49 protein-coding genes (1 of these 49 running past the window's edge) are annotated in these 57,671 nt (G+C 46.7%); 34 read left to right on the forward strand and 15 right to left on the reverse strand.

The window, feature by feature from the left end; translation table 11 throughout:
* Positions 1-124 precede the first annotated feature (124 nt).
* The gene (locus tag O3C43_03150; GenBank protein MDA1065480.1) at positions 125-1,162 is read right to left on the reverse strand and encodes an SAM-dependent methyltransferase; all 1,038 of its coding nucleotides are present in this window, start codon (positions 1,160-1,162) and stop codon (positions 125-127) included.
* 69 nt (positions 1,163-1,231) lie between these two features.
* Here O3C43_03150 and O3C43_03155 point away from each other — a divergent pair, with 69 nt between their 5' ends.
* The 10 genes from O3C43_03155 (at position 1,232) to O3C43_03200 (ending at position 10,744) form a co-directional block, all read left to right on the forward strand.
* Positions 1,232-2,479 (forward strand): S41 family peptidase, encoded by a 1,248-nt coding sequence (locus O3C43_03155; GenBank protein MDA1065481.1) that lies wholly within the window; start codon positions 1,232-1,234, stop codon positions 2,477-2,479.
* Between the two features lie 92 nt (positions 2,480-2,571).
* Complete coding sequence (locus O3C43_03160; protein MDA1065482.1) at positions 2,572-3,054, forward strand: Lrp/AsnC family transcriptional regulator; 483 nt, start codon at positions 2,572-2,574, stop codon at positions 3,052-3,054.
* A 47-nt stretch (positions 3,055-3,101) separates the two neighbouring features.
* Positions 3,102-4,226, forward strand: a complete 1,125-nt coding sequence (locus O3C43_03165) for an aminotransferase class I/II-fold pyridoxal phosphate-dependent enzyme (GenBank protein ID MDA1065483.1) — start codon at positions 3,102-3,104, stop codon at positions 4,224-4,226.
* A gap of 95 nt (positions 4,227-4,321) precedes the next feature.
* The gene (gene der, locus O3C43_03170; GenBank protein MDA1065484.1) at positions 4,322-5,713 is read left to right on the forward strand and encodes a ribosome biogenesis GTPase Der; all 1,392 of its coding nucleotides are present in this window, start codon (positions 4,322-4,324) and stop codon (positions 5,711-5,713) included.
* A gap of 38 nt (positions 5,714-5,751) precedes the next feature.
* The gene (fmt, locus tag O3C43_03175) at positions 5,752-6,777 is read left to right on the forward strand and encodes a methionyl-tRNA formyltransferase (protein MDA1065485.1); all 1,026 of its coding nucleotides are present in this window, start codon (positions 5,752-5,754) and stop codon (positions 6,775-6,777) included.
* A gap of 40 nt (positions 6,778-6,817) precedes the next feature.
* Positions 6,818-7,429, forward strand: a complete 612-nt coding sequence (locus O3C43_03180; protein MDA1065486.1) for a LysM peptidoglycan-binding domain-containing protein — start codon at positions 6,818-6,820, stop codon at positions 7,427-7,429.
* A 6-nt stretch (positions 7,430-7,435) separates the two neighbouring features.
* Positions 7,436-8,395 (forward strand): ParB/RepB/Spo0J family partition protein, encoded by a 960-nt coding sequence (locus O3C43_03185; protein MDA1065487.1) that lies wholly within the window; start codon positions 7,436-7,438, stop codon positions 8,393-8,395.
* Positions 8,396-8,464: 69 nt separating this feature from the next.
* Complete coding sequence (secG, locus tag O3C43_03190) at positions 8,465-8,938, forward strand: preprotein translocase subunit SecG (protein MDA1065488.1); 474 nt, start codon at positions 8,465-8,467, stop codon at positions 8,936-8,938.
* Between the two features lie 46 nt (positions 8,939-8,984).
* On the forward strand, positions 8,985-9,845 hold the full coding sequence (locus tag O3C43_03195) for an outer membrane lipoprotein-sorting protein (protein ID MDA1065489.1): 861 nt from the start codon (positions 8,985-8,987) through the stop codon (positions 9,843-9,845).
* 272 nt (positions 9,846-10,117) lie between these two features.
* Entirely contained in the window at positions 10,118-10,744 is a 627-nt protein-coding gene (locus O3C43_03200; GenBank protein ID MDA1065490.1) for a CopG family transcriptional regulator, read from the forward strand.
* Positions 10,745-10,913: 169 nt separating this feature from the next.
* Here the strand turns inward: O3C43_03200 and O3C43_03205 are convergent, their stop codons facing one another.
* The gene (locus tag O3C43_03205) at positions 10,914-12,092 is read right to left on the reverse strand and encodes a M20 family metallopeptidase (protein ID MDA1065491.1); all 1,179 of its coding nucleotides are present in this window, start codon (positions 12,090-12,092) and stop codon (positions 10,914-10,916) included.
* A 402-nt stretch (positions 12,093-12,494) separates the two neighbouring features.
* On the opposite strand from O3C43_03205, the gene O3C43_03210 reads away from it, so the two are divergent.
* From O3C43_03210 to xerD, 10 genes are all read left to right on the forward strand, one after another.
* A complete protein-coding gene (locus tag O3C43_03210) occupies positions 12,495-14,285 on the forward strand; it encodes a phosphoenolpyruvate carboxykinase (GTP) (GenBank protein MDA1065492.1) in 1,791 nt (596 codons plus the stop codon).
* A gap of 144 nt (positions 14,286-14,429) precedes the next feature.
* The gene (gene metK / locus O3C43_03215) at positions 14,430-15,596 is read left to right on the forward strand and encodes a methionine adenosyltransferase (protein MDA1065493.1); all 1,167 of its coding nucleotides are present in this window, start codon (positions 14,430-14,432) and stop codon (positions 15,594-15,596) included.
* An 8-nt stretch (positions 15,597-15,604) separates the two neighbouring features.
* Positions 15,605-16,921: an adenosylhomocysteinase gene (gene ahcY / locus O3C43_03220; GenBank protein ID MDA1065494.1), complete on the forward strand. Its 1,317-nt coding sequence runs from the start codon at positions 15,605-15,607 to the stop codon at positions 16,919-16,921.
* Positions 16,922-17,037: 116 nt separating this feature from the next.
* Positions 17,038-17,904: a branched-chain-amino-acid transaminase gene (ilvE, locus tag O3C43_03225; protein MDA1065495.1), complete on the forward strand. Its 867-nt coding sequence runs from the start codon at positions 17,038-17,040 to the stop codon at positions 17,902-17,904.
* Positions 17,905-18,080: 176 nt separating this feature from the next.
* Entirely contained in the window at positions 18,081-18,593 is a 513-nt protein-coding gene (locus O3C43_03230; GenBank protein MDA1065496.1) for a UvrB/UvrC motif-containing protein, read from the forward strand.
* Positions 18,583-19,665 carry a protein arginine kinase gene (locus O3C43_03235; GenBank protein ID MDA1065497.1) on the forward strand — a complete coding sequence of 361 codons (1,083 nt, stop codon included), beginning with the start codon at positions 18,583-18,585 and terminating at the stop codon, positions 19,663-19,665. Before O3C43_03230 ends, O3C43_03235 begins: the two co-directional genes overlap by 11 nt.
* Before the next feature lie 31 nt (positions 19,666-19,696).
* Positions 19,697-22,189, forward strand: coding sequence for an ATP-dependent Clp protease ATP-binding subunit (locus tag O3C43_03240; GenBank protein MDA1065498.1), 2,493 nt, complete (start codon positions 19,697-19,699; stop codon positions 22,187-22,189).
* A gap of 50 nt (positions 22,190-22,239) precedes the next feature.
* Complete coding sequence (locus tag O3C43_03245) at positions 22,240-24,072, forward strand: hypothetical protein (GenBank protein ID MDA1065499.1); 1,833 nt, start codon at positions 22,240-22,242, stop codon at positions 24,070-24,072.
* Between the two features lie 96 nt (positions 24,073-24,168).
* Positions 24,169-24,585: a nucleoside-diphosphate kinase gene (gene ndk / locus O3C43_03250; GenBank protein ID MDA1065500.1), complete on the forward strand. Its 417-nt coding sequence runs from the start codon at positions 24,169-24,171 to the stop codon at positions 24,583-24,585.
* Positions 24,586-24,668: 83 nt separating this feature from the next.
* Positions 24,669-25,598: a site-specific tyrosine recombinase XerD gene (gene xerD / locus O3C43_03255; GenBank protein ID MDA1065501.1), complete on the forward strand. Its 930-nt coding sequence runs from the start codon at positions 24,669-24,671 to the stop codon at positions 25,596-25,598.
* A gap of 1 nt (position 25,599) precedes the next feature.
* On the opposite strand, the gene O3C43_03260 is transcribed toward xerD, so the two are convergent.
* Positions 25,600-26,046: a hypothetical protein gene (locus O3C43_03260; protein MDA1065502.1), complete on the reverse strand. Its 447-nt coding sequence runs from the start codon at positions 26,044-26,046 to the stop codon at positions 25,600-25,602.
* A 133-nt stretch (positions 26,047-26,179) separates the two neighbouring features.
* Here O3C43_03260 and O3C43_03265 point away from each other — a divergent pair, with 133 nt between their 5' ends.
* Positions 26,180-26,779, forward strand: coding sequence for an HNH endonuclease (locus O3C43_03265; GenBank protein ID MDA1065503.1), 600 nt, complete (start codon positions 26,180-26,182; stop codon positions 26,777-26,779).
* Positions 26,780-26,784: 5 nt separating this feature from the next.
* Here the strand turns inward: O3C43_03265 and O3C43_03270 are convergent, their stop codons facing one another.
* Together O3C43_03270 and glnD are read right to left on the reverse strand one after the other, a co-directional pair.
* On the reverse strand, positions 26,785-28,494 hold the full coding sequence (locus O3C43_03270) for a GAF domain-containing protein (GenBank protein ID MDA1065504.1): 1,710 nt from the start codon (positions 28,492-28,494) through the stop codon (positions 26,785-26,787).
* A 1-nt stretch (position 28,495) separates the two neighbouring features.
* Positions 28,496-31,297: a [protein-PII] uridylyltransferase gene (glnD, locus tag O3C43_03275; protein MDA1065505.1), complete on the reverse strand. Its 2,802-nt coding sequence runs from the start codon at positions 31,295-31,297 to the stop codon at positions 28,496-28,498.
* A gap of 144 nt (positions 31,298-31,441) precedes the next feature.
* Here glnD and O3C43_03280 point away from each other — a divergent pair, with 144 nt between their 5' ends.
* Both O3C43_03280 and recR read left to right on the forward strand, forming a co-directional pair.
* Positions 31,442-31,750, forward strand: coding sequence for a YbaB/EbfC family nucleoid-associated protein (locus O3C43_03280; GenBank protein ID MDA1065506.1), 309 nt, complete (start codon positions 31,442-31,444; stop codon positions 31,748-31,750).
* A gap of 16 nt (positions 31,751-31,766) precedes the next feature.
* A complete protein-coding gene (gene recR, locus O3C43_03285; GenBank protein ID MDA1065507.1) occupies positions 31,767-32,366 on the forward strand; it encodes a recombination mediator RecR in 600 nt (199 codons plus the stop codon).
* A gap of 120 nt (positions 32,367-32,486) precedes the next feature.
* Here the strand turns inward: recR and nrtS are convergent, their stop codons facing one another.
* Positions 32,487-32,708, reverse strand: coding sequence for a nitrate/nitrite transporter NrtS (gene nrtS / locus O3C43_03290; GenBank protein MDA1065508.1), 222 nt, complete (start codon positions 32,706-32,708; stop codon positions 32,487-32,489).
* An 81-nt stretch (positions 32,709-32,789) separates the two neighbouring features.
* On the opposite strand from nrtS, the gene O3C43_03295 reads away from it, so the two are divergent.
* A complete protein-coding gene (locus O3C43_03295; GenBank protein ID MDA1065509.1) occupies positions 32,790-35,684 on the forward strand; it encodes an insulinase family protein in 2,895 nt (964 codons plus the stop codon).
* 69 nt (positions 35,685-35,753) lie between these two features.
* Complete coding sequence (locus O3C43_03300) at positions 35,754-36,362, forward strand: HAD family phosphatase (GenBank protein MDA1065510.1); 609 nt, start codon at positions 35,754-35,756, stop codon at positions 36,360-36,362.
* Positions 36,363-36,377: 15 nt separating this feature from the next.
* Here O3C43_03300 and O3C43_03305 read toward each other — a convergent pair whose 3' ends face one another.
* The gene (locus O3C43_03305) at positions 36,378-37,118 is read right to left on the reverse strand and encodes a rhomboid family intramembrane serine protease (protein ID MDA1065511.1); all 741 of its coding nucleotides are present in this window, start codon (positions 37,116-37,118) and stop codon (positions 36,378-36,380) included.
* A 208-nt stretch (positions 37,119-37,326) separates the two neighbouring features.
* On the opposite strand from O3C43_03305, the gene O3C43_03310 reads away from it, so the two are divergent.
* Both O3C43_03310 and O3C43_03315 read left to right on the forward strand, forming a co-directional pair.
* A complete protein-coding gene (locus tag O3C43_03310) occupies positions 37,327-40,251 on the forward strand; it encodes a PSD1 and planctomycete cytochrome C domain-containing protein (protein ID MDA1065512.1) in 2,925 nt (974 codons plus the stop codon).
* Positions 40,252-40,253: 2 nt separating this feature from the next.
* Positions 40,254-41,693: a DUF1501 domain-containing protein gene (locus O3C43_03315; protein MDA1065513.1), complete on the forward strand. Its 1,440-nt coding sequence runs from the start codon at positions 40,254-40,256 to the stop codon at positions 41,691-41,693.
* 8 nt (positions 41,694-41,701) lie between these two features.
* Here O3C43_03315 and O3C43_03320 read toward each other — a convergent pair whose 3' ends face one another.
* Positions 41,702-42,169, reverse strand: coding sequence for a hypothetical protein (locus O3C43_03320; GenBank protein ID MDA1065514.1), 468 nt, complete (start codon positions 42,167-42,169; stop codon positions 41,702-41,704).
* A gap of 3 nt (positions 42,170-42,172) precedes the next feature.
* Entirely contained in the window at positions 42,173-42,340 is a 168-nt protein-coding gene (locus O3C43_03325; GenBank protein ID MDA1065515.1) for a hypothetical protein, read from the reverse strand.
* 507 nt (positions 42,341-42,847) lie between these two features.
* Here O3C43_03325 and O3C43_03330 point away from each other — a divergent pair.
* Positions 42,848-45,118, forward strand: coding sequence for a DUF5916 domain-containing protein (locus O3C43_03330; protein ID MDA1065516.1), 2,271 nt, complete (start codon positions 42,848-42,850; stop codon positions 45,116-45,118).
* Between the two features lie 11 nt (positions 45,119-45,129).
* Here the strand turns inward: O3C43_03330 and O3C43_03335 are convergent, their stop codons facing one another.
* On the reverse strand, positions 45,130-46,614 hold the full coding sequence (locus O3C43_03335) for a hypothetical protein (GenBank protein MDA1065517.1): 1,485 nt from the start codon (positions 46,612-46,614) through the stop codon (positions 45,130-45,132).
* 155 nt (positions 46,615-46,769) lie between these two features.
* Here O3C43_03335 and O3C43_03340 point away from each other — a divergent pair, with 155 nt between their 5' ends.
* The 4 genes from O3C43_03340 (at position 46,770) to O3C43_03355 (ending at position 50,805) form a co-directional block, all read left to right on the forward strand.
* A complete protein-coding gene (locus tag O3C43_03340) occupies positions 46,770-48,833 on the forward strand; it encodes a hypothetical protein (GenBank protein ID MDA1065518.1) in 2,064 nt (687 codons plus the stop codon).
* A 766-nt stretch (positions 48,834-49,599) separates the two neighbouring features.
* Positions 49,600-49,833 carry a hypothetical protein gene (locus O3C43_03345; GenBank protein ID MDA1065519.1) on the forward strand — a complete coding sequence of 78 codons (234 nt, stop codon included), beginning with the start codon at positions 49,600-49,602 and terminating at the stop codon, positions 49,831-49,833.
* Between the two features lie 222 nt (positions 49,834-50,055).
* Entirely contained in the window at positions 50,056-50,439 is a 384-nt protein-coding gene (locus O3C43_03350; GenBank protein ID MDA1065520.1) for a hypothetical protein, read from the forward strand.
* Positions 50,440-50,547: 108 nt separating this feature from the next.
* Entirely contained in the window at positions 50,548-50,805 is a 258-nt protein-coding gene (locus O3C43_03355; protein MDA1065521.1) for a hypothetical protein, read from the forward strand.
* Here the strand turns inward: O3C43_03355 and O3C43_03360 are convergent.
* From O3C43_03360 to O3C43_03380, 5 genes are all read right to left on the reverse strand, one after another.
* A complete protein-coding gene (locus tag O3C43_03360) occupies positions 50,802-50,954 on the reverse strand; it encodes a hypothetical protein (protein MDA1065522.1) in 153 nt (50 codons plus the stop codon). The genes O3C43_03355 and O3C43_03360 overlap by 4 nt on opposite strands.
* Positions 50,955-50,980: 26 nt before the next feature.
* Positions 50,981-52,528 (reverse strand): acetolactate synthase large subunit, encoded by a 1,548-nt coding sequence (locus O3C43_03365; GenBank protein MDA1065523.1) that lies wholly within the window; start codon positions 52,526-52,528, stop codon positions 50,981-50,983.
* 300 nt (positions 52,529-52,828) lie between these two features.
* Positions 52,829-55,177, reverse strand: a complete 2,349-nt coding sequence (locus O3C43_03370; protein MDA1065524.1) for a DUF1343 domain-containing protein — start codon at positions 55,175-55,177, stop codon at positions 52,829-52,831.
* 34 nt (positions 55,178-55,211) lie between these two features.
* A complete protein-coding gene (locus tag O3C43_03375; protein ID MDA1065525.1) occupies positions 55,212-55,475 on the reverse strand; it encodes a hypothetical protein in 264 nt (87 codons plus the stop codon).
* Positions 55,476-55,488: 13 nt separating this feature from the next.
* The gene (locus tag O3C43_03380) at positions 55,489-55,950 is read right to left on the reverse strand and encodes an EVE domain-containing protein (GenBank protein MDA1065526.1); all 462 of its coding nucleotides are present in this window, start codon (positions 55,948-55,950) and stop codon (positions 55,489-55,491) included.
* A 105-nt stretch (positions 55,951-56,055) separates the two neighbouring features.
* Here O3C43_03380 and O3C43_03385 point away from each other — a divergent pair, with 105 nt between their 5' ends.
* Together O3C43_03385 and O3C43_03390 are read left to right on the forward strand one after the other, a co-directional pair.
* Entirely contained in the window at positions 56,056-57,006 is a 951-nt protein-coding gene (locus tag O3C43_03385; GenBank protein ID MDA1065527.1) for an LD-carboxypeptidase, read from the forward strand.
* 106 nt (positions 57,007-57,112) lie between these two features.
* Positions 57,113-57,671 carry the 5' portion of a sulfatase gene (locus O3C43_03390; GenBank protein MDA1065528.1) on the forward strand. 773 nt of this gene lie beyond the right edge of the window, so 559 of the gene's 1,332 nt are visible here — the first part of the coding sequence; it begins with the start codon at positions 57,113-57,115; the stop codon falls past the right edge of the window.

Below are 57,671 nucleotides of genomic sequence, written 5' to 3' on the forward strand. Positions count from 1 at the left end.
AGCCTGAACTACGAACCAAAAAAAAGAAAACCTTCCTTCCGGAAGGCTTTTCGAACAGGGTCTAGATAGGATTAAAAAGGTCGCCTTAACCGGCGGCCTTTTTTGTTTTCTAATGGCGATGACTTTAAAGTTTCCAGGATTCGTTTGGCCTATAGCCCGAAAGGACCTGGAATTGTTGGCCCATGGAACCGGGATGTATGAGGTGCATCAGGCTTTGTCGGTTTTCGTCGAATTGTCCAAGGTTGGCCGAGATTATTTGCTCAATACTTTTTGCTGCATGTTTAACAAAGAAGGCTTCCTGGCTTTTGACGGCGATATTTTGAAAATTTGCACTCGTGAGACTTTCTTCCAACCAATCCCAACAAATGTGGCAAGTGAGGTCTTGCATCCCTGGTTGAGCAATGAGGTCCGGTGATTGCTTATGCCTGAAATAGGATCTTGCTGTACCATAAGGAAAATCAGAAGCGAGCTGGGCCCAGGGCTTCCCATAATCAAGTGCTATAAATAATCCATTCCAATTAAGATTCAGGATAGTAGCTGCGAGCGATTTTGTGGCTAGCGGCAGGTCGATAATATAACCTTCAGGCGCATGAATGGGCAGTTGGTTCTCGAAGTCGTCAACCTCCGGAGAAAGTGCGCTCAGGATTATTTCCGAAAGCTGCTTGTCTGATACATCTACCCCGAGCTCCTTCCAGCTTTCCTCCAGGTAGACAATACGATGAAACGGTTGTGCATCGAAAAGCTCGTTTGAGAAAACGATACAATTGCCTGTGAAGTTTAATTCATCGTTTGGTCCGAATCTCAAATTATCGCGAAACGGACATTCCACCTTATCCCACCATCCCGGGTCTTTTTCGTAGCCAATCTCAACAAGAGTCCAGTCTTTCAAATCAATTGGCTGTGCCTCTTGTTCCTGGAGAAGCGTGCTAGCCGCATTGGTTACCAAAGCTCCAAAAATGGGGCCGAGGCTTTGCGAAGTATAAAAATCTGTATCTTCTGAGCGACCAACCCGTTCCGCAGCTCTGCAATAATACCCGAATTCTGAGTCATAAAGTGCGAATTGAATGAAGTCCTTATAGTTAAGCTGATGGTTTGCAGGACTTGCGTCTCGCATTTTATGGATCAGTTTGAGGGTATTTGGATGTGCTGGTGCAACACTCATTTCGAAAGACTTGAAAAACCTGGGAAATATTGGGGTATTAAGCAGTCTATTACATATGTGCTTTCTATTATGAGACGAGATTTAACTGTTACGGTTTTTTGGGTTTCGATTCTTTCTACTGCTGCGCTTACGAACTTAAGTGATGTTTTTGGTGGAACGCGTGTGGCTCTGGGCAGCGACTTTCAATTTATTCAGGAAACCCTCAGCTTTACCTCAATCGCTTCAGATAAGACCGACGTTACCGAATCACCGGAGCAGGCAGGGAATGTCATCGATGATCTACTTCAGTCTCTCGATGAAAATTCTGAGTATTTGGCCCGCAAGGAAGCTGCCGAATTCGAAATAGAAACGGAACAACGTTATAGTGGAATAGGCGTCGAAGTAGAATGGTCCGATGATCGAGTTACTATTGTTTCACCATTTGAAGATAGTCCGGGTGAGTTAGCCGGACTTCTTCCAGGTGACCAAATCGTAAAAGTCGATGGAGAGTCGACGATCGGGAAATCCTACCGTGAGGTAGTAAACCTGCTTCGCGGACCCCCAGATAGTAAAGTGAATTTTGATATATTTCGACCCTCGTCGAAAGTGGTTCTGTCTAAGGAAGTCATTCGGCGTGTTATCAAAATAGACAGTGTGCGAGGTGTTGAAATGCTTGAACCAGGAATCGGCTATATCCGAATAACTCAATTCGGAACGCAAACCTTCGATGAATTTGATTCGGCATTGGAAGAACTTGAAGACGAAGGGTTGGAAGGGCTGATTCTTGATCTGCGCAATAATCCTGGGGGTGTGCTTCCGGCTGCAGTTGAGATCGCGGGCGAGTTTTTCCCGAAAGGAGAAACGGTAGTGTACACTAAAGGGAAAAATCCTTCACAGAATAAGCGCTATACCTCGGAGTCCCAAATGAGGGAAGGTGACTATGCTATCGTCATTCTTGTAAATCGAGGGAGTGCCAGTGCTTCGGAAATTGTCGCCGGTGCTTTGCAAGACATTGGGCGCGCTAAGTTGGTTGGAACGAAAACCTTCGGTAAAGGATCCGTTCAAACGATTTTTCAATACCAGAGTGGTGATGCGATGCGCCTGACCACGGCCCTGTTCTTTACCCCGAGCGGCCGAGTCATTCACAAGCAGGGTATTGAGCCAGATGTGGTTGTCCCCATTGAGGAGATTGACCTGAGAAAGCTAATGCTTCAGCGGAGATATCTCCACAACCTGGGTGCGGAAGAATTCACGAGGAAACATGGGTTTGATCCTATCATAGACGAACAATTGGAAGTGGCCTTGAAGGTCGTGCGCGCGCGTGCCTTGACCAGGTAAACGCACTCAATTCAGCTGCTTTTTATTTTGTTTTTCCTTCATGATATTGTGCGTGCACTCAGAAATTAAGTTCTCTAGGGTCGACCGCTTTTATGGAAAAAGTCTTACAATTACTTGTTGAGGGGGAGTCTCTTAACACACGCCAAATCGCGGCTGTGTTGAATTATTCAGAAGAGAAAGTGGAGGCGTGCCTGGAGGAGCTGAAGAAGAAAAACATTCTTCTTGGCTGGCGTCCGGTATTTAATCCTTCTGCTGAAATGGATGAAGTTGTTCGCGCTGTAATTGAAGTGAAAATCAAGCCTGAGAGAGGTGGTGGTTTCGATAAGCTGGCTGAGCGGATCAGTCGTTTCGATGAAGTAGAAAGTTGTTACCTGATGTCTGGTGGTTACGATCTACAAGTGGTTGTAAAGGGGAAACAGCTGAGTCAGGTCGCCGGCTTCATTTCAGAGCGCCTGGCGACAATTGACGGTGTCCTTTCGACTGCGACCCATTTTTTATTACGTACCTACAAAGAGCAAGGTTTCCTCTTACCGGGTTTTGGCGACGATTCTGAGAAACCAAAAGTTAGCCCGTGAACACGACCGAAGAAACAACCTCATTTGTCGCCCAACATGTTCGCGAGATGCCCCGATCAGGCATTCGCGAATTTTTTGAATTGGTGCAAGCTGCAGACAATGTGATTTCACTTGGAATCGGTGAACCCGATTTTGTTACTCCCTGGCATATTCGCGAAGCGGCGATTTACGCACTTGAAAAGGGTAAGACCGGTTATACCTCCAACTTAGGGCTCCTCAAATTGCGGAAATCTGTGTCCAAGTACATAAGCAAAGAATTTGAGGTAGAGTACAATCCTGAAAAAGAAATCCTGATCTCCGTTGGTGTTTCTGAAGCCTTGGATATAGCACTCCGAGCGGTGGTTAATCCAGGTGACAAGGTTATGTTCCATGAACCCTGCTACGTATCCTATCATCCAACGGTTTTGATGACCCATGGTATTGGTGTGAAGGTTGCCACGAAGGAGGAGGATAACTTCGCCCTCGATCCCAAACGGCTTTGGGACCATTGGGAACCGGGAGTAAAAGTGCTCTTACTTAATTTCCCTACGAATCCAACTGGTGGTACGGTAACGAGGGAACAGCTACTTGAGATCGCACGCTTTGCCCAGGAAAAGGACATTCTGGTTATAAGTGATGAAATATATGCGGAGCTAACCTTTGAAGGAAAGCACACTTCGATTGCCAGTCTACCGGGGATGCGCGACCGTACTATTTTACTACATGGCTGTTCAAAAGCCTTTGCGATGACAGGTTTCCGCATTGGGTTTGCCTGCGCCAATGCAGAGCTGACGGAAGCCATGATGAAAGTGCATCAATACAGTATGTTGTGCGCTCCGATATTGAGTCAGGAAGCCGCGGTGGAAGCTTTGGAAAACGGCGCGGACTCCGTGGCTCGAATGAAGGAGCAATATCAGCGCCGCCGCGATCTGATTGTGCGAAAGCTGAATGCCTCCGGGCTGACCTGCTATCTTCCCAATGGGACATTTTACGCGTTTCCTTCTATTAAATCGACTGGCTTGGATTCCAAGAGCTTTTCCATGAAATTGTTTGAAGACCGCCGGGTGGCGGCTGTTCCTGGGACTGCGTTTGGAGAAAGTGGCGAAGGCTTTATTCGCTGCAGTTACTCAACCAGTTACGAAAACTTGATTCTGGCAACCGACTTGATAGACGCATTTGTTCAGGGACTTTGATGAGTGCTTTGCTCTACACTGGATAAACTAAAGTAGACCTTTTTGATTTTAAGTTGGTTTATTTCTGGTGAGTTGTTATCAGAGGCGGTTTTCCTATGGAATTTGCGCACAAAAGCGTCGCCCTTGTCGGTCGACCAAATGTTGGTAAGAGTCGTTTGTTTAACGCGCTTGCCGGCCGTCGTTTGTCTATTGTTCATGATCGACCTGGAGTAACTCGAGACGTTGTTTCCTATGAATTGGATTCTGGCCACGTTTTGATGGATACCGGAGGTATTGGGATAAAACCAGAAATGACTCCGGCTTTGATCCAGGCTGCAGCGGAACAACAAGTAGACTTCGCAATAAAAGCAGCTGACATGGTTCTTTTTGTGACAGATGGGCTTGATGGATTGACGCCTCTTGATGAAATGGTTGCCGAGCATCTTCGATCAAGTGGCAAGCCGGCCTGGGTGGTTGTTAACAAAATTGACGGACCCGAGCACGATTTTAAAATCCACGAGTTCCATAAACTAGGCCTGAAGGGAGTGATGTACACATCCGCAGAACACCGACGTGGAATCAATGAGCTTCGCGAGTTCATCGTGGAAATATTGGGCGAAGTGCCGAAATCTGAGATGGTCGAGGATTCGAGAATCCGTATTTCATTTGTTGGTCGACCGAATGTGGGTAAGTCATCTCTTTGTAATACGCTCCTGCAAGAGGAGCGAATGATTGTCAGCGACATTGCAGGTACAACTCGCGATGCAATCAGTCAGGACCTTGATTTTGAAAATAAATCCGGAGAACTTCTCGAGTTTAGTCTTATCGATACTGCTGGTCTGCGCCGTAAGACCAAGATTATCGATCCAGTCGAATATTTTTCTGCTGTCCGCGTTGAGGAGACGATCGCACGCAGCGATGTGGTATTCCTGGTTCTTGATGCCATGGAGGGTGTGACCAAGCAGGATAAATTGATCGCTGGTGAGATTCTCAACAAAGGAAAGGGGATCATTATTTTGGTAAACAAGTGGGACCTGGCTGTTGAAACCTTCGATCAATACAATTTGCCCGGTTATAAGGACCTCTTTGACTTCAAAAGAAAATTTGCCGAATCTGTGAGAAAGGAAATATTCACGCTCCCTGATTCACCCATACTTTTTGTATCGGCTCGAACCAGCTTTCGTGTTGACGATATCTTAACTGAAGCCGCCTCCATTTATAAAAAATTGTTCGCTCAAATTCCGACCGGGAAGCTCAATCAGGTTATCCAGCGTTACTTGGATCAAACCCCACCACGGTTGGTGCAAAAGATCCGCTTTAAAATATATTACGCTGTTCAGATCTCCACCCGCCCGATTAAGTTTAAATTGTTCTGCAATCAGGCCGGACGTTTGGATGAAGCCTACCGCCGCTTTCTTCAAAGTAAATTGTTGGAAGAATTTCAACTTCAAGGCTGTCCTTTGCTTTTTGATTTGGAAGGGAAGAAGCCGCCGAAGAAATTTTCCTAACCGCTTACTGCGGATATAAATATTTAGCGAATAATTGGATGTCACACCTACCACCCGTTCGATTGGTTTTTATGGGATCTGATCCCATAGTTCTGCCAACCCTGGGTTATGTATTAAGTAGAAACGATCTTGTCGAAATGGTTGCCGTATACACTCAACCTGACAGGGCTCGCGGTCGTGGTCAAAAAGTTCAACCGAATGAAGTTAAGACCTGGGCAATGGAGCATTCGATCCCTGTGGTTCAGCCTGAATCTTTTGGGGAGGAGGAGATTGCGGACTTAGAGAAATGGAAGGCAGGAATCATTTTGGTTATGGCCTACGGTCACCTTCTTCCGCAGAAGGTTTTGGACTCCGCGGCTCTTGGTATTTACAATATTCATACTTCGCTTTTACCAGCGCTTCGCGGGGCATCGCCGATTGAAACCGCGGTTGCTTCTGGTGTGGCGGAGAGCGGTGTTACCCTAATGCAGTTGGTTATGAAAATGGATGCTGGTCCCATTTGTGGCCAGTTAAGTGTACCCAAAGATGACTTGGAAACGGGTGGAAGTTATCGAAAGAAACTAGCGAATGCGAGTCCCGGATTGTTGAAGGTGCATTTGCCTTCTATAGTCGAAGGATCGATAGGTCCCCAGAAGCAGAATGAATCGGCTGTCACCTATTGCCGACTATTAGTGAAGCAAGATGGGCAATTGGACTTTAATCATCCGGCTCGGGATTTGGCACAACGTATTAATGGGCTCAACCCCTGGCCAGGATGTTTTGCCGAATTGAATGAGGTTATACTTAAGGTAGGAACCGCGAGTTGGTCAGATGAGAACTGTAGTCAAGAACCTGGGGTAATATTGAAATGTGACCAGAGCGGAGTATCTGTTTCGACAGTGGATGGAGTCTTGAATTTGCTGACTTTGCAAAAGCCTGGAGGCAGAATGCTGCCTGCCGATGACTTTTTGCGTGGCTTCCCGATCCAGCCTGGTTCACGGTTTGTCAGTCATTCAATGCATCCCTTAGTCACAAAGAAACCGGTTTCTCATAAAAGAGTCTTTCAACTTTATGCGAAACCATAGTATGAATGGGTTGATCTGACCTTTTGAAGGAGTTCCGTCTATGAAGCTAAAGCAATTCACCATCTATTTTTCTCTATTAGTTGTTCCGTTCCTTTGGGTAATGGGACAAAACTATTCTCCGCCTACCCGCATGGTCGGAGGTGCCGGTACGGCAAGTCTGTCTCAGGATGTTGCCTTGCTCAAAGAACAGTTGGGCGAAATGCGGTTTGAAGTTGAGCGACTGTTACGCGAAAATGAGTCGTTGCAACTGAGGATTAAAAAAGTCGAAGCCCAAAGCTCATCCGCTGTAAGTGATGTCGTCTTTCGTCAAGAGCTAGCCTCCTTGTACGCGGAGATTAACCGGCTAAATAAAACTCAAAGGGAGGAGCTTCTTACACAAATCAGCAAACAGATCAGGGCACTCGCGAAAGAAATTGAAAAAACTCCAACTACTGGTGGTAGTTCTCAGCCTTCAGTTCCAGTTGTATTTGACCCGAAATCTTATCCACAAACCGGAATTCTTTATATTGTAAAGCCGGGAGACACACTTTCGAAAATAGCGAGTAGCGTTGGCTCGACAGTTTCCTACATTATTCACGCAAACGAAATTCCAGATCCTGATCGTTTGAAAATCGGGCGTGAGCTCTTTTTACCCATTGACAATCAAAATTAACATTTCATGGCGAAACGAAAAACAGGTTTAGGTCGAGGTCTCGGCAGTCTCATTTCAGGCGGTGTTGCGAAGCAGGAACCCGCAAAGAAAGTTACTAAAGATACGATTACCGAAAAAAACGATTCAGTGGTAGCATCAAATGATGTCCCGCTGGAGGCCGTTTCCGCAAATGGTTTTCTCGAACTGGCGATTTCCGCTATCGAGCCAAATCCATACCAGCCAAGAAGAGATTTTATTGAGGAACAGCTTAATGAATTGGCGGAGAGCATTCGGTCGGAGGGACTACTTCAGCCGATCGTGGTCCGCAAAGTTGGGAAGAATTACCAGCTTATCGCGGGAGAGCGCCGCTGGCGCGCATGCAAACAGCTAAATTTAAAAACGATTCCTGCCAGGCTCGTTGAAGCCAGCGATTCTTCTTCAGCGACTCTGAGCCTGATCGAAAATTTACAGCGTGAAGGACTGAATCCAGTGGAAGAAGCCCTAGGCTACGCCAGTTTACTTCGAGATTTTGATCTAACCCAAGAACAGGTCGGCGAAAGAGTAGGGAAGGGTAGAGCTACGATCGCCAATGCGCTTCGCTTGCTGCAACTTGGAAAAGAAATCCAGGGTTTTTTGCGCAAGGGGCATCTTTCGACAGGTCATGCCAAAGTACTTCTTGGTGTGGAGGAACCTGCTCAGCGAGACATGCTTGCACGGCGGATTATCGAAGATGGATCCAGTGTTCGTGAAACCGAACGCCTGGCTCGGCTGCTTAAAGAATCTCCTGGTCAGCCTGCCGCTAAAGTTAAGGCTGCCAGACCTGCTGGGGAAATGGGTGCAATTAAAGAACTTGAAGACAAGATTTCAAAACGATTCAAAACACGCGCATCCATCAAGCATGCTCCCAAGAAAGGCCGTATAACGATTGAGTATTTTGGAAATGACGATCTTACCCGAATACTTGAAGAAATGGGGGTCGAATCGTAATTCAGGAATTGACTTGCACTGTAAGAACTCGGTGAGCAAATTAGCGCGTTTTTTCGGAACAGCAGATACATGAATATTTTAATAGCACTTTTAAGCTTAGGTTTGATCCTTCTTTGTTTCTTCACACTCTTGGTTGTTATGGTTCAAAAACCAAAAGGTGACGGAGGTATGGGCGCTGCTTTGGGTGGTGGAGCCATGGAAGCTGCACTTGGAGCGGAAACAGGATCGTTACTTACGAAAATCACAAGGACCTCCGTTATTTCTTTTTTCGTCCTCACCTTTATCCTCTACCTAATAAACATAGCCTCTAATAAGAGGATTGATCAGGAGGCGAGTGAAAATCTGCTAAGTGAAATTGCGGCCGAATCTGCTGCAGGTGCAAATTCGACAGAAGCTACCGCGGACAGCGCGCTACAGCAAATTCTCGGACTTGGTGAAGGTTCAGCTGGGGCAGTAGCGACTGAAACTGAGGCAGTTGCCGAAGACGTTGTAGACCAGGTGGAAGGTGCAAAAGCTGAAGCTGAAAAAGCTACTAACCCTTAATTTGGTCTTCTGCAACAAGCACAGTTTTCTGAGGTCAAAAAACCTCATGATTTCGGCAACAAGAATAGCCCTTTGTATATCTTTTTTTGTAATAGCGGGGCTTGGCATGAGCTACGGGCAGGGTTCGTTACGTCGTACCAAGATCGAACTTCTTAGAGAGATTGATCACGCGGAAGGGGAGCAGAGACTGAGATCTTTCCGCCAATTGTGGGTTGAAGGAGACTTTAGTTTAAAATACACCCTTCAATATATTCCCAGAAGAGGTAAACGTCAGGAGATAGGAGGCACTATTTGGAGCTCAAATGTTGCTGATGGACCCGTCTCGCAGATCCGTATTCACTCTGAACCTGAGGAGGAATTGTTTCTCAGAAATGGTCCTTATGCTTCAGTTTTGAAAAGAACACATCCGTCCAAGGAATGGAGTAAAGTAACCACTTCAGGCTGGTTTGATCCCGTGGATGAGGGTGTTACCCTAACGGCGTTCGACCTAATGATGCCCTTTATTTATTGGAATGATTGGCACTATGAAGGCGTTACAAAAGTTCAAGGCAGAGTCGCGCACGCTTTTTTAATGGTGGCTCCCAAAGGTCTTGATGCCAATCCGTTGGGGTTACACGGGGTTGTGGTATTTTTGGATGAAAGTTTCAATGCCATGCTCAAGGCGGATTATGTTTCCAAGGAAGACGAAGTCATAAAATCATTTCGATTATTAGACCTTAAAAAAGTCGATGGTGTTTGGCTGCCTAAAACGGTGGATTTCTTAAATGAAAACACCAGAGACAAGACACGCCTTATTATTAAGGAAGCTGCTGTGAATCGTGACTTTAGTGATTTGCCTCTTGGGAGAGGTGAGTCGTCAGATCATGTACCCGAAATCCCGCTATCTGATTACCAACGAGTGCGTTGAACCTCTGTTTTTTCAATTTATGACTCTTTGTTTTCATTAAGAGGAACTAAGGACGGAAATCAATTCTTATAGGGGATTCTCACCTTGTTCGTCCATGTAGTTGAAATATGGTTGCACGAAGCAAGAATTCGCTAGATAAAAGAAAAATCCTACCTTGAAAAAGGAAATATAGTCAGAATACTAATCAGTGAATCACGTTATTAGGTTTGATCGACTGATCAACTTCGTGGCGTTTAATCAATCCATCATTAAAAAGAAAAGGCACACAAACCATGGCAGTTAAAAAGACATCCGCAACGGCGCCATTGACCTTCGACATTGGAGGTAAGCTATTGGACAAAATAGAAACCCTTCAAAAACGATCAGGCGCATCGTCTAAGAGCGAAATAATCCGTTTTGCATTGGCAGAGTTTGATTTCGAATCAGTTAAGATAGAACCCAAATCTAGCAAGCAGATTTCAGTTCGTTTATCTCCTAAAGCGAAGAACGAACTGATTCGTGCTTCTAAGAAGTTGAAAGTAAGCGTTGGCGAATTACTTCGTTTAAGCGTTGAAGCACTTCCAAAGAAAATTGCTGCTGGCTCATTAGCGCCGGCAACTCCTGTCAAAGCAGCTCCAAAGAAAGTCGTAGCTAAGAAGGCAGCTCCTAAGAAGGCCGCAGCTCCTAAGAAGGCCGCAGCTCCTAAGAAGGCCGCAACTCCAAAGAAAGCCGCAGCTCCAAAGAAGGCCGCAACTCCAAAGAAAGCCGCAGCTCCTAAGAAGGCCGCAACTCCAAAGAAAGCCGCAGCTCCAAAGAAAGCCGCAGCTCCAAAGAAGGCAGCAGCTCCAAAGAAAGCCGCAGCTAAGAAGGCAGCTCCTAAGAAGGCTAAAAAGAAGTATAAGAAGGCTAAAAAGAAGTAGTCTTTCTAAGAACTATTTTCCAAAGCGGATGGCATAAACAGCCATCCGCTTTTTTTGTCCTTTTCCTTGATTAGCCTGAACAAAGCATACCTAAAACGGGCGAGTGCTTGTTGAGGTATTCTTCTATGGAAAAATTAACTGGAGGGTTTCCTGAAATGTGAGGGACTCCTTAGTCCCAAAACTTTAAAACGAGTTCCGACAGGCAGCGCATCCCGATCGGCAATGCGTCGTCGTTGAAATCGAAATCTGCCTGGTGAAGTTGAGGATAGCTATCTGTATCTAAAGGAATCAGACCCAGCGCAAAGAAACAGGAAGGTCTTGTCTGAGCAAAGTAAGCGAAATCCTCCCCGACGAGCTGGGGAAAGATGGCCTCCACCTGTTTTACCGGGTTGTCCATTTTCTCAAACGTTTCCGTAAGGTAGGTATAGGCCTCTGGAGCATTTGCCAATACGGGATAGCCTTTAGTTATTTTAATTTCAGCTCGGCCACCCAGGGACTCTGTTACACCATTGGCGATAGTCTTTATTCGATTGAAAACCATTGTCTGGGTTTTTTCTGAAAGCGTTCGAATTGTTCCAAGCATGTATACCGAATCCGGAATTATGTTGAAAGCTGTGCCACCTTCGATTTTTGCAACGGTCACAACCACCGAGTCTTCTGGTGCTGTACTTCTTGAGGTTATTGACTGGAGGGCGGTTACTACAGTGCTAGCTATCACTATCGGATCGATACATTTATGTGGGAAGGCTGCATGCCCGCCTCGACCAACAATTGTGATCTCGAATTCGTCTGCGTTCGCCATCATTGAACCGCTGCACGTTGCAACTTCACCTAGTTTTAATCCAGGCCAACCGTGCAATCCAAAGACCATCTCGACCTTTGGCTCATTGAGAACGCCTGCTTCGACCATTTTTTCTCCTCCGGCTCCTCCTTCTTCAGCCGGTTGAAAAATAAATTTTACTGGGCCTTTTAAAGAGTCCGATAAATCGGACAACGCCAGTGCCGTTCCCAAGAGGCAACTGGTATGACCATCGTGGCCACAGGCGTGCATCAAACCTGCTTTCTTGGAGCTCCATGGTTTACCTGAAACTTCGTTAATAGGGAGGCAGTCCATGTCTGCTCGTAGGGCGATTCCTTTTCCAGTTTTTTCTTTTCCTAAGGTCGCAACGATTCCGGTTTGAGCGATTCCTGCTTGAATGTGAAAGCCGCCTTTGAGTTCCAGCCTTTCCTTTACCTTTCTTGCGGTCTCAATTTCTTGATACCCGATCTCCGGATTCTCATGAAGATCATGCCGAAAGGTTTTCATCTCAGGTAAATACTGATCGATAATGGCGGCGATGGATGACATGTTGAAAGAGTTAGCTCGAACCCAAAGGCTACGAGGAAGGCTTTGCAATCCTCTTGTCTTCAAATGATTCGAAGATGGCCTAATCGTCCATGTAGAATGAGGTCAAGCTCTACCGACTTCAAGCTTGGCAAAGGCGATTTCATGCACTAGTTTCCTTAAATCCATTTAATCTTTGTTTCGCACCACTATCCAATAATTAATTTCTCCTCCCAAAACCCATCCCTATGTAGCCTCGGAAGTTAATCTTCCGGGGCTCATTTTTTGTTACCTTCAATGGGAAAAGTCTGAAACTTCTGCTCCGCATTTGGTCTGAGGTATTGCGGTTAATTAGTTGAATGCTATGTTTGAAATAATCTGCACCTGTTTCCCGCTTAAATCCACTATACCTAACCAATCATAATAATGAAAGTTCCGACAACTCATCGCCGCCTGCTCACATGGATAGACGAAGTAAAATCAGTGTGTAACCCGGATGCAGTTCATTGGGTGGATGGATCTCAAAAAGAGTACGATTCCTTGATGTCGGAGATGGTGGCACAAGGAGTAGCCATTAAACTGAATGAGAAAAAACGGCCGAACAGTTACCTCTTTCGATCAGACCCTCGTGATGTCGCCCGGGTAGAAAACAGAACCTTTATTTGTTCCGCGAATGCGGATGATGCGGGACCTACGAACAACTGGGAAGCGCCCAGAACCATGAAGCTTAAACTGAAAAAGCTGTTTGAGGGGTGTATGGTGGGTAGGACGATGTATATTATTCCTTTCTGCATGGGCCCGATCGGTTCGTCTCTTTCCCAAATAGGTGTGGAAATCTCAGATTCGCCCTATGTGGTTTGCAATATGCGCATCATGACTCGAATGGGGACCCAGGTGTTGGATGCCTTGGGGGAAAATGGACGCTTTGTTCGTTGTGTTCATTCTGTTAACAAACCCATTTTGAAACCAGAGGATGACGTTCCTTGGCCGTGTGATCCTGAAAACACCTACATTGCTCATTTCCCGAAGGACCGTCTCATATGGTCTATCGGAAGTGGATATGGAGGTAACGCATTGTTGGGGAAAAAGTGTTTTGCACTTCGGATTGCATCGGTAATGGCTCGTGAAAATGGGTGGTTGGCGGAGCATATGCTGATTTTGGGTGTAAAGGATCCCGATGGAAACAAGACTTATGTTGCGGCAGCATTTCCAAGTGCATGCGGGAAAACGAATTTTGCGATGTTGGAGCCACCTAAGGAAATGAAAGGCTATGAGGTGACGACTGTGGGCGATGACATTGCTTGGATAAAACCGGGAGACGACGGTCATTTGCATGCTATCAATCCGGAGGCAGGATTCTTTGGAGTCGCGCCTGGTACTTCGAACGATACAAACCGCAACGCGCTGGCTTCCTGTCGCCGTGATTCCATTTTTACCAATTGTGCCTTAACGGACGACGGAGATGTATGGTGGGAAGGAATGACCAAAAAAGTACCGGCTCACCTGATTGACTGGCGGGGTAACGATTGGACGAGTTCGGTTGAAACACCGGCAGCACATCCTAACGCTCGATTTACTGCTCCGGCCCACCTTTGTCCCACTATTGATCCTGCTTGGGAAGATCCTGAAGGTGTTAAGATTTCCGCGTTTATTTTTGGTGGTCGAAGGATGAACGACGTGCCCTTGGTTTTTCAAAGTTTCAACTGGACGCATGGTGTTTACCTGGGTGCAACGATAGGCTCGGAGCTAACGGCCGCAGCCGAAGGGACCGTAGGAAAATTGCGGCGAGATCCTATGGCGATGCTTCCATTCGTCGGCTACAATATGGGTGATTACTTTCGCCATTGGCTAATGATGGGAAAAAAGCTTAAAGAGCCGCCTAGGATTTTTCATGTCAACTGGTTCCGCAAGAGTGCCGATGGTGAGTGGCTATGGCCTGGTTTTGGAGAGAATATGCGTGTTCTTGCTTGGATTGTCGAACGGGCTACTGGTAGTGCCCGAGCTTTTGAATCTCCGCTTGGCTGGATGCCGCATTACGAAAACCTCAATTGGAATGGACTGGATTTTTCTGAAGAACAATGGGACGAGCTTATGTCAATTGATCGGGAAAAGATGAAGTTGCAGACACTCAGCCATGAGGAGCTATTCCTGCAATTGTTCGACCATTTACCCAAGGAGATGATCTTCCTGAGAGAGCTATTGATCGGAAGTTTTTAAGCTTGGACATTCTACTTGGGTTTCTGACGTTCCTATATCGATTCCTGTAAGCGCTAGGGGAATTCCTTAATACATATCATTATATCATGATATGATGATATTATTCTTGCGCATGTGCTGGTTATTGCCCAAATACTCTGTCTCATGAGTAGCAATTTCATTTTTTCCTCAGAGTCCGTTGGCGAAGGCCATCCCGATAAAGTAGCCGATTATATTTCGGATAGCGTTTTGGACGCATGTTTTGAACAAGACACTTCAAGCAGAGTTGCTTGCGAGACATTGGTTAAAAGCAATTGCGTATTTCTTGCCGGCGAAATCACAACCCAAGCAAAATTTGACTACGAGAAAGTCGTTCGCCAGGCAATTAGGGACATCGGGTATGTGAACGACGATGATGTATTCCATGCGGACAAAGTATTTATTTCCAACATTTTAACTCGCCAATCCCCCGACATTTCACAGGGCGTAGATGCTGCGGCAGCGGAAGGAAAAGATACCGCGGAGCAGGGCGCTGGTGATCAAGGTATCATGTTTGGCTATGCGTGTGATGAGACGGATGAGCTTATGCCTGCTGCCATTATGTATTCTCATCGGGTGAATCGGAAACTTGCTGAACTACGTCGGACACCTGAAGGAAGCTGGTTGCGTCCGGATTGTAAGTCTCAAGTATCAGTTGCCTACCAAGGCGGCAAGTTGAGCAGAATTACAGCGGTAGTTGTATCGACTCAGCACACGGCCGATGTTGACCATGCATTCATTCACAACTTTGTGGTTGAGAAGGTGATCAAACCGGTATTGCCCGATGAATTTCTGACCTCAGATACCAAATACCTCATCAACCCAACCGGACGTTTTGTTGAAGGAGGTCCTCAAGGAGATGCGGGTCTGACGGGGCGCAAAATTATTGTAGATACTTATGGAGGTTGGGGACGTCATGGAGGGGGAGCATTCTCTGGAAAAGATCCTTCGAAAGTAGATAGATCTGCCGCCTATATGATGCGCTGGGTCGCAAAGAATATTATAGCCGCCGAGCTGGCAACCTGCGTCGAACTCCAGGCTGCTTATGCCATCGGACACCCACTTCCTGTAAGTCTTACTCTTGAAACGTTCGATACAGGAAAAGTGTCTGACGAGGCTTTGATTAAGGCCGTAAAAAAGACCTTCAGCTTCAAGCCAGCAGACATAGTTTCACAGCTCGATCTATTGCATCCTTTCTACCGGACGACCACTCATTACGGCCACTTCGGGAAAGCAGAACTACCTTGGGAGCAAATCAACAAGGTGGATGCATTAGAATCAAACCTAGCATAATTTAAATCATGAATACACAAACTGAAGTACAACCGGATTATAAAGTTAAAGACATTTCCTTAGCTGACCTTGGGAGAAGAGTAATTGATATGGCTGAGCCTGAGATGCCTGGCCTTATGGCCTTGCGCGAGGAGTTTGGTCAGGACAAGCCATTGAGTGGTGCTCGCATTTGTGGTTGTTTACATATGACAACTCAAACCGCGGTGCTGATTGAAACTTTGATAGTTCTTGGAGCTTCTGTGCGTTGGTCGTCTTGCAATATCTTTTCCACCGAAGATCCTGCGGCTGCTGCGGTTGCAGCAGTGGGAGTACCTGTTTTTGCGTGGAAGGGTGAAACCGAAGAAGAGTATGAATGGTGTATTCGACAAACACTGCGCTGGCCTGATGGATCAGGACCCAACATTCTTCTCGATGATGGTGGGGATTTGACCGCCATTATTCACAACGATTTTCCTGAGATGCTTGAAGGCATTTGTGGACTATCAGAGGAAACAACCACCGGTGTTCATCGTCTCTATCAGATGGAACAACGCGGAGAATTAGGCTGCCCGGCACTCAACGTAAACGACTCCTGTACTAAGTCAAAATTTGATAATGTCTACGGCTGTCGCGAAAGTCTTCTCGATGGGATAAAGCGTGCCACCGATGTGATGATCGCTGGAAAAGTAGCTGTGATCGCCGGTTACGGAGACGTTGGAAAAGGTTGTGCTCAAGCCATGTCTGGCCAGGGTGCACGGGTTATCGTAACTGAAATCGATCCCATTTGTGCTCTTCAAGCATCTATGGAGGGTTACCAGGTAATTACGATGGAGGAAGCGGCTCCCCAGGGGGATATTTTTGTAACAACCACGGGATGTCGTGATATTATTCGTCGCGAGCATTTGGATGCGATGAAGGACATGGCTATCGTTGGAAACATTGGTCACTTTGATTTAGAGATCGATGTTGCTTCCGTTTTCAACGATCCATCAATCAAAGTCCTGAACATAAAGCCTCAAGTAGATCAGGTCACCTACCCGGACGGTAAACGTATTATTATTTTGGCTGAAGGACGTCTTCTAAACTTAGGTTGTGCTACCGGGCACCCGAGTTTTGTGATGAGTGCCAGTTTCACGAATCAGGTGTTAGCTCAAATCGAGCTTTTCCAAAACCCTGGTAAGTATGAAAATAAGGTCTATGTTTTACCAAAGGCTTTGGACGAAAAGGTAGCAAGGTTACACTTGGATAAGTTGGGCATAAAACTGACCAAGCTTAGTGGGACTCAGGCAGACTATTTAGGGTTACCTGTGGCAGGTCCTTTCAAGCCTGATCATTATCGTTATTAAATAATTACACTTTTAAGCCGGGTTCTTCACTGAGCCCGGCTTTTTTAGAAACGGATACAAGGGAATTAATTCTTGCGCTTGAAAGCTTCAGGTGTGTTGGATGTCGGACTGTAATTATGAAGGTATTTTTAGACGGTCAGTTTGTTGAATCGGAGGATGCGAAAATCTCAGTCTTCGACCATGGGCTTTTATACGGTGATGGGATCTTTGAAGGAATTCGGCTCTACAATAATTGTGTCTTTAAGTTAAAAGAACACCTTGAGCGATTGGAGTACTCCGCCAAAGCGGTAATGTTAGAAATGCCCTGGTCACGCCAAGTGCTTTCCGATGCGGTCTGCGAGACTTGTCGGATCAATAATTTGAAGGATGGGTATATCCGCCTTGTCGTTACCAGAGGGAGGGGATCCCTTGGCCTGTCTCCGAAATCATGTGTCTCCCCGAGCATTTTTATAATTGCGGATAATCTGAGTCTTTACCCACCTGAATATTATGAAAAAGGTTTGGAGATCATTACTGTTCCAACGCGCAGGATAAACCCTTCAGCTATGAGTCCGGCGGTGAAGTCCCTGAATTACCTGAACAACATTTTGGCAAAAATGGAAGCCGATCGCCTTGGTTATATCGAAGCATTGATGCTAAATGATCAGGGCTATGTTGCAGAGTGTACCGGTGATAACGTCTTTATTTTTCATAAGGGAAAATTAATGACGCCTCCTTTTAGTGCCGGAGCATTAAAGGGCGTAACCCGCGAGGTTGTTCTCGAAATTGCGGAAAGCCTGGGCGTCCCGGTATCGCAGGAAAATCTGACACGTTATGATATCTGGATAGCTGAGGAATGTTTTCTCACTGGAACTGCTGCTGAGGTTATTCCTGTCGTTGAGGTAGACGGTCGGAAGATTGGTGACGGGAAGCCTGGAAAGGTCACGGGACAGTTTCTGGCCGAATTCCGTTCAAGGGTTGCTAAAGAAGGCACTTTCCTGTAAAAATAATCCTCATAATTAAGACTTGGAGACTTTGGCATTATCCTGTCTCTAAAACGTTTTAACTATTGAATCTGTTCGCCAGGTTATTGAACTGAACTTCGTAGGGTATAGTTCATGCTTGGAGTTGCAGATTTGCTTTATTGCACCATTCTTATTTTATCCAATCGTTTTAACCCATGGCCGAATCCATTAATTGCGATATTTGTAGCAAATTAGCTACCGTGCATCTCACTCAAATTGTGAATGGTAAAATTCACAAAATTGATCTTTGTGAGACCTGCGCAAAGGAAAAGGGCGTGACCGATCCTAATGGATTTTCTTTGGCCGATTTACTTTCAAGCGGGATTGATGGGGAGGATATGGATCCTTCAACCAGCGATTTGGTTTGTCAGGATTGTGGGTTCACTCCCGAAGACTACAAAAAAATCGGAAGACTCGGATGTCCAAGCTGTTACGAAAACCTAGCTCCTATGATTGCTCCTATGCTCACCCACATGCACAAAGGTATTCAACACATAGGAAAGGTGCCTCATAATTCGCTTGCTCGACTGGAATCGCAGTTTGAGCTCTCTGAAATTAACGAAAAGCTTCAACTGGCGGTCGAAGAAGAACGATACGAAGACGCAGCCAGGTTGCGCGATCAACTATTACAGTTGAATCAAGAAAGTGAGGGTGCCCATGTCCATTAGATCGTTGATTAAGAATCGGGGAGAATTAACTCACGGATCCGCCACAAAGTGCCCAATTATTATGAGCACACGTATCCGGTTGGCGAGAAATCTGGCCCAGTATCCATTCCCGGGATGGGCCAAGAAGTCACAAAAAGAGGAAATTCTTGGTAAGTGCCTGGAGGCAGCAGTCCGTATTCCCAAAATTAAAAACCCTACCGGATTGCGGATTGATGAACTTTCTGAGCTGGAACGTCAGATCCTTTTTGAGAGGCATCTGATTAGCCGCGAGTTGAGCAAAGAACCGGAAGGTGCAGGAGTGATCATCTCGCAAAACCAGGCCTGCTCTATCATGATCAATGAGGAAGATCATTTGAGAATCCAGGTCATCAAAAATGGACTGAATTTCAAACGAAGCTGGAATTTCATAACCAGTATTGATACCCTCCTGGAGGAATCGTTAGACTATGCGTATTCTAAACAGCTGGGTTACTTGACTGCCTGTCCGACCAATGTTGGCACGGGTTTGCGGGCTTCGGCTATGCTACACCTGCCTGGATTGGTTATTTCCAACCAAATGGAAAAAGTGGTTCGCGCTGTCAATCAACTTGGCATTGCTGTGAGGGGAATATTCGGAGAGGGCTCCGATGCGAGCGGCAGTTTTTTTCAGATTTCCAATCAACAAACGCTGGGCGAAACCGAAATTGAGATTCTCAAACGTTTGAATAGCGTTATGACCACAATTATCGAACGAGAGGAGGATGCTCGTGAAAAGATTCTTGAGGATGATCGTTGTAAGGTTTTTGACAAAATTGGCCGAGCCTATGGCGTTTTGAAAAATGGGCACCTATTAAGCTCTTCGGAAGCAATGAATCGCCTGTCACTCATACGTCTCGCTATCGACATTGGATCCATTGGGGAACAAAGTCGTGTTCTAGTGGACCGATTGTTTATTGAATGTCAACCAGGGCACATACAATTCAAAACAAATAAAGAAATTGAACCGAACCAAAGAGATGTGCTAAGAGCTTCCTACATGCGGGAAGCATTTACCAAACTTCCCGAGCCTTCTTTTGATCATATTACCCAATAATTCCACAATTTAACTCTGTCCAAATATACCTATGGAACCGATGAACAATTTCACGCCGCGCGCGCAACAAGTTCTGGCGTTGGCCCGGAAAGAAGCCGATCGATTTCACCACAACTATGTTGGCACTGAACATTTACTTCTTGGGTTGATCAATCTGGGCCAAGGTGTTGCGGTAAATGTTCTGCAGAAGATGGGGCTTGATCTTGTCACTGTAAGAAGTGCTGTTGAAAAACAGGTTGGAATGGGTCAGGAAGCCAAACCATCCGGTAATATCCCATTTACACCTCGTGTTAAGAAGGTGCTGGCTCTTGCCAGTAAAGAGGCCAAGAATTTGAACCATAGTTATGTTGGCACGGAACATATCCTGTTGGGGTTGCTTCGTGAAGGTGAGGGGGTAGCTGCCCAAGTGCTCAAATCTTTAGATGTCGATATCGAGCGCACCAGAAATGAGATTTTAAGTGAGCTCGATCCAAACTATGCCGGTGCTGATTTGGAAGAACCCGAATCATCACCCCGGTCCCAGGGAGGCGATGATAAGAAGGAAGTTAAAACCCCGGCGCTAAAAGCATTTGGTCGTGATCTAACAGAGCTTGCCCGGAAGGGAGAACTGGATCCCGTGATCGGTCGAAAGAAGGAGATTCAACGGGTTATTCAAATTCTTTGCCGTCGGACCAAGAACAATCCCGTACTTATTGGAGAAGCCGGAGTAGGGAAAACAGCGATCGTCGAAGGACTTGCTCAGGAAGTGGTAAACGGAATCGTTCCGGAAATTCTTGCCGACAAACGGGTGGTTACTTTGGACTTGGCTCTCATGGTTGCTGGTACCAAATACCGGGGGCAATTTGAAGAGCGAATCAAAGCTGTAATGGATGAGATCAAGAGGACCAAAAACGTTATCCTCTTCATTGATGAGCTACATACCATTGTGGGAGCTGGTGCAGCAGAAGGTGCCATGGATGCATCCAATATATTTAAGCCGGCCCTTTCCCGAGGCGAAATGCAATGTATCGGTGCGACAACTCTCTCGGAATATCGAAAGTTTATTGAAAAAGACAGCGCACTCGATAGGCGTTTCCAAAGTGTAAAGGTCGAGGCTCCTTCCTTGGCGGATGCCATCAAGATTCTTCATGGGATTCGTTCCAAATACGAAGAACATCACCATGTTACCTTTACTGATGAATCGCTCGAGTTAGCCGTTAAACTCTCAGACCGCTACATTACAAACCGATTCCTGCCGGACAAGGCAATTGATGTTTTGGATGAAGCAGGATCTCGTGCGCGGATAGCCAGTTTGAATCGACCTCCTGAGCTCGATGACCTTCAAAACGAGATTGATGAAGTTTGCGGCCAGAAAGAAGATGCGATTAGCAAACAACATTTTGAAGAGGCCGCCAAGTTTCGTGACCAGGAGAAGCAAATGCGCCTAAAGCGTGAACAGTTGATGGAGGAATGGAAGCGGAGCCGTAAGGAAATGGAAATCATCGTAACGGGAGATGACATGTTACAAATTGTTTCTTCCTGGACGGGCATTCCTTTAACGCGAATGGAGCAAAAGGAAACACAGCGTTTGTTGGATCTCGAAAAAGATCTCCAAAAAGTTGTGGTTGGTCAGAACCTGGCTACGGAGGTGGTAGCCAAAGCACTTCGTCGTTCGCGCGCAGATTTGAAAGATCCCCGCCGTCCAATTGGTTCCTTTATGTTCTTGGGCCCAACCGGGGTTGGAAAGACCCACTTGGCCAAGACCTTAGCTGAACACATGTTTGGTGAAAAGGATGCCATTATACAAATCGACATGTCGGAATACATGGAGAAGTTTACCGTTTCGCGTTTGATCGGTTCTCCTCCCGGGTATGTTGGCCACGAAGATGGTGGACAACTTTCCGAAGCCGTTCGTCGTAAGCCCTACGCTGTAGTCCTTTTTGACGAAATTGAAAAAGCTCACCCGGATGTCGTTCAACTATTACTCCAAGTCTTGGAGGATGGCCGTTTGACCGATAGTCTTGGGAGGGTAGTGGATTTTCGAAACACCATTATCATTATGACGACCAATGTAGGGGCGCAATTGATAAGGAAAGAGACTTCTCTGGGATTTGGGAAAATGACCGGCAACTCGAGCGATTTCGAAAGAATTAAGGAAAAGATTTTGGAAGAATCCAAACGTATCTTTAAACCTGAGTTCCTTAATCGCGTAAACGAGCTCGTCGTGTTCCGTTCGCTTACCAAGGAAGATCTCGTCCAGATTGTAGACATCGAGTTAGCTTCGGTTATCAAAAGATTGGAGTCTCACGATATCTTTATGACAGTCTCCAGAGAAACGAAAGATTACCTGATCGAACAAGGCTACGATGAGAAATATGGAGCTCGCCCCCTTCGCAGGGCGGTCGAACGCCACATCGAAGATCCACTTGCCGAGGCGATTCTGCGTGGTGACGTCAAAAAGATTGACCCGATTGAAGTCGTTATGGAGGACGGGATCATCAAGTTTGATCAGAAACAATCGTCACCGGAAGTGACTTCCAATTAATTAAATGACTTTTAAAAAAGAAAGGGTTGCGAAAGTAACCCTTTCTTTTTGTGCAACTTACCTACTCGCTTAGTCGTTTATTTGGTATGTGCGGAAATTGTTTTAAATACATTTTTTTATGGGCATCTTTAGCTCTCTTGTATTGCACCAGCGCTCAAGCTGAAGAGGAGCATCCATGGATTGGCATAGCCAACGCATCTGTATTTCCGCAGCGACTTTTGGATTATCGCAATAATCATGGATGGTCCTCTTTGAGGACGTCACTATTTGTCGATGCAAAAGACGCCTATGAGAGGCACCTTCCGGTCGCCGAGCGTCTTCTTTATGCGTTTCTGTGGGTCGACCTGTTGTATGAAAAAGAATCCGACTACGTCACGGAGTGGATTGAGAAAATGGGGAAGGCCAATCGTCTGCATTCAAATATGCCGACGAATATTCCATTCTTTGATGGTGCCGTTGGGGATCGATTGAGTGATCAGTTTTTTAGTTACTTTTTTTCAAGGGGTGATCTTTTAAGAGCTACTTACAGTCAGCGAGATCCTTCAGATCTTTTAACCGAGTCATTTTCGATTCTCGATCGTCTGTATTTAAAAAACCAATATCTGTTTACCCAGCATCCGGAATTGGCATTTGCGATCGCATTCGTGCACGACGTCCCTCCACCTCCAATTTGGCCACATCCTCAAGTTGGGCAAACTGTGCTTCCGCGCCAACTCAGGACTCCTGACGAGACGTTTGATTTTTTTACCAATGCCAGAAATGCAAAATGGTTCCATTCATCGATAAAACGAATTCCTCTTTCTGAAGCTATTTTCCTTGTAGATCTGATTGTAACGGATTCTGAGATCGAATGGGTTAGGCAACATATTACTATTGATCCAACTGAATATGATCAGGTGTACACGCTCGTTAACTACGATTTAAGCCGCTTGCAATCCGGTCAATTTAATTGGATTTACAACGACTACTCTCTTGCAACGATCAAGCAAGTTGGCGGGATATGTGTAGACCAAGCTTATTTTGCCAGCCAGGTTGGCAAGGTCCAGGGGTTACCGACCATCGAGTTTCTCGGATCTGGATTGGATGGGCGGCATGCATGGTTCGGTTATTTAAATTCTCGCGGGAAATGGGAAATGGATGCTGGAAGGTATGCGGATCAACGTTTCGTCACGGGGCATGCTTTCCATCCTCAAACATGGAATTTCATTTCGGACCACGAAGTCGCCTTTATCGGAACAGGTTACTATAAAAGTGCGACATACTTTTCTTCGCAGATTCATTACTATTGGGCTCGATTGTATTCGAGCCTCAGCGAAAAAGAACTCGCTGAAACAGCAGCCAAAAATGCTGTAGCCATTGATCGTCGCAATGCGGGAGCTTGGAGTATCCTTATTGATCTTAGAAAAGGCCTTGGGATGCCCCAATCTCAAATTGATGCAAGTTATAAATCCGCGTTATCAGCCCTTCGAACGTATTCTGATTTGGAAGCGCGTTTTATTTCCGAGTATGCCGATTATCTGGATGAAACGGGACGTGCAAACTCAGCGCGGTTGGAGAGGAGTCGAATAACGTTTAAAAACAAAGATACACGTTCTGACCTTGCCATCGGCAACGCGGTGGCAGTTCTGGAACAATCGATGCGCGAAGACTCACGAGGAGCGCAAATGTATGTGTTTCGAAAAATCCTTCATCAAGTTGGCGCTCAAGGCGGTATCCAGGTCGTAGACGATCTCGTCGTGCCTTTCCTTAACTACTTAATCAAGAAAGGGCGTCCGGGCGAGGCAAAGTCTGCGGTCCTGGAAGCTGAAAAGGTTCTCCAACCTACGATGGGTTCGCAGATGGCAAAGGAAATCCAGAAGGCCAAAACCCTGGTTGGACTGTGATAGATTCGAGCTTGAAAAACCCAACTAAGTTTAGATGCTTTTCCGCCTTACCTAGAACCCTCAGAGCAGGGGAGGTAACACTCCTACAAGATTACCATGGAAAAGACATTGATTATATTCAAGCCCGACTGCATGAAGAAGAACCTGATGGGAAGCGTATTAAGTCGCTTTCAATCCGCTGGTTTTTCCGTCGCTGGCTGTAAAATGATGCAACTGGAGACACCCGTTCTTCGTGAGCATTACGCCCATATCGCCGATCGGCCTTTTTTCCCGGAAATTGAAGCTTTTATGGCCTCCGAACCAGTGGTTGCCATGATATTGCAAGGTGAAGGGGTTATCGAGAAAGTGCGTGAATTGCTCGGTCCCACTGACTCCACTCAAGCTCCAGCTGGAACAATCCGCGGTGATTTTGGTGAAACGGTGATGATTAACGTGGTTCATGCCTCTGATAGTCCAGAAGCTGCAGAAGCGGAAATTAAGCGATTCTTTTCCGATTCGGACTTAATCAAGTAAGTCCTCACAGTTTTTGTTAAAAGAGGCCATTGGGTCCTTTTTTTATTTTAAACCCCTCGGGTTGTCGTAGTTTCCCTGAACTCATGTTCCGCTGCACATCACGAATTCCAGAGCTGTTGGCTGAATTGATCGAAGCCTTTGCTGTCCATGTTGAACTGGAAAAAGGTCTTAGCTCCAATTCGGTGGCCGGCTACTTTGGAGATTTGGAGCAATGCGCCGGTTTTCTAAAATCTCTTGGAGTGACGAATTGGGAGGCGGTAAAGTCTGACCACATTTCGTTGTGGATCAGTTCTCTGAGCGGCGAGGATTATGCTGTGGCAAGTCTTGCACGCAAATTGACCAGTATCCGCCTGATGGCTCGTTTCCTTGTTCGCGAAAATATCCGAAAGGATGATTTTAGCGAATTGCTTTCAGGACCTAAAATGGTGCGACGAATTCCTCTTACTCTAAGTGTTGAAGAGGTTGACCGCTTGCTTGATGCACCAGATATCAATACGCCTTATGGCTTGAGAGATAAAGCCATGTTAGAGTTGTTCTACTCAAGTGGCTTACGCGTATCTGAACTCGGTGCTTTGGAACTTCATCAATTGGATTTGGAAAATGGCTTCCTTCGCGTGTTTGGAAAGGGGTCTAAAGAACGGCTGGTTCCTGTTGGTTCGAAAGCGATAGAATCGATAATATTCTATTTAGATTCGGGTCGATCCTTTTTCGTAAAACCCCTTACGGGTAGCGAAATTTTCCTTAGCGAACGTGGCAAGGGTATTAGTCGAAAAATGCTGTGGGTAATTATAAAACGATACGCAGTGGCAGCTGGTATTAGCAAACCCGTTAAACCTCACTTACTTCGCCATTCGTTTGCAACTCACCTCCTGAGTGGTGGCGCAGATCTTCGAGCAATCCAGGAGATGTTAGGTCATGCCGATATTTCGACGACGCAGATTTATACCGCCGTTGAGGACAAGCGGCTTATTGAGCAGCACGATCAGTTTCACCCAAGAAACCAAATGGGGTGATTTATTGTACCATTTCGAAGGAGATGATTTCTCCTCTTTGAAATTCAACGACCAGATTTTTTTCTCTTTCGCCCTCCCGGGAGATTATGACGTGGTCGCCCCAATAGCCATTTCTATACCAACCGCCGAAACGTGAATTGTAAGAGTAATAACTACCGTAATTTCCAAATCCGTGAATGGACCTTGGGGTATATTGGTAGTAGGTCCAAACTTCAGAGCTGCCATTTTTGGATCTCTTCTTTGCCTTTCTGTCTGGTACCCCAGCTGCCATCAAAACCATTTCTGGTGTGAAACCTAAATCTACCTCTCCTTTTAGAATGATTTCTTTTTGTTCAGCCGTGAAACTGTCAAACAATCCCGGGTTTTCGTTCACACGGGATTGAGGAGTAGTCGCGCAACCGGATATAAAAAGTGCTCCTATTAATGAAGTAATGATCAGTGTTTTCATAACGGTATGTTTTTAGAGATGGGTCTAATAGCTTCTGTTCCCTTTATAAATCAACCAGATTTCCCCTTTTTCCAATTCTTAACAAAGATTAATTTGACAGAGATTTTGGCTGCAATTTAAAAGGTTGCTTCGGATGGACGTAGTATTGACTAGGCAAGTATTGGTTCTCAATCGATTCTGGCAGGCCATAAATGTGGTCGGCGTGAAACGTGCCTTCAGCCTTTTGGTGCAAGGACAAGCCGAAGTTATACATCAAAATGATGAGCATTTTGAATTATACGACTTTGATCAATGGTTGGATGCGTCAGAGGTTTCGAAAGATAATGAAGCCGAATGCCTACATACGGTCCGGTATATGATCCGCTTGCCGAAAGTGATTATTCTTAAATTTTTTGATCGTTTGCCGATTAAAGAAGTAAAATTTCACCGTAAAAACGTTTTCGAAAGAGATAATTTCCGGTGCCAATATTGTGGTAAGCATTTCAAGGAGATGGAGCTTAATCTAGATCATGTGATTCCCCGCCACCATGGAGGTCGTACCTCATGGGAGAACGTGGTTGCATCCTGTATCAGCTGTAATTCACGGAAGGCAAATCGATTGCCGCACGAGGCAGGTATGCATTTGATTTGCAAGCCGGTGCGACCAAAATGGAGGCCATTTGTAACGGTTGCTAAAAATAAGGACCAGCACCGTTCATGGGATCACTTTCTAAAACCCTTGCAGGTTAACTAGAAGAGTCAGCCCATGGAAAGAGGTACCCATAACTTCATCGTTGTTCCATTTGGACCTGTCGCTTTTACCTCTATATCTCCCTGGTGGCTTCTGAGGATTCGTTTAACGATGGACAATCCGAGCCCGGTGCCGCCTGGACGTCCGGTTAGGAAAGAATCGAAGATTTTATTCCTGAAATCTTCCGGAATTCCTGCGCCGGTATCCTCAATCTCTATACATCCGCAAGCCTGACCGTTTATAATGTCCTTACTACAACGAAATGTGATTTCACCGGTATCGGGAATTGCCTGGGTGGCATTCAGGATCAAGTTTAGGATTACCTGTTGCAGTTGCCCTTTATTGGCATCCACCACGAGCTGGTCTTCACCGCGGTCAAAATGAATGGTTATTTTACTCTGGATCAACTTAAGCCGGACAAGCTGCATACTTTCCTCGATCAGCTGTTGTAAATTCCAGTTTGAATGCAGGGTTTCTGAGGTCTTCCCAAAATCGAGCACCTGCTCAACGATGCTTTCCAGTTGTCCAATCTTTTCACCGATTATCTTGGCATCTTTTTTTCGTTCATCTCCATCTTCAAAATGGAGGTCCAAACTTCCAAACAGGAGCTTGATGACCGTGAGTGGATTACGGATTTCATGTGCGATTTCCGCCGCCAGGAGCCCCAGAGTAATCAACTTGTCGTTCTTTTGAATATGCTCCTCATTTTCAAACATAAGGAAATAAAGCCTCAGGTTTTGAATAGCTACCGCACTGAAACTCGCGAGGGTCGTTAGTATTCGTTTCTCGTCATTGTTTACCCGGTGAACTTTATCCGAGTAGCTGGCAAGAATACCTATGACCTTCCCCTCCCAAATAATTGGACAGCAAATCATTGAGAGTAGCTTCTCACCGTTTACGATGTCCCAAAAATGTTCATCCTCATATTTTCTTAAATCGACTACCTCAACCGGACGCTTCAATTGGATCGCTGCACCAAACGAGGAATTTGCCACCGCGAGTTGGGGTAGGGGGGCATAGTCGCGTGAGTTGCCTTTGATCGAATGAATTTTCAGCGCATCCTCTTCCGGGTTCAAGGTCAGGAGCATCGATAAGCGACAACGCATTATTTTATGCGTTTCGCCATTAATTGTCTCCAGGAGCTCATCCAAATCCATCTTGGAAACCAAATCCTGGCCCATGGATATGAGTGCCTCCAATTGTTCAGATCTGTTTTTCAGTGTTTGGATCAACCATATCTGGCTAACTATCTGGGTCGTTTCTTTGGCTATGATTTCCAGGCTTCGCTCTGTTTGTTTTGAGAAAGCATTTTTTCTATCTGAATCAATAGAAATAACCCCGATCACTTGGCCATGTTCTTCCATCGGGCAAGCCAACTCACTTTTTACCTGGTCGGACAATTTAAAATACCTGGGTTCATTTTCTATATCGTCTACCCGCAAGGATTTCCCATGAAGAGCAACCCAACCGGTTAAGCCTATTCCGATGGGTAGACTGAGGTCTTTGCTATTTTCTGGGAGCCCTTTGTGCACTTCGATTTCCAGTTCCCGGGTATCGGGGTTGATGAGTGCAATACTGGCCGCAAAGGCTGAAAAAAACTGAATAACCAGCTCCAGAATCGACTCGAGCGCAATTTGCGGATTATCCGCATCGTGGCCAATTACTCGAATCCTGTATAATAGATCTATAAGCGCATCGCGCTCGTTCGTTTTGCTCATTCTAGCCAACCACCTCAAGGTTATCTGAGTCGATAACCTTGGCCAGGCTGTTTTTGAGATCAACTAAATTGCTGTCATCCTTGGTTTCGGTAGTGTCGCGTGAATTTTCAATGTAGAATGTGTCCACAGCGATATTCCGTTCGGTTGCGATTCGTGCGAAGGTCATATCGTATCCTTGTTCATAGATTTCCTTGCCCAGGAAATAGAGCAGGCCGATTTTATCGTAGGCTTCAATTTCGACCACTGTTTTTTGCAATTCTGCATCTCGGTAAACGTCGATTGATTGGGGAAATGGGGTGTGCGAATGCTTGTCTGATTTAAAGGGCGAAACAGGCTTCTGAGCTTTCGATTTCTCAAGAATCGCTTTGGTAAGGTCATTATTTTTAACCACAGCCAGGTCGAGACATTGTTCAAAAGTGTTACGGACTGATTTACTTTGTACGATACCTCCCTTGGCATCACATACATAAAAAGTATCGATTGTTATATTGTCCATGCGATTGATCGCCTTTGCACTTACAATGTTTAAGCCAGCCAGACTAAAAGATCCAGCAAGGCGGTAAAACAAACCTGCACGGTCCCAGGTAACTGCCGTTACCACTGTGTGTCCCCTATTGAAATCATCCGTCCAATCAATCACAGGTGCTAAAGCCGCGAGTGATTCAGCTTCGTTAATGCTTATTAGCAACTGGTTAACAAGTTTGATATGGGTTTCGATTTCCTCGACACTATTATGCACGAAGTAACGTTCCGGCAATAGGTTGCAATGTGCGTGGACTTCTTCTTGGGATACATCCTCAATTTGACGACTAAGAAGGCTTTCGTAGATCATGGCTTTTTTCTTTTTTAGCTCATTCTCCAGACTTTGTTCGTCTGAATAATGAGCTTTTGTAGCCGCAAACAAACGGTGGTGAAGCATGTCCTTGTAGCTGTTCCACAGCGATGAGGAAGTTCCACGTGCATCGCAATAGGTATGAATGAACAGCAGGCTAAGTTGCTTTTGATTTTCAATTTTTTTGGCAAATGATTGGATGTTTTGCGGGTCATCAATGTCGTGGTGTTGCCAGAATCGAGACATTTCCAAATGATTGCTGATAATAAATAGAATTTCTTTGTGTAGCCCGGGATCGATGCCCATTCGATGAAGAATCGGTTTTGAGATTTTCGCACCTATTTTGTCGTGCCCTTTGATTCCGACGCCTTTCCCTATGTCGTGTAACAAGAGGATGAGATACAGCTCAGCGGGGTCATCCAGATTGTGAAATTCTTCTCGATAAACACGCAATTCCTTAGTGCTCTCCGTCAGCACCTGGTCCAGCTGTTTGATGGTATTCAACACATGAAAATCGATGGTGTAACGGTGGTAGTATTCGTGTTGGACAAGGCAGGTGAGCTTTTCAAATTCCGGCATGAATTGGCCCAGCACGCCTATGTCGTGCATCAGGTAAAGGGTTGGGAAAACATTGCCCAATTCCGACAAAATGGATCGAAACGTTTCGTTTGCCTCTATGGAATTAATGACAGAGTCGTCGACCAAATGCAAAGATTTCGAAATGAGGTTACGAAGATTAAAGTCTAATTCCAGGTTCAACTGCTGGCAGTGTCTGAATACACGGATAAGGCGTATCGGATCATCTTTGAACACATTGCGATTTTCCTGCGTAAGCTCTTTTCCTCGAACCATGAAACCGTCCATGAGACGAGGCCTCTCCATGCGTCTGGATTTAAGAACTTCCCGGAACGAAATACTACTCCGTTCAGGTTCTACTATAGCCAGACGTTGTTCCAAAAGTACGGAAAGTTTATAAATATTCTGCGCATGTTTATAGTAGTCGCGCATAAATGCTTCCACCTGTTTCAAAGGATCTTCTTGTGGATAGTTGAAGGTTTTTGCAGTTTCATACTGCAATTCGAACGTCAATAGATCCGTCACTCGTCCACTCTGAAAATGAACCTCATTACGCGTGCGAAGAAGAAAATCGTAGGCCTTCTTCAGTTTGCTTTTTTCCTCCTTGGACAAATACCCATGCTCGACCATCTCCTTTAACTTCGAGGATCCCAGTTTAATTTGGCTCATCCATAAAAGGCTCTGGTAGTCTCGGAGACCACCCACTCCATTTTTGATGTCAGGCTCCTGAATGAGAACCGTATCCCCATATTTTATTCGGCGATCTTTCTGATCCCGAAGACGGTCCACTATATAGTGCTGAACTTGTTTTTCGCAAAAATGTTTGAACGCTTTTTCAAATATTTCGTACAGGCTTTCGGAGCCAGCCACTAATCTTGACTCCAACATGGCGTTTTTTGACAACACGTCTGAGCTCGCTTCTTCCATGGCTTGTTTTATGGTCCGGGTCGAGTGTCCAACCTTAAACCCCAGGTCCCACAACATGTAGAGTATCTGCTCCGTGAATATTTTTTGGAATTTCGGGAGTATTTTTTCTCGTACCTTTTCCGGGTAAAGGAACATAATATCCACATCGCTATATGGGCACATTTCCGCTCGACCATAACCTCCCAGGGCGAGAATCCCAATAGGAAATGGCAACTTGCCGTTCTCGGCCTCAAACGCTGACAAGTCGTAATCGAACAGGTGCTGCAGCAATTGATCGATGGTATTTGACCGGGCAGACACAACTTTCATTCCCGAACTTTGGGATATATGCAGTTCCCTCAGTTTACGGTCTTCTTGTCCCAGCCAGAGTTTATAGGTTTCCAAACGTGTATCACGAGGTGTATTTTCAGGTACCTGTAATTTTACCGTTTTGGCCTTAGGATTTTGAATTTCCGCTGATTTGGACATTTGCAATGAATGAAGGGTGTACGATCACGCCTCTCAAGCGCAAGAATCTTGTACTATTTGACGATTCGGCAAACCGCTTGACTTGCCGCAGGCTATGAGAAACCGTCTGGCACATTCACCCAATAATCAAACCACATTTTTATTATGGCAGGCGTAGGAAAACTTCTCAAACAGGCTCAGAAAATGCAGAAAAAGATCGAAGCTTTGGAAGCCGAACAGGCTACTCAAACGCTTGATATTTCCAGCGGTGGCGGGGCCATCCAGATAACCATTACCATTTCGGGAGATATTAAAGGAATTCAGTTGGACGAGGATTTCCTTAAAGAGGATAGGTCTTTTGTTGAGGAAACTTTGGTCACCGGCGTTCAGGACGCAATTGTAGCCGCCCGCAAAGCCAAAGAAGAAGCAATGGGTGAGATCACGGCTGGTCTGCAAATGCCTGGCCTGATGTAGATTCTATTCTGTCCCTATGACCCCATCCTTTGATCACCTGGTAAAACAACTAAAGAAACTGCCAGGGCTCGGATTTCGTTCGGCCGAACGCATCGCTCTTCATGTTCTCGTTGAGCAACCTGAAAACATGAGCGGATTGGTGGAAGCGCTTTCCCATGCGGCTAGTCATGTTACTCGCTGTGAACGTTGCGGCAATCTGGCTGAAGAACCGCTTTGCAATATCTGTCAGGACGATCGAAGGGATGATTCTGTGTTGTGTGTTGTCGAGCAAGTGCCCGACCTGTTAGCAATCGAAGGCTCTGGTTCTTTTCGTGGTGCCTATCATGTGCTTCACGGGAAACTGTCGCCCATTAAGGGGATAGGTCCCGACAAACTCAATTTTGCCGCTTTGGAAAAACGCCTCGCCGAAGGAACCTGCAGCGAAATGGTGCTGGCCCTTTCCAACGACATGGAAGGCGAAGCAACCTGCCACTACATTGTTGAAATCATAGTGGGTGATCTACCAGTAAAAGTAAGCCGGATTGGTTTCGGTCTCCCCAGTGGTGGGGGTATTCTTTACGCTGATCAGATTACCCTAAGATCGGCCATGGATGGTCGCAGAATCTACGACAGTTAAAGTTTGAGCAGGCGTATTTGACCAATTTTCAACCTGGCCAGATTCCCATAGCAGGAGCCAGCTTGTATTCCTTGAGCTTGTCGAAGTGGCTGGCGATTTTTTGCGTTTGACGCATACCGTCTAAGCCTTCTCTCTCTTCGCCTGCGTTCCTGCGTACTCCGCCACATAGTAAGGGACACAATAGGTTAGCAGTAACTTAGGCACCTGAATTTCGCTCCATGCTCCACTCAATAACGCGTCTCCCTGGTTAATAAGATTCAAGAAGGTCCCCACCACAATCGCCGCTTTCAGCCCGTTCGTTTGAATGGTGTTAGAAGACGCTGTCTGAATCCATGTACTCATTTTATGCAGACTTGCACTGCAACCTTTGCTTGGCAAACCTGTCTTCTGCTTGGCCCTGATTTAACCCAGCGTTCACTTACTATGAGATCCTTTTTAATTTTCGCCACTTTCCTTCTTAGTAGCCTGTCACTTTCCGCCGGTTACAAGCTTGTCCAGCCGCCCCTGCCCAACGACCTGATGCAGGTGCACATTTTCGAGTTGGATAATGGCCTCAAAGTGTACCTGAGTGAAAATCACGAAGAACCTAAATTTTTTGCGGAAGTTTCCGTACGAGTGGGCGGAGCAAATGATCCTGAAACTAACACCGGTCTGGCTCACTACCTTGAACATTTGCTCTTCAAGGGAAACACCAAGCTCGGCACCCTCGATTGGGAAAAAGAGAAGGTGCATATCGAGCGAATTACCGAGCTTTATGAAAAGCGATTTCTCGAAACCGATGCTGAGAAACGTGCATCTTTATTTGATGAGATTGTAGCAGAATCCTCCAAAGCTTCTGAGTATGCAGTCCCCAATGAGTTGGACCGAATCGTAAAGCAGCTCGGTCTTACCGGTATGAACGCGGGGACCAGCAATGATTACACCGTTTATTACATGGAGCTACCATCCAATCGACTTGAGCAATGGGCGTCGCTTGAAGCCAACCGGTTTATAGATCCTGTGTTCCGGCTGTTTCTTCCTGAGCTGGAAATTGTGTATGAGGAAAAAAACCGTTCCATGGATAACAAGGGACGAATCATTCAGGAGGAGATTTTCAGTCTTCGGTATGGGGATCATCCTTACGGATCCCAGACGGTGCTTGGACATGTTGAACATTTAAAAAACCCTTCCATTCAAGCCATCCACGATTTTTTCAATACCTATTACGTAGCCAACAATATGGCCCTCTGTCTTTCCGGCGACTTTGAGATCGAAGCCACCATCGAGTTAATCGATAAACATTTTTCTTCCTGGAAGTCTGGAGAAATACCTGGGTTCAAATTTGGAAATGCTCAACCCATTACTGAAGGAAAGACCTCTGAAGTTTTTTATCCCGGAGAAGAGGAAGTCTATATTGCGTTTTCCACCCAGCCTCTCGGACACAACGATGTCGAGGCCTTAAAGTTGATCGATATGATTTTGGACAATGCCAACGCCGGATTAATCAACTTAAACCTGAATCAGCAGCAGAAGGTTTTGAACGCTGGGTCGTTCCCGTACCTTCGAAAATTTGCCGGAACCCAATACATGTACGGTTCGCCCAAGGAAGGCCAAATCCTGGAAGAAGTGGAAGCGCTTTTACTCGATCAACTCGCTATTATTAAAAGAGGAGAGTTTGGCGATTGGCTTATTCCTGCGATTGTCGCCGATTTCAAAAAGTCCGAGAAACTCGGCCTCGAGTCGAATCAGGCTCGGGCAAGCATGATGGCATCTGCCTATAACACACATGCAAGTTGGGAATATATAGTTACCGAGATCAATCGTTTGGATGCATTGAGCAAAGAAGATGTCATCGCCGTGGCTAATAAATATTTTAATGGCCCGCACGTAGCTGTTTATCGCCGTAATGGAGAGTTTGAGCCGCCGAAGGTGGATAAGCCCGAATTCGAAAAACCGGACATGTCAGGATTTGCGTCTTCCGAGTATGGTGAAGAAATTCTTAAACTGCAGGCTAAACCTATTGAGCCGGATTTTGTGACCGAAGGTAAAGATTACCAGATCGTCGAAATTCGTGACGGTGTTCGTTTATTCTATACCAGGAATCCTGTAAACGATCTGTTCTCCCTTACCATGAGTTTCGATTTTGGTCGTCGGGAAAATGAAAAACTCGTGGCGGCCAGTTTGCTATTGGACAAAGCCGGGACACAGGATCTGTCACCAGACGCGCTGAAACAAGCCTGGTACGCCCAAGGCTCAGATTTTTCATTCGGCGTAGATGACCACAGCTCTTCTTTTTCCATAAGCGGATTGGATGAAAATTTTGATAGCACGTTCAAGCTTATGCTGGAGTTCATTCGCCATCCGGTATCGAGTCAGGAGGTATTGGATACGCTGAAAGAGATCATCTTAAAGCAACGTAAAGATGCGAAAGAAGATATTCAGTCACTTTTCCTGGCGCTCAGAAATTACAACCGCTATGGAGATCAGTCACCATTTCTAACCAGAATGAGTGCTGAAGGCATATTGGCATTGAAGGTTGATGATCTTTTGGGTGAAGTAAGTTCTTTGGCTGGCTTTAAACACGATTACTTCTATGTAGGTTCGCTTCCTATTGAACAAGTGAAAGCTAAAATTGCATCCGCAACTGACCCGGAGGCAAAACTGAATGACGCTTTGCCTTATGCGGTGGAAGACATTCGGGAACCTGCCGAAACAGAGATCCTTTTCTTCGATTGGGAGACCGCACAGGCTCAGGTTAGAATTGAATTCGCTGATGGCTTATACTCCGACGAAAACGAGCTCGGTATTGAACTCTACAACGACTACTTCGGTGGCGGCATGTCCAGTATTGTTTTTCAGGAACTACGCGAAGCACGCGCATTGGCCTATTCAGTCGGTGCCCGTTACCTTCAACCGTCCAATCGCAAAAACGAAAACCTTATGTTGGGAGCCATCGGTACCCAGCCCGACAAGGCTGTCGAAGCTTTAGAGGTATTTTTGGACCTCTTTGATAATCTCCCCGAGTCCGAGGGTCGTTTTGCCAACACACTTGGGTCATTACAAAATCAGTACCGGGTAGGGAAACTGAAATTCCGTGAAATTCCTGGTGCCGTTAAATCCTGGGAGCTTTTAGGCTTTGAATCGGACCCGCGACCTGAACGATATGCCAGGCTTGCAGAGGCATCGTTCGATGAACTGAAAACCTTCCACGAATCAAGTATCGCAGGTCGAACGAAACTCATTTCCATCGTCGGACCGCGTGATCGACTCGATCTCGATAGCATAGCGAAACTCGGTAAGATCAGGGAGGTCTCCGTTGAAGACCTGTTTCTTGATTAAATCATTGTTGGTTCTTTTCCCAATTCCGTATTGCCCTGACCAACGGTTTCCCTTTCTCTCCCGGTCCTTATGAAATTGGACATTCCTGAAGGATCTTTTGACGCTTATATTTTCGATTGTGATGGCACCCTGGCCGATTCTATGCCCGTGCACTTTGCTGCATTCTTAAAAACCTTTAAGCATCTGGGAATCGAAGTAGATCTTAGCGAAGAGCTGTACTACGGCCTGGCTGGTGTTCCCATTCATGAATTTGTCGCGCGACTAAACCATCAATTTAATACCTCGATCGATAGTCATCAGGTCGATGAGTGGAAAAACAAGTATTACCGGGAATCCCTGGACGAGATAAAACCGGTTCAACCTGTAGTTGATCTATTAAAATCCAAGGTGGGGATGCTCCCCATCGCTGTAGCCTCCGGAGGGACTCTCCATTGTGTAAGCCACACACTCAAAACAATCGGTGTGGCAGATCTTGTAGATGCACTTGTCACCGCTGAGGACGTCCAAAACGGAAAACCGGCGCCTGATATTTTTCTTAAAGCCGCCGAGCTCCTAAAAGTGGATCCAACCAAATGCCTGGTATTTGAAGATGCCGCGCTCGGTATCCAGGCCGCCCACGCAGCGGGAATGCAAGCGGTCCATGTGGAGACTCATCCGTACGCCAAGCAAATGGGTTGAAGTGTTGGTGGAAAACTATCGCCTGCTTAGCTTGGCTTTCCAGTAGAGCATTATCAGGAAACCAATAACTGCTCCTCCCACATGAGCCCAGTGCGCTATGCCTCCACCAAAAAGAGAAAACCCGGTGATGCCCGAAAACATATCCAACAAGACCAGCGCGGGTATGAAGAATTTCGCCGCCACAGGGGCAGGAATGAACATGAGGCTGAGCTTTGCGTTGGGAAAGAGAACTCCAAACGCCACCAGGATTCCATAAATTGCTCCCGAGGCACCTACTGCTGGAGCGTGATAAATACTTATAAGGGACTTTATGACCTTTTCGGGTACTTTCGACGTTAAGCTAGGGTCAGCTTTGAAGCTTTCTAATAGAACTTTTATACTATCTTCAGTGAATCCCGCACCAATCAAAATACCATAGGCGTTTGAAAATTGATAATAGTTTACCGCCGTGTAAATGATTGCTGCTCCGATTCCAGTGGCGAAATAGAATGAAAGGAAACGACGCCATCCCCATATCATGGTTAAAGGGACCCCAAAGGATGCCAGCGCGAACATGTTGAAGAAAATATGAGCCGGGCTGCCATGAAGAAACATGTAGCTGATGAATTGGATCAGTTGAAATTCATCATTCTTTGGAAAATACAAGGCAAAGTGATTTTGGATGCTTCTCCCGATTTCGGGCGCAAGGAGAGAAGGTGCAAAGACGAGCGCATTGATTGCGATCAATACGAGAACAACGGGTGGAAACTTTTTCATAATACGTCAGAATCAAGGCTTATTGGATGTTCTCTTTTTCACCAGTTTATAATGCTCTGCCTTTATCCACCACCTGCTCTTTGCCGAAATAAACCTGAAGTGGAATCCATCTTAATCTTAGGGAATCGACTTTGACTTCTTTAGATCTCTTGCTTGAATTTGGAGAAGCTTTTCAAGGTAGTATTTCCTGTGTAGAGTTTATCCTTAAATGAGAATTTCCTATTTAGTAATTTTTGCCTCGGCAGTTTATCTTTTCTCTGTTGGCAGTCTGGCGGCGAAAGACACCATCAACTTCAACCGGGACATTCGTCCGATCCTCTCTGATAAGTGTTTCCTTTGTCATGGTCCTGATGAAGCGGATCGCGAAGAAGACTTACGCTTGGATATTCCTGATGGCAGGCTCGGCGCGCTGACGCCTCGGGATGATTACTTTATTATCAAACCTGGTGAGCCTGAGGAAAGTGAGCTGTTTTGGCGAATCACCGAAGAGTTTGAAGATGAAAGAATGCCGCCGGCAAATTCCCACAAGGAGCCCCTCAACGAGCAGGAAATTGCGCTATTCAAACAGTGGATCATTGAAGGTGGAGAATACCGGGATTTTTGGGCGTTTATTCCTCCAACCAAAACCAAGTTAGCGAAGGTCAAGAATAAGAAATGGGGCGCAAGCGAGATCGACAACCGCGTAATGGCATCCCTGGAAGAACAAGGACTGAAACCGAATCCTGAGGCCGATAAACGAACGCTCATTCGACGAGCGACCTTCGACTTGACGGGGCTACCGCCAACTCTCGATGAGATTAATGAATTTCTAAATGATAAAAGTCAAAATGCTTACACTCGCTTGGTTGACCGCTTGCTCGAGAAAAAATCGTACGGCGAGCACATGGCTCGCTACTGGGCGGACTTGGTTCGCTTGGCCGATACTAATGGGATGCACCACGATTTTGATCGGGAGTTCTCAACTTATCGTGATTGGGTGATACGATCCTATAATAATAACCTGCCGTTTGATGAGTTTATAAAATACCAGTTGGCGGGTGACTTGTATGATGACCCTAGCCGAGAGCATTTGGTTGCATCCGGGTTTAATCGTCTTCACCTGATCATCGACAAAGGCACCGCCCTTCCTGAGGAGAGTTTGCACAAAAATGTTGTTGATCGTGTCGAGGCCTTCGGCACGACTTTTCTTGGACTCACGGTTCAATGCGCGCAATGCCACGATCACAAATATGACCCCATTACTCAAAAGGACTACTACCAGTTGTACGCCTTTTTTAATAATTTTGGTGGAGCTGCTGAAACGGGCGGAGAACCGGAACGAGGTCTTCAGCCACCATTCATAAATCTTACCACGCCGAAGCAGGAAAAAATACTGGCCGATTTCGACGGGAGAAACCGGGCGCTTGATTTTGAACTCCAAGCGATAGAACGTCTCCAGGGCTTGTCGGAAAAATGGCCTGATAAATTTAGTAAAGTTGCTGTGCCCTGGATATGGACTGAACCCGGGCCGCAGTCTAAGAGTGTTGAGTTTAGAACGACCCTGGATCTGCCTGAGAAACCAGAAACTGCAATGGCGCGATTTGTTGCTCTACCGGAACCGGATTCATTTAAGAGAGGTGCTTTTCAGGGGACCATTCCTAAATCGAACGACGTTCAAAATGCTGGGGGAAATGCTGCTGTTGTTTCGGAAGCTGAAGTGTTCGTGAATGGCGTTTCCTTAGGGAAAGCGCTCACCTTGAATGATGGAGTGGCTGCCGAATTGAGCGACATTCTTCAAGCTGGAGAAAATGTTATAACCGCAAAATCCTCAGGGAAAACCGGGTTTGCCTTTATTCTTGAATACACAATTGGGGAAGAAACGAACTCATTTACGACTAGTCCCGATTGGATGGTGAGGAGCGACAAAGATTCGGCCTGGGCGTCCTCCATCGAAGTGCACGACCCGGACCATGAAAGCATCTGGACTACGAGGGTACGCTCGAAAGACGTGCTGAGCGTCCAAAAGCAGATCGTTGATTTGAAGGCCAATCGAACGGCCTATTACCATACCATACCAGGCGCGATGATCATGTCCGAAATGGATCCTCCTCGCCAAACGACGATGTTGATAGGTGGGGCTTACGATGCTCCCGATGCTCAGGTCGAACGCAACACACCAGGCTTTCTGCCACCCATGGAAGGGAAAAGGGGCATGTACTCCCGCATGGATCTGGCTGAGTGGCTTGTCTCGCCCCAACACCCTTTGACAGCTCGCGTTGTGGTTAACCGGTTCTGGCAGCAGATATTCGGAGTGGGATTGGTTAAAACTTCGGAGGACTTTGGTGCTCAAGGAGAATGGCCCAGTCACCCTGAATTGTTAGATGAACTAGCGGTCTCCTTTATGGACTCCGGTTGGGATGTGAAACTGCTATTTCGTTCAATCCTGCTATCCAATACTTACAAACAAAGTTCAGACGCCCAATCAGCCGCTTATACCAAAGATCCGGAGAACCGGAAGTTGGCCCGTGGTTCCCGCTATCGTCTGGATGCTGAGGTGATCCGCGATCAGCTTTTAGCCGTCAGCGGTCAGCTCAACAGGACCATGTACGGCAAGAGTGTAAGGCCACCCCAACCAGAGGGATTATGGGAAATGGTAAACATGGTCGCAAACAGACCCTATATCCCTGACAACGACGATAACATCTACCGTCGAAGTCTCTACACATTTTGGAGACGAGCTATTCCGCCACCGCAAATGACGATTATGAATGCCCCTTCGAGGGAATATTGTCTTCCAAGAAGAGAACGTACCAATACACCCCTTCAGGCACTGCTCATGATGAATGAGGAACAGTACTTCAAAGCAGCAAAGGCTTGCGCGAAACTGACACTTGAGGAAACCGATGATCCTGAAAGAGGATTAAGGGTTACCTACGAAAAGATCACGTCTCATCAACCTGCGGACGATCGCCTGAAACTCATGGAGAAAACTCTGGCTGAGTTTTTTGATATCTATGAAAATGATAAGGCATTGACCGAGTCGCTTACGCCAGAGTTAAGCGGATCAGAATTTGCCAAGCGAGTGGAGCTCGCTGCGTGGACCATGATGACTCACAGTCTGCTCAATTTGGAACTCACAAAGGTAAGGAGATAACCATGGATCAATTTCAATCATTCTGTGACCAACTCAATCGCCGGCAATTTATCAAGCGTGCATCAATCGGGTTAGGCATCGCCGCGCTGGGAGGATCGATGGAACCTCTTGTGGCCTCGGTCCAACCAGGTCTGCATCATGCCGCCAAGGCGAAGCGGGTCATTTTCCTTTTCATGGCTGGCGCGCCGAGTCAGCTGGACCTGTTTGATTACAAGCCTGAACTGGAAAAGTTACATGGTAAGGAATTACCCAAGGAGATCAGCAAAGGTCAGCGTGTGACTAGCATGACCCGTGGTAAAAAGCAGGAGATCTGCGCCTCCATTTTCAAGTTCGCGCCACAGGGAAAAAGTGGATTGATGATGAGTGAGTTGCTGCCGCATCTGTCCAGGCACGCCGATGACATCTGCATGATCAAGTCGACTCATACCGAGGCGATTAATCACGACCCGGCTAAAACATTTTTCTGCACCGGTTCGGAAATGCCGGGAAAAGCGAGTATGGGTTCCTGGCTTAGTTACGGTCTTGGGACTTTGAATCGTGATCTACCTGACTTTGTGATTTTGTCCTCAGCTTTTTGGTCGGGAAAAACGAATGTGCAGGCTCTTTACAGTCGCCTTTGGGGCACGGGTTTCCTTCCCGGCAAACACCAGGGCATTGCTTTTCAATCGGTGGGTGATCCGGTGTTATTTCTTTCCAACCCCAATGGAGTCGACCGGAAGGCTCGCAGCAAGATGCTCGACTTTGTCAGTCAGGTAAATGCCGAGCAGAAACTTGTAACTGGAGATCCGGAGATCCAGACTTCGATTGCCCAACAGGAAATGGCGTTTCGTATGCAGGCATCGGTCCCGGAGCTAACTGATTTGAGTGGTGAGAGTGAGGCGACTCTCGAGCTTTATGGACCTGAAGTTAATCAAACGGGATCATTCGCGCGCAATTGTTTACTGGCTCGTCGAATGGCTGAAAGGGATGTGCGTTTCGTTCAACTTTTCCATCGCGGGTGGGATCACCACCGCGATCTTCCTTTGCATCTCCGTGGGCAGGCGCGTGATGTCGATCAACCGATCTCGGGTTTGCTCACAGATCTCAAACAGCGTGGATTGCTTGAAGATACTCTGGTTGTGTTTGCCGGGGAATTTGGCCGAACGACCTATGCACAGAACTTAACTCCCGGAGATAGAGAAGACTATGGTCGTGATCACCATCCGCGTTGTTTCACAACCTGGATGGCCGGCGGCGGTATCAAAGGCGGTATCAGCTACGGGGAGACCGATGACTTCTGCTACAACGTTGTGAAAGATCCGGTCCACGTGCGGGATCTCCACGCCACCATGTTTCACCAATTGGGTATTAATCACACCAAGCTCACTTTCCCGCACCAAGGCTTGGACCAAAAGCTCACCGGCGTCGAAAAAGCCTACGTTGTAAAAGACATCATTGCTTAAGCTCCTGCTTAACGAATTTCTCCTCCGAGGAGATTCTCAATGTCGTTAATATCCCGAGGTCTATTTGCCGCCCTTTTCGCAGTAAGTAAATCGGACCGGGACAAAAATATGGTGTGTCCATCGTCGATCTCTATTGAAATTGCATTTGTGTAGGCCTTTTCAAATTCCAACCCCTTCACCGCGTTTAGTATTTCGATAGAAACAGGGGATCGTCCAAATGCGAATACATCAAAGTGAGGGTTTCGCAGAAAGTTCTCTCGAGTCATATCGAAAACGGGCATCTGAAATTCTGACAAGGCATTTACCAGCCTATCATAGTTTTCTTCGGTTTTGTTGACCCAGATATCAAGATCACCCGTTGTCCTAGGGTATCCATGCAGAATTACCGCGTAGCCTCCAACAATCATGTATTCTACGCCGTTGGAATTGAGCGATTTTATAAAATCTAGAAAATCCTCATGAAGTAAACCATCCATGGCTTACCTTTTTCTTGCCCGATGGGCTGTCTTGTCTAGCCGCGGCGGATGTCCATCAGGATAACCATAAGCTACGCTATTGAGATAGGCCGCCGCCGCCAGACGCTCTTCCTCTGTTTTTTTAGCCCAATAACTGAAGTTTTGCTCCTCAGTTTGAGTGTGGGACCGCATGGAAAAAGAATTTCGGTCTAGGCGATAGCGTTCCATTTATTTCAAAGTGCTGAATACAGAACTGCTGATCAATTCAAATAATCGAACCAAATTTTTGATGTCTCATTTAGGGAAAGAGAAAAGACCAACGATCCGGCTTTGGTTTATTCGGCACGGGTCTAATACCCCGCCGCTTGCGGCGTTCTAAAATTTCCACTTTCAAATCTCAAATACCCCGCGGCTGCGAAGCGGCTGGCGACCGCAAGGTCGAGGGCTTGCCCCGGGGATTATTTATGTTCAAGAGTCCCTGCCTTGTTCGATCCTCCGCTGACTCGAACTTGCAACTTGAGGGCTTGAAGGGCAGATCGGCAGTCGTGAGTTCCATGTTTTGGTATCATGCGGAACATTTTATCATTTACGCAGGTTTCTGAATTTACAGGATCTCGAGTAACTTTCTGTCGGGATGGAATCATCCTATCCCGAAGATTGTTTCCAATCTGGCAATCGCCTGCACTCATCTCCCTAAATGTGTCTTTTCTAAGAAACCTAAATGTATCTTTGCCATTTTGCGTTGTCGCAATTTGGGTGTTATTTTTTGTCGGCGCAGTGGCGGAGGATGGAGGAATAACGAGAACGATCCCAGAGATTTCCGAGATTGACCCTCAACGCTTGATTCATGGATTTAAACCCGAAATCACCGCGGTGCGGGTGAAAACACCTCCGAAGATTGATGGACATTTAGATGAAGAGATTTGGCGCACCGCTCCCAGCAGTGGACCTCTGATTCGAAACAATCCGAGACCCGGGGAACCCATGCCTCAGCCGAGCGAGTTCCGTGTGGCTTATGATGACAATTTTATCTACATGGCCATCTGGCATTGGGATTCAGAACCAGATGAAATTGTGGCGCGTTACATGCGCCGGGATGATTCCCAGCGTCCTGACGATTATTCTATCATCGTTTTTGATACCTTCAACGATGAGCGCAACGGTTATTGGTTTCGAATCAATCCCAATGGCGCGCGTGAGGATGGGACCATTAGTAACAACACAACTTTAAATACTCAGTGGGACGGCATTTGGGATCTCAAAACCCAGGTCAACCAATTCGGATGGTTTGCAGAACTGGCGTTTCCGCTGACTACTTTCAGTTTTGATCCTAATAGTCAGGAATGGGGTCTGAATGTTACACGCAATATCAAACGAATTGATCAACGTGGTCTCTGGGCTTCGCCCCGCTCGTCCATGCGGTCCTATTATGTTTCGGAGGCTGGTAAACTGAAAGGATTAAGCGGACTGCAGCAGGGCTTGGGCTTGGAGTTCAATCCCTACATTCTTGGGACGCAGTCAGAGGACAAGGACTTGGGCACAAATGATTTTGATTTCGAATGGGGTGGTGATTTTCGATACCGCATTACCCCAAAAATGAGCGCTACTATCAGTTACAACACTGACTTTGCTTCGGCAGAGACGGATGCGCGTCAGGTAAACTTAACCCGCTTCTCCCTGTTTTTTCCTGAGAAACGACGATTCTTTCTCGAAGATGCCGGCGTCTTTAATTTTGGCGGATTTGGTGAGCGATTCAGTCGACGGTCCAGAACGAGCCCGGTTTTTCTACCTTATTTTAGTAGACGGATTGGATTAAATAGCAGCGGAGAAGTGGTTCCATTGCTCGGTGCTGCCAAATTGACAGGTCGAGTAGGGGAGTTCGACATCGGCCTCATCAATGCAGTGATTGATTCCACGGACGAACTCGGTAGTCAGAACGCTTTTGTTGGCCGGGTAAGTCGGCAGGTTTTCGACCAGTCCTCTGTAGGAGTATTGGCTACGCACGGCGATCCCAACTCCGATTATGATAACCTGTTGCTTGGTTCAGATTTCCGGTTTCTGACAGATAACTTTCTTAATAAATATCGATTGGAGGCTAATGTGTTTTTGTTGGGTTCGGAGTCCGATGATCCGGCTTTTGGAGATGGATTGGCTCCCAGTTTCGGAGGCAACGTAATATTGCCTGCGGATGAATTCAATGTGGAGCTTGCCCTGTTACACATCGACGAGAACTATAACCCCGCTCTTGGTTTCGCACCCAGGCGTGGTATCCGGCGGTATTTTACGAATCTTACTTACCAGCCCTTTACTGAGTCAGTGTCCTGGTTGCGGCAGTATTATCTCCTCTACGATGGTGAGATAGTTACCAACTTTTCCAATGAACAGGAATCGTCCACTCACACCTTTACACCGGTGGGCTTCGCTTTTGAAAACGCTGACTACGCGGAAATAAGAATCGAAAATTCATCTGATGCTCCGTCAGAGGATTTCGATATTTCTGATGACGTTTCTATCTCCGCCGGCGATTATCGCTGGACGCGTGGCATCATCAACATAGAGACCGCCACCCGACGCATGTTTTGCCTGCAGCATGAGTTTTCCTTTGGCGATTTCTATGATGGAACCCGGACGGAAAATACATCCGAACTAACATTCGCACCCTCGAAATATTTTGGATCCATCCTGGCTTACACGAAACAGAATGTGAAATTATCGGGCGGTGACTTCGATATCAAATTGGCTTCGCTCACTGCTCTGGTCAACTTCACCCCGGACTTCACCTGGTCGAACATTGTTCAGTACGACAACATCTCCGATTCACTGGGTGTTAATAGTCGATTGATCTGGGAGTATCGTCCGGGCAAAAAAATATTTTTGGTTCTTAACCAAAGCTACCTCGACGAACGCACCGGGTTTGTTCTAAAGCAGAGCGACACGACCTTGAAGCTGAGCTCGATATTTCGGTTCTAGTGGGCACGGTCTTATTGGATACCGAAGGAAAATAATTGGGCGTTCCTGATAGTAAACTTTAGGCGAACCAACTGAGTTCCAAATGTGGATAAAGATTGGTTTGAAAACTCAATGGGAATGTATGTGTCATCAGCTCCTTTAAGGGTTGTTTTAAAATTCCGGATAGGGCGTCCGTCAGTGTCGCATACTTCAATCTCAAGTTCTCCAAACTCCGTGTTGCAGTTCACGTAGAGTTGAGATCCTTCAAATCGAAACGGTTTCGTAGTCAAAGTGCCTCCATCACAACTCGCCTCTACAGCTACAAACCGATCCTGGATGATCGAAGCCATTCCGATGCTTCCGGTAGGTGTGCCTTCATCCGGGATCGAAGTTGGCCGGTGACGATAGTTGCGACCACCGTAGTAAAAATGGAGCTCATCTCCTTCAGCGATAGGAGGACCCGACATGGGATGGATCATGAAACGATCCCAGCTTCCAATATTTCCCAATGGTAAGAATGGTTCACGAAAAGGTCTGTCAAAATGAATCCCATCCCGGCTGATCGCCAATTGGATGTCGATGGTTCCTATGCCAGGTTGGCTGATGTATCGTTGAGCCAATCCAAGATAGATTCCTTCATAGGGAAAGACATTCATCGAATAAATCATGGTGCTCACCGGGTCGTCCAGATCGGGTCCCAGTATAAAATCCGCTGGGGTCCATTCGAGGAAATTATCACTGGTCGATCGAATGACGGAGCGACCATTGTAGTGCTCTTCAAACCATTCGTGGTGTCCCCAGGCTTTTCGAATCTCGGGTTGTACTTTCAAAGTTCTACCATAGATTACGAATTGATTGTTACGATTCGGATCAATGAGAACGTGGCTGATATCGATAATGTCATCGGATGCAAAATCCCTGACTTTGGTCCAGTGCAGGCCATCCGGACTGAAAGAAATTCCAAGACCTCGGCGAGTACCTGGATGCGATGAGCTTTCGTCCTTCGGCAGATCGCGCTGGATGGACAGAAACGCTAGTTTGTAACGCCGATCAGAATTTGTTTCGCGCAAGTCCTTCACTACACAGTAGGGCTGGTACATATACCCCATCGTCAGCGACGGGATTACCAGGTTTGTTTTTTCCCCGTCCTTGAGAACGATATCCATGGCAGGCTTGTCCCAGTTAATTCCGTCCTGACTAACAGCATAAGCGAATCCCTTCCCTTTGGATTGGATATCGGTGGTATACCACATCTTGTAGATTTGATCTTCCGCATCGTAAATCACAGATCCTTGTGGGACGGCCATGTGACCTTCCCATAGGTGGTCCGCTAGTACTAATGGATTGTCAGGATGCTTGCTGACCGTGTTGAGACGTCGGCTCACATTCTCCATGGATTCAATGATGTAATCATCGATGAACAGTTGGCGGTGTTGACCAACAGTGATGGGTTCTGGCTCACCAAAAAGGGGGAGACACAGCGTCAAAAAACAACTGACTGGAAAGAAGTGTTTCATTGAATGACTGGAATAATCCGCGGAGTGCGTTTGGGGTAGGAAGCAAAGTTTGCAACGATCGGGAGTCGGGAGTCAACGGGGCATCCTTCTTTCAGCTAACAATTTAAGTTGGTTCTTTTAATAAATCCCGAGGTCGTCTACCGTTATTCTGACAAATGAACAGGATTACCCTATTTCTGCTCTTCGCCACTTCCTCTATTTTCGGAGATCCATCGTTTCTTCCAGTGGGCGAAGGTCACGATCTTGAAACGTACGGACCCGTCTTGCATGGAATTGCCGAATTGGGATCGGGGCCGGGCTTGTCGATCGATGTTCAGGATAACTTTTCTTATTCGGTTGGTGATGGAATTCTGACGATCGTTGATGTAAGCAATCCCAGCGCACCCAAAGTGGTGGGACGATTGGAGAATCTCGGAATTACACGACAAATTCAGGTGAGGGACGATATCGCCTATATCGCTTCCCGGGGAGACGGGTTATTTATCGTAGACATATCGGACCCCTCTCAACCTTCACTTTTGGCGAATTATGATACCATTGAATTTGCGACAGGACTCACATTGGGTGGAGACGTAGTATTTCTTGCCTGCCGACTCTATGGAATTGAGTTGGTCGATATTTCAGATCCTCGAAACCCTCAACATCTCGGAGTTGCTCGCACCGGTGTTTCGCAGTCTGCCGTTTACTCGAATGGGTATTTGTACGTCGGTGTGTGGGGTGAAATGAAAGTAGTGGTTGTCGATGTTCATGATCCGCGAAGCCCCACAATTGTTGATCAACTTCCGTTGGATGGTTATGGAGATGGAGTGGCTGTTTATGAGGGTCATCTCTATGCCGCAACCGGTCAGCACTCACGGGCAAAGCCCGGTGAGAAGCCTGGAGATCCCGGATTTGGAACCGGTCATGTTCTGGAGGTTTTCTCCCTATACGAACCGGCGCACCCTCAATTAGTTTCTCGGACTAAGTTTCCCCGAGAAGATCACACGGATAGTCATCTGTGGGCGGTGCGCGTTACCAACGATCATGCCTTTGTGGCTGATAATTATAATGGTCTGTTTGTCTTGAATATTTCCGACCCCGCTCGTCCAACCTTCGTGGGGCAGCACCAACTGCCTTACAATGAAGAGCGTAAAGGTCCTTATATCGTCAGTGGCTTGTCTGTCATAAAAAACCATGTGTTGATAACCAGTCCGTACATTGATGCACGTGTGATTGCCGCACCTGGAATTGCATCTGCCTTAACGGATCAATCCGGTGAGCAGCCTGAAATCGGTTCACGTGTTATGGATCGCAACACCGAAGACTATCGGGCCTACTATTTGGGAGGACAGGTTTACAGTGCAGTTCTCGACGGGGATATAGGTTATGTGGCTGCGGGACAGGGTGGTCTTCATGTGGTCCAGGTCTGGCCGGAATTTAAACGGCTTCGTCATATCCCAACTAAAGATCGGGTATTGGATGTCTATATCCGAAACAATTTTATCTTTGTGGCGGAAGGAACCGCAGGGTTGGCTATCTGGCGTATTAAAGCGGAAGGAGAGTTATCGTTAATTGGCCGATATCCAACCGAAGGGGAGTTTTCCAGACAAGTCATTGTCCCAGAGTCCGGGGAGTTTGCGATATTGATGGTGGGACCCCATAGTATTCATGTTGTGGATATTCAGAATCCGGAAAACCCTAAGCGCGTATTCAGAGAGTACGGACAAGGTATCTTAACAGGCGACAATATCGCCGATGGGCTTTTCTCGAATCGTTATGCTGGTGTCTATTGGCATAAGAGTGGAAATTACCATAAGCCAAATGACCGTATCCGTTGGTATGATTTAAGAAAGAATAGCGGTGCTGCTTATGTGTCGGAGACTACATTGGGCAGAATTCAAACAGCCAACGGCGTAGCTGTTGTCGGAGATAAGATTCTCGTCCTCGCAAATGGAGGATATCGTCTGATCGATCAACTGGAACCCCGTAAACTTCAATCGATTGATGTGATAAAAGTTCCAGGAACTTCTTTGATAGGAAAACCGACGGTTGACGGAGACAGACTATACGTCAGTCATCGGGCTGGAGGGGAAGTCTGGCTTTTGGATATAAAAGACTTCGAACATCCCCGCTTGATAGATCAGTTTGTTACATCAGCGAATCCTGCACGAGTCGTCCCGCATCCTCATTGTTTGCTAATCCCAGGCGGTTACGAAGGGTTGCTCATTTACGAATTGTAGCCTTTGCCAATGGGTTCCTTCTCTCTTCCATTTGGATTGGTAGTCTCACGGATCTCAAGATGAACAATAAGAAATCCACTTCCCGTTGAATCGCAACCGGGACCATTCCTCGAAGCTTCCTTCGTCGCTGATTCTTGCGATTCATCTGGTCTCGAAGCCCGACCGTGTCCTTCGAAGCCTGCAAGGCGTAGTAGGAAGCATTTGTTTGCCGTGATGCTCCGCTGACGCATAGCGACAGTCGACGAGGTCGAGAACTTGTCAAAGATCCTGAGCAAGTCGAAGGGCCCCGGGGTGGCAAACAAAGGACGCAGATATTCACTGTTTTGAACAGGAGGCAACCGAGGAAACAGAGTTGTATGGGAATTTTTTCCTCCGTTATCTCGGTTAGCTCCTGTTCAAAATTTTATAAAATGAACGAACAAACCTTTCAGAATATCGGACCTCTCGGCGATCGGTCCCGACCTTCTAATTCGTGTCAATTTGGTGGTTAAGAAACTATTACATTATCTGTGCCCATCTGCGTAATCTGTGGTTGAATAAACTTTAGTTGCCCAAAGACCTTCGTGTCCTTTAGCGCAGCAGATGACTCAAAAAATGAAGAGAATCAGGAAGCAAAATCCGGTTTGCGTTCGGCCTCATGGCTTTCCATCAAGTAAAAGAAAAAGTTGCCCTCGATAAAATGTGATCTAAATCAATTTCATTCCAACGAGGCGGCATCCTGGGAAAGTGCTGAAGCGGCAGCTCCAATTGTCGTTGGGGGGAGAGAATGATTCCAAAGATCGACATTTCTGACAAAATAACTAGATTTTCCGACATGACAGTAAAACAACATGCGCTTAAGACGATTCAGGAGCTCCCTGACGATGTTGAGTGGGAAGAAGTTAAAGAGAGAATAGAATTTCTCTCAGCTGTCGAGAAAGGCCTTAAGGAACTCGACTCTGGTCAGGGAATTCCTGTCGAAGAAATAGAAAAAGAAATCAGAGAATGGACTTCAAAGTAACCTGGTCTCCTTCCGCCAGATTAGAGAAGTAATTTTTAAGCCGTATCGGATTATTTACCGAGTAAAGGAATCTGAAAGCATTATTGAAATAGTGAGAGTCTGGCACGCTGCACGAGGTCATCCTAGACTTTAGAACTATGAACTTTAACAAAGCACCCGACGAAATATCTGTAAGCTCAGCTCGATCCGATTCATGGATTTAGTCTTCTCAGAAAAAGTTCCATGACCATCCAAGAACTAGAAAATACGCTCCCGAACGGTTTTCACAACGCGGTTTTGAATAGTTACGAAGTCGATAATCTCAATCGAATCGCACGATTCAAGCTTGAGATTTGTGTCAGTGATCCAGAGTCAAAAGAAAAGGAAGAGAAGGATTCCTTTTGTGCGGGAGTCCTGGAGTTAGGCGGGCTTGAGTATTTTGTGGTCGATGCACCGGACAAAAACACTACAGATAGCTATCCAGGTGTTATTGATTTATGTGATCCACTACCTGACTATCCTGAAGAAAAGAAAAAGGCAAAATTCAGAGCAAGATTCTATTGGTCTTATGCAAACTCATTTATTCATTTTGCCGCAGATGAGGCAACGTTCACCTATGAAGATTAACCCCAAGCCGAACTGGCGGTGAGTTCAATTCCGAGAGGTTGCGTCCCGCGTCCTAACCGAGAGGTTGCGTCCCGCGTCCTAAGCTACCTTAGGATTCGTTGAAAGAAAATGACCCCCTTCTTCCTTTTAATCGGATTGGCCACTTTTTGTGCCATCCCACTCTTTGCCATGCTGGCTTTGTCCGAAGCAAAAGATGATGACCAGGTATTTTGGGATAAGTGGTGGAATTGGAATAACTCAGCAATGTATGCTCTTTGGCGGTACCCGGATTTGTTTACAGAAAAAGGAAGAATGTATCGGAAACTTCATTTCGCTGCTGGAGGTTTATTTCTATTTGTCATCCTGGGGCCATTTTTTATTCCTTAATAAGAACCTAGAAAACCGCAATGTTCTTCAGGCGACAATAAATCCAGAGTTAGATCAAACAGGGCATTTGCTTCGAAACTGTCGCCATTCGAAAACACCAAGGCTTTAGTTAAACTGGAATCGAGGTAGATCAATGGTTTGATTTTCATTATACTTTTGAAAAGCGACTCGAGTTTCAGACTACTGCTTCGATAAGAAAGGGTCCCGGCTCTGCAATTCCGCGTTTCAGCGCTTCGTTAAATGCCTCTGCTGTATCGACGCTCACCGCGGGAACTCCCATGCCTTGTGAGAGCTGTACCCAATCAAGATTGGGATTGTTTAATTCCATCATCGCGGAGGACTGAGGTCCGTCTTCCTTGTCACAAAGACTTTTCATTTCAGCCTGCAAAATCTTGTAGGTACGATTGGCAAAAATAACCGTTACCACATTCAGCGACTCCCTTGCCTGTGTCCACAATGCCTGAAGGGTATACATCCCGGATCCGTCGGCCTCCATGGCGAACACTTGTCGATCGGGACAGGCAACCGCTGCACCCGTGGCGACTGGAAGCCCTTGTCCGATTGCCCCACCGGTTACGTGCAACCAGTCGTGGGCCGGTGCGTTTTGGGTTAATGGTCCGGCGATACGGCTAGCAGTTATACCTTCGTCCGAAATGATGGAGTTTTCCGGCATAAGAGCTGTGAGCGATTTCCAGATTTTGTCGGGATCCAGTTTGCCGCTCGGAAGGGCATGGCGTTCAAGCATTGCCAGTTCTCCTGGATCATCGGAGACCTCGAGTTCGGCGGCGAGTGCTAGGAGGCCCGCCTCCACATCGTCGTCAATATTTGCAAACACATGTTTTTCAGAAGCGGGTGGAGCCAAGAGGCTAGGTTTGTTGGGGTAGGCAAAAAATCCAACCGGTTCGACCGTCCCTATGAGAACCAAGTGTTCCGTATCTTTGAGAATTTCAAGAGACTGATCCACAAAGTAGGCCAGGCGTTCAATGATAGGTCGACCCGCACCACGCTCTATTCTTGCGCCAAACCATTTCGCCATGAATCGCGCGCCGAACTTTTTTGAAATGCTACTGGTAATTCTTTGTAGCTTTTCGCTTCGCAATACGTGGTCTCCTACCAGCAATACTACGTTATTTTTGGTTCTGATAATAGTAGCAATTTCGGAAATTCGACCGCCTGGAATGTTGTTTGGCTTCTGAATCGGTTTCGGTTTTGCAGGACCATGGGCCTCATTCCATGCCGTGTCGGCCGGTAAAATAAGCGTGGCGACTTGCCCCGGAGGTGACTGGGACGCTGCTATGGCGGCGGCTCCGTCTTGAGCCACTAATTTTGAGTCAGTGGTTGTTTTCACCCAACCCGATACTGGACGGGCGAGCCCTTCGATATCGCACGAAAGGGGTGCGTCGTAATCAAGGTGGCGCATGGCATGTTGGCCGACGATGTTGACCATCGGCATAAACGCTTTTTTGGCATTGTGGAGATTGGCGATCCCATTTCCCAGACCAGGTCCGAGGTGCAGCAGTGAGGCCGCAGGCTTTCCTGCCATGCGTGCATAACCGTCCGCACAGCCTGTGACTACCCCTTCGAACAGGCAAAGTATCGATTTCATTTCAGGGTGGGTATCGAGCGCCGAAACGAAATGAATCTCCGAAGTACCTGGATTCATAAAGCAAGTATCAACACCTCCGTCCAGGAGTGTTCGAATGAGAGATTCAGCACCGGTCATAAAAATTGTTTTGGGATAGTTGGTTTTTTTGACTGTTCCAATGTAGCTACCTTGACCCAACTCAGTTGCCGGATGCAATGAAGTTCTCTGACTTTGCTCTATCCTTTGTTTCTTTGTACGGGGTAAAATACTGTAGGTCTTTCCGGTCTTGAGCACAAAGTGTAGGAGTGGTTTTAACCGCGATTCGTGAATCCCGGATTCCCGACTAAAGTCGGTCCTACATTTGTTTCGAAGAATACTACTCCGTAAAAAGAATCGGATGGTTGTTACCACGTTTCCAACTATCCGTTTCGTTTTGGTTCACTTGTAGAGGAGAAACGGTTTTCTGCGTTCTTTGAATTGCTCTGTTTCATCTTTCCACTGAAGGACTATTGATCGCCAGGACTGCCCACCTTGAATCTGCTCAATAACGGATGGGTGTTTCAAAAGTCGGTTGAATGGTTCGATATCGAAATCGGGTGCATAGAGACGGTTCAACGTGTGGGCGATTGCTATCCCTACGTCGACAATGGGACAGTTTTCACGATCTGTCAGAATGATGTTCACGCCGCGGCAAGCTTGGTCTGCGAGCTTGCTGGCGGTAGGAGTGAATTGAATCGGAACAAATCGAACACCTGAAATGCTTTGTCGGTTCAGTTCCTCGGCCAGCTCAAGGTGGTCGATATAGGGTGCCCCAATAATTTCGAAAGGTGTATCGGTTCCGCGTCCGACCGAAAGCTTGGTAGTTTCCAGTAATCCAATTCCCGGGTACAGGATAGCTTGAGTTAGACTTCGCATATTGGGCGAGGGGTTAATCCAGGGAAGACCGGTTTCATCGAAGAGCATGTCACGTCGCCAGTCCTGGACAGGAATGACGGTTAGTTCAAGGTCCAGGTTTTTTTCGACTTTTATCATTTGTGCCAATTCGCCGACAGTCATTCCGTGACGAATGGGAATATCGTGGTAGGCGATAAAATCGAATTCTCCTCGGCGTAAGGGTCCCTCAACCGTTGTTCCATTAATGGGGTTCACTCGATCGAGGACGAAGAATTGTTTGTGGTTTTCGGCGGCCGCCTCCATGGCAAGTCCCATGGTGGAAATGTAGGTGTAGAACCGGCATCCGATGTCCTGGATGTCGAAGGCCAGGGCATCGAGATCTTTTAGGGCTTCTGGAGTCGGTGTTCGCGTGTCTCCATAGAGGCTCCGAATGGTTAAACCTGTTTTTTCGTCCAGGCTATCACCGACTTTTTCATCCAGCTTTCCACGGATCCCGTGCTCCGGACTGAAAAGAGCTACGAGCTCGACCTGGTCGCTTTCAAACAAAAGGTCTATGGTGGAAACGCCTCTTCGATTCCGTCCGGTGTGATTGGTTATCAGACCGAGCTTCAATCCATTGAGCGACGCGAAGTTTTGTTTCTCAAGAACGTCGATGCCGTTTCGAACCTTGGTTAGACCTCTTGGGGTTGCCTCGAATTGGAAGCCCAGTGCTTCGGCGGAGAGGGTTCCCAATTCACGTCTGAGTTCCAGGACGTCACCCGTTCCATCGGGGTGGACTCGATTACTCATGAAAATGACAAAGGATTGTGAATAGGGGTCGATCCATAGGCTAGACCCGGTAAACCCTGTATGACCGAAACCGCCCAAAGGAAACAAGTTGCCTCTTTGTTTTGAATAACTCGTATCCATGTCCCAACCAAGGCCGCGCCAATCATCGACGTTGGCCGGCGATTGAACGGAAGTCATCAGATCTACCGATTCAGATTGGAGGAGGCGCACGCCGTTCAGCTCGCCCTTGTTGAGCATCATTCTGGCAAATTTGGCCAAATCAGCCGCCGTTGTGAACATCCCGGCGTGACCCATAACTCCACCCGTTCTTCGGCAGATCGGGTTATTGGCAATTCCTTGAAGCATCTGTCCATCGACCCACTTGGTCGGTGCGATTCGATCCCTCAGTTTGGAGGATGGGAGATAACCCGTATCCATCATTCCTAAAGGTTGAAATATTTCTTCGCGTGTGAAGTCTTCAAGTTTGCGACCGCTCACTTGTTGGACGATCTCCCCCAGGAGAATGTAATTGATATCGCTATAAATAAACGCGCTGCCGGGGTTGTGCTGAACTTTCTCAGCCTTGGCCAATGCAATGGCTGTGTCATAACCTTCCCAGTCTTGTTTCACTCCATCGACCTCCATGGTGAGACCGATTCCAGGACGTAAGCCGGAAGTATGGGTCATCAGGTGGCGAATGGTGATCGACTCTTTTCCACCATTCTTAAAATCATCCAGGTAGCGGTGAACTGGCGCATCAAGCAGTATCTGTCCGCGTTCGATCAACAGCATGACCGCAGGTGTGGTGGCGACTACTTTGGTCAGAGATGCAGCATCATAAATGGTATCAATTTTTGTTGGTATAACTTTCGGCTCCAACGACCTGTTGCCGTATGCTTTTGAATAAACCAGGCCCTTGCGTTCCAGCCAGAAAACGCCGCCAGGAGTTTTGTGGTCCGAAATCGCTTTCTCGATACTGGCATCGATCTCAGAGAGTTTTTCTGGATGGAAAACTTCGAGTTGTGGAGTCCTGCAGGCCGTAAGCAACAATGAGATACTTAAAACCAGGAAAATGATTTTCCCAGAATTATTCCTGCTCTTGTCTGCTTCTATTTTCAACACCACCAGTTGGGTCGTTAACGAATTTGAGTTTTCCGATTTATTCTTCGGCCGGTAACCGACGAGGAATCAGCACTACAATTAGGAAGAACGGTAGGACGACTCCGAAGAGACCCCAAGTCCAAAGGCGGCCTTTGGATCGGGCATACTGGAGGCTTCCCAAAGTGAACATGACAATTCCGGCTATCATCAGGTGGAGTGGTTGAATTCCAATTGGCAATTGGGTTCCTTTTACTGCCAAATAACGCCCCAGGATTTGTAGTAAAAATCCAACGACAAGGAGCAAGCGGAATGAGCCGGTCATGTTATCGGTCCGTTTAAACCTTCAACCCGCCCATCTGGCATACATGATCAAAATGCTTTTTTTCGACCGGTTGTATGGAGAGTCTTTGTCCGCGCTGAACAACACGCATTCCCTCCAATGGTTTTTCAATTTTCATTTCCTGCAGTGTAACCGTCCGTTTCAGTGCCCGTTTGTATTTGATATCGATCATCAACCAACGAGGATTTTCAGGAGATGATTTTTCATCGTAGTATTTGGATTTTTTGTCCCAGCAAGAAGGATCGGGATAGGCTTCTGTGGAAGCGACTTCAGCCAGGCCAACTACGCCCGTCTCGGCACCCGCATTGGAATGGTAGAAGAGTATGGAGTCTCCTTTTTTCATGTCGTCGCGCATGAGATTGCGTGCCTGATAATTGCGGATGCCATCCCAGTGTTCTGTCTGTTTGGGGCAGTTTTTAAGATCATCCAACGAGAAGGTTTCCGGTTCTGACTTCATGAGCCAATAGTTTCTTGCCATAGTAAAGAAGTCTGTGGAGAGACTCTGATGATCGGCAAGTTTTTTGGTTGGTGCATTTCGGATTAAGTGGCTTAATTTTAAAAAATGGAAAAACCTCCTGCATTGCGGCCGGGTGATACAATTCGACTGATCGCCCCGGCGAGCCCTCCTAATGATCGCGCCTCATTGGAGTTGGCGATTTCTGCTTTGGAGAAGCTTGGGTACAAATTGAAATATTCGGATGCTATATTTGGACACCAAGGGTACCTTGCGGGATCAGATGAAGCGCGTGCGCGGGATTTCGAGGATGCATTTGTAGATAAAGCATCTGACGCAGTTCTTTGTGTTCGGGGCGGCTATGGATCCACCAGAATATTGGATCTTATTGACTGGGATTTGATTGAACGACCCAAGATATTTATGGGTTTTAGTGACATTACTGCTTTAAATTGTGCTTTATGGAAAAAATGTGGATTTCGGAGTTTTTCGGGTCCCGTGTTAACTTCGGACTTAACTGAGAATATACCGGATTCAGCGTCGTGGGACCATGCCCTTTCGCTCATTACTGGAGAAAGAAAAAGCGGTAATCTGATTTGTGAACCCTTCAATTTGAGTCATCCCACCGCGATCGTTCCAGGTACCAGTCATGGTCGTTTGATAGGCGGTAATCTTTCCCTGCTTTGTTCTCTGCTTGGTACGGCTTGGTTTCCCAATCTAAAAAACTCCATTCTGTTTTTGGAGGATGTTGGCGAGTCGCCTTACAGGATTGATCGTTACCTAACTCAGCTCAGGAATGGAGGATTCCTTGAGCAAGTCGCTGGTATCGTGCTCGGAGATTTTCGTTACTCGGATGCGCAGCGCAAAAATGATAAGCAACAGGGCCTCCAAACCATGGAAGAAGTATTCCAGGATCGTCTAGCGGACCTGGGTGTACCGGTGTTGTCGAATGTCCCGTTCGGCCACATCAAGCCAAAGATCACCATCCCTTTCGGCACCCTGGTAATTCTTGATTGTGAAAAACGGAATATCCTGCTTCAGGAAAGCTCAGTGGAATAAGGCTGATAAACGAGTAACCATCGGTTTTTGGGACTCCCCAGGCATCTGCTTAAGAATGTTGCGAAGAGGAGCGAGCTTTCAATAATCTCCTGCTAAACACTCCCCAATGAAAACGTTGCTTTTAAAAATAGTTCTTTGTCTTTGTTTCTGTGTCGTTGCTTCACAGGCAAAGTCGCCACCGAATATCATCCTCATACTGACGGATGACCAGGGATGGAATAACACCCAGGTAAGGATGATTGCCGACCGGGAGGATACAAAGTCCGACTTTTACCAAACGCCCAATATGCAACGATTGGCTGACGCCGGGATGACCTTTTCACAGGCGTATGCACCGCATCCCGTTTGTTCACCCTCACGGCATGCCATTCAGTTTGGTATGTCTCCGGCCAAACTTAAAAAGACGACCAATCAAGGGGCGAACTATCCGGAGTTCATTGAATCTGAGTCGATACCCCAGGTTCTCAAAGCTGCCCATCCGGAATACAAAGCCGCTCATTTTGGAAAGTGGCACATGTACGAACATCCAGCTGAGCGCGGCTACGACGCTTCCGATGGAAGAACTAACAACGCGACAGGTCGCCAATTGACCACCGACCAAACAAAGTTCTGGCCGCATGATGATCCGAAACGTTCGATCTCTATCACGGATGAGTCTGTTCAAT

The organism is Verrucomicrobiota bacterium (assembly GCA_027622555.1).
GTDB lineage: Bacteria > Verrucomicrobiota > Verrucomicrobiia > Opitutales > UBA2995 > UBA2995.

What these genes read in the sequence shown, in the direction of transcription:
- O3C43_03260 (MDA1065502.1), bottom strand. Translation starts at nt 26,046, where the DNA reads ATGAAAACACTGATCATTACTTCATTAATAGGAGCACTTTTTATATCC.
- O3C43_03180 (MDA1065486.1), top strand. Translation starts at nt 6,818, where the DNA reads ATGAAGCTAAAGCAATTCACCATCTATTTTTCTCTATTAGTTGTTCCG.
- ndk (MDA1065500.1), top strand. Translation starts at nt 24,169, where the DNA reads ATGGAAAAGACATTGATTATATTCAAGCCCGACTGCATGAAGAAGAAC.
- O3C43_03230 (MDA1065496.1), top strand. Translation starts at nt 18,081, where the DNA reads ATGGCCGAATCCATTAATTGCGATATTTGTAGCAAATTAGCTACCGTG.
- O3C43_03380 (MDA1065526.1), bottom strand. Translation starts at nt 55,950, where the DNA reads ATGAAGTCAGAACCGGAAACCTTCTCGTTGGATGATCTTAAAAACTGC.
- O3C43_03210 (MDA1065492.1), top strand. Translation starts at nt 12,495, where the DNA reads ATGAAAGTTCCGACAACTCATCGCCGCCTGCTCACATGGATAGACGAA.
- O3C43_03360 (MDA1065522.1), bottom strand. Translation starts at nt 50,954, where the DNA reads ATGAAAATCAAACCATTGATCTACCTCGATTCCAGTTTAACTAAAGCC.
- O3C43_03265 (MDA1065503.1), top strand. Translation starts at nt 26,180, where the DNA reads ATGGACGTAGTATTGACTAGGCAAGTATTGGTTCTCAATCGATTCTGG.
- O3C43_03280 (MDA1065506.1), top strand. Translation starts at nt 31,442, where the DNA reads ATGGCAGGCGTAGGAAAACTTCTCAAACAGGCTCAGAAAATGCAGAAA.
- O3C43_03270 (MDA1065504.1), bottom strand. Translation starts at nt 28,494, where the DNA reads ATGAGCAAAACGAACGAGCGCGATGCGCTTATAGATCTATTATACAGG.
- O3C43_03315 (MDA1065513.1), top strand. Translation starts at nt 40,254, where the DNA reads ATGGATCAATTTCAATCATTCTGTGACCAACTCAATCGCCGGCAATTT.
- secG (MDA1065488.1), top strand. Translation starts at nt 8,465, where the DNA reads ATGAATATTTTAATAGCACTTTTAAGCTTAGGTTTGATCCTTCTTTGT.
- O3C43_03340 (MDA1065518.1), top strand. Translation starts at nt 46,770, where the DNA reads ATGAACAGGATTACCCTATTTCTGCTCTTCGCCACTTCCTCTATTTTC.
- O3C43_03305 (MDA1065511.1), bottom strand. Translation starts at nt 37,118, where the DNA reads ATGAAAAAGTTTCCACCCGTTGTTCTCGTATTGATCGCAATCAATGCG.
- O3C43_03365 (MDA1065523.1), bottom strand. Translation starts at nt 52,528, where the DNA reads ATGACCGGTGCTGAATCTCTCATTCGAACACTCCTGGACGGAGGTGTT.
- O3C43_03165 (MDA1065483.1), top strand. Translation starts at nt 3,102, where the DNA reads ATGCCCCGATCAGGCATTCGCGAATTTTTTGAATTGGTGCAAGCTGCA.
- O3C43_03375 (MDA1065525.1), bottom strand. Translation starts at nt 55,475, where the DNA reads ATGACCGGCTCATTCCGCTTGCTCCTTGTCGTTGGATTTTTACTACAA.
- O3C43_03235 (MDA1065497.1), top strand. Translation starts at nt 18,583, where the DNA reads ATGTCCATTAGATCGTTGATTAAGAATCGGGGAGAATTAACTCACGGA.
- O3C43_03155 (MDA1065481.1), top strand. Translation starts at nt 1,232, where the DNA reads ATGAGACGAGATTTAACTGTTACGGTTTTTTGGGTTTCGATTCTTTCT.
- ilvE (MDA1065495.1), top strand. Translation starts at nt 17,038, where the DNA reads ATGAAGGTATTTTTAGACGGTCAGTTTGTTGAATCGGAGGATGCGAAA.
- O3C43_03310 (MDA1065512.1), top strand. Translation starts at nt 37,327, where the DNA reads ATGAGAATTTCCTATTTAGTAATTTTTGCCTCGGCAGTTTATCTTTTC.
- O3C43_03200 (MDA1065490.1), top strand. Translation starts at nt 10,118, where the DNA reads ATGGCAGTTAAAAAGACATCCGCAACGGCGCCATTGACCTTCGACATT.
- O3C43_03385 (MDA1065527.1), top strand. Translation starts at nt 56,056, where the DNA reads ATGGAAAAACCTCCTGCATTGCGGCCGGGTGATACAATTCGACTGATC.
- O3C43_03295 (MDA1065509.1), top strand. Translation starts at nt 32,790, where the DNA reads ATGAGATCCTTTTTAATTTTCGCCACTTTCCTTCTTAGTAGCCTGTCA.
- O3C43_03320 (MDA1065514.1), bottom strand. Translation starts at nt 42,169, where the DNA reads ATGGATGGTTTACTTCATGAGGATTTTCTAGATTTTATAAAATCGCTC.
- O3C43_03185 (MDA1065487.1), top strand. Translation starts at nt 7,436, where the DNA reads ATGGCGAAACGAAAAACAGGTTTAGGTCGAGGTCTCGGCAGTCTCATT.
- xerD (MDA1065501.1), top strand. Translation starts at nt 24,669, where the DNA reads ATGTTCCGCTGCACATCACGAATTCCAGAGCTGTTGGCTGAATTGATC.
- metK (MDA1065493.1), top strand. Translation starts at nt 14,430, where the DNA reads ATGAGTAGCAATTTCATTTTTTCCTCAGAGTCCGTTGGCGAAGGCCAT.
- O3C43_03205 (MDA1065491.1), bottom strand. Translation starts at nt 12,092, where the DNA reads ATGTCATCCATCGCCGCCATTATCGATCAGTATTTACCTGAGATGAAA.
- O3C43_03355 (MDA1065521.1), top strand. Translation starts at nt 50,548, where the DNA reads ATGACCCCCTTCTTCCTTTTAATCGGATTGGCCACTTTTTGTGCCATC.
- fmt (MDA1065485.1), top strand. Translation starts at nt 5,752, where the DNA reads ATGTCACACCTACCACCCGTTCGATTGGTTTTTATGGGATCTGATCCC.
- O3C43_03325 (MDA1065515.1), bottom strand. Translation starts at nt 42,340, where the DNA reads ATGCGGTCCCACACTCAAACTGAGGAGCAAAACTTCAGTTATTGGGCT.
- glnD (MDA1065505.1), bottom strand. Translation starts at nt 31,297, where the DNA reads ATGTCCAAATCAGCGGAAATTCAAAATCCTAAGGCCAAAACGGTAAAA.
- recR (MDA1065507.1), top strand. Translation starts at nt 31,767, where the DNA reads ATGACCCCATCCTTTGATCACCTGGTAAAACAACTAAAGAAACTGCCA.
- O3C43_03345 (MDA1065519.1), top strand. Translation starts at nt 49,600, where the DNA reads ATGATTCCAAAGATCGACATTTCTGACAAAATAACTAGATTTTCCGAC.
- O3C43_03350 (MDA1065520.1), top strand. Translation starts at nt 50,056, where the DNA reads ATGACCATCCAAGAACTAGAAAATACGCTCCCGAACGGTTTTCACAAC.
- O3C43_03160 (MDA1065482.1), top strand. Translation starts at nt 2,572, where the DNA reads ATGGAAAAAGTCTTACAATTACTTGTTGAGGGGGAGTCTCTTAACACA.
- ahcY (MDA1065494.1), top strand. Translation starts at nt 15,605, where the DNA reads ATGAATACACAAACTGAAGTACAACCGGATTATAAAGTTAAAGACATT.
- O3C43_03300 (MDA1065510.1), top strand. Translation starts at nt 35,754, where the DNA reads ATGAAATTGGACATTCCTGAAGGATCTTTTGACGCTTATATTTTCGAT.
- O3C43_03195 (MDA1065489.1), top strand. Translation starts at nt 8,985, where the DNA reads ATGATTTCGGCAACAAGAATAGCCCTTTGTATATCTTTTTTTGTAATA.
- O3C43_03150 (MDA1065480.1), bottom strand. Translation starts at nt 1,162, where the DNA reads ATGAGTGTTGCACCAGCACATCCAAATACCCTCAAACTGATCCATAAA.
- O3C43_03335 (MDA1065517.1), bottom strand. Translation starts at nt 46,614, where the DNA reads ATGAAACACTTCTTTCCAGTCAGTTGTTTTTTGACGCTGTGTCTCCCC.
- der (MDA1065484.1), top strand. Translation starts at nt 4,322, where the DNA reads ATGGAATTTGCGCACAAAAGCGTCGCCCTTGTCGGTCGACCAAATGTT.
- nrtS (MDA1065508.1), bottom strand. Translation starts at nt 32,708, where the DNA reads ATGAGTACATGGATTCAGACAGCGTCTTCTAACACCATTCAAACGAAC.
- O3C43_03240 (MDA1065498.1), top strand. Translation starts at nt 19,697, where the DNA reads ATGGAACCGATGAACAATTTCACGCCGCGCGCGCAACAAGTTCTGGCG.